Source organism: Nitrosopumilus adriaticus, assembly GCF_000956175.1.
In the GTDB taxonomy this organism is placed as follows: Archaea; Thermoproteota; Nitrososphaeria; order Nitrososphaerales; family Nitrosopumilaceae; genus Nitrosopumilus; species Nitrosopumilus adriaticus.
The window spans coordinates 672,486-729,623 of the sequence record NZ_CP011070.1; the positions used below are offsets into that span (position 1 = coordinate 672,486).

Sequence of the window (57,138 nt, forward strand, 5' to 3'; positions counted from 1 at the left end):
TCAAATAATCATGAAAATTTAGTAATTTGTACTGTTGTTTGATCAAAATAAACAAAATAAAAAAGTAAAAAACCTGGCTAATTATTTAGATTAACCAAGATCTACTATCGATGATGATATGTTTGGAACTGTACGCTCAATAGACAATGGTGCACCAGTTGGAAGAATTACTTCTGCTCTAATTATGTCTAGTGATTGCGGTCTTTCGCTTTCAGAAAATGCAATTGCTAGCATTCCGTGTTCACCTTGATCCAAAATGAAGTTATCATTTCTATTTACATTGAAATAGAATACTGCTTTTGTATCAGATGGGCTTGAAGCATTTACAGGGTTTGATGTTATGTATCCTGCAGTCACTGATGCCTGCATTGCACTTGCTAATGTATCATGCACACCTGATGATATTGCTCCTGCATAGATGTTTCCATGTTCCACACTATTACTGAGATAACGAATAGCAGCATTTGAAGGATTAAGGTTAATTGATTGACCTCCGGACACTATCTTTAATGGAACAGCTGTGGCATTAAGTTTCCCTGCAGTAATGTGGCCTGAACCAATAATTTTACCTGCAATTTCTAATGCACTACTTGCTTCATCAGCGCTTGAGACTATGGCATTTTTTGTTTTTTGCGTAGTTGAGAATCCCATGTTAAGTACAACAAATGCTAAGGCTGCAGCTACGATTACAAATGCAATCATGACTATTGCAGACTCTACACCGATGACTCCACGATGAGAATGTCGCGTTCCCTTTCGCTGTAATTTCATTATTGAAAATTAGTATGATGTTAGTATATCATAGCGTGTGTTTAGAGTGATCGTACAACTTTGTGGATATTTGCTGTTCGTTTGTTAAAAACACACAGTATCTAATTATGTCAAAATTTATTGTGATATTAATGAAAAATCAACGACTTCTATGTTATAGAGCCCAAAATAATAGATCAGATAAATATCATGAATACTGGAGGAGAAAGTAATATGTTAAGCAAAGAAGAAATTTACAATTCTCTAGTTCATTTTGGTTTGGAAGAAATTGATGCCAAAATCTATGTTGGCCTTCTTCAGATGGGTTCTGTAACTGTTGGTACGATGGCACAAAAACTTAATGTTGATAGAGGAAAGGCATACAGATCTCTGAACAAGCTCAGAAATATGGGTGTGATTTCAACTACCTTTTCAAATCCTACAATCGTAAATGCTGTAGAACCATCTGAAGCATTAACGAGTGTAATTCAAAAGAAAGAAGATGAAATTGTCATGCTACAAAAATTGGCAAGAACTGTTATTGAAAGTCTCCATAACTATGAAAATAATGTGGCAGCAACTGACATGTCCTCCTTCTCAATTGTTCAAGGAAGATCTAACATATACACTAGAATTGGAAAACTAATCCAAGAATCTAAAGAGAAAATCTTTCTGGTTACAACTTCAGATGATTTGATGAGGATGTATCACACATCTATACCAGATAAAATACATGCAAAAATATCTACAGGTGGAGAAGTGAGAATAATCACTAATGACTGTGATGCAAAAACAATGGAGATCATTGAACAGTTAGGTACGCCTGAAGTTAAAATTGGAAAACTGCCTTCAAAAAGTAGAATGATTGTAGAATCAAAGAATCAGCTAATCATGTCGGGAGCTATGAAAGAATCAATGGATCTTAATGATGATGTTGACTCTATCATGTATACTAATTCTGAAGAGATGGTTGAAAACATGTTTAGTTTGTGCACTCATCTATGGAAAAAATCAAAACCAATGGAAATCTTATCTTCCAATTAATTTTTTCTTTTTTTATTTTAGTAATTCTTTAAACTCAAACATATTAGATATGCTTTCAAAAATTACTTCATTGGAAGCTAGTAATTTGAAGGAATCCTCTGTCTTAATAACTTTGGATAAAATCTCAATTGATTGTTTTGTATTGCCCTGGAGCATTTGAATTTTTGATTTTTCAAATTGTGCATAATTATAGAGAGTATCTGTTTCTGGAATTTGTTCTAAACACAGAATGGCATCTTCATATTTTTGTTGGGAAAAATATGCCATTGATTTTTTTAAAATCATTTTTGAATCCATTGGGTTCATACTTATGGCCCTATCGAAAAAATTAACTGCTTTCTCAAAATTATTCAAAATTAGATGAATCTTGCCTAATTCGTATAATGCTTGGCTATTTGTATTGTTATCTTTAATTAATTTCATACAAATTTGCCCTGCTTCCTCATGACGACCAAGAATTGATAGAAGATGTGATTTTCTTTCTAAAATTACATCTGATGATGATTTTGTTAGTATTTGATTTGTATAGTCTAGCCCCTTTTCATAATGCCCAACTTTTAATGATATCTCAGCTGCTTTCTCTAGGGCTTCCATATTTTCAGAATCAGATTTTAATATATTTTCTACACATAGAAGCGCTTCTTGAAATTCCTGTTTTTGTTCAAAAATTCTAGCTTTATAGATAAGGGCAACATTATTGGTTTTAGTTTTTCCTAAAATATTATTAAAAATACTTAGTGCGTCAGAAGATTTATTGTTATTAAATAACAAAATTCCTTTTTTCAGCAATTGATCCCTTGGCTCTGAAGTTGATTCAGCTAGTTGATCACAACATTCTATTGCGTCATCTAACCTTCCACTTTTTTCTAGTAATTCAATTTTGTAGTTTAATGCATCTTTATGGTTTGGAGAAATCTCTAAAATTTTTTCAAAATTAAACATTGCTTCGTTAGGATTATTGATTTCCATGTTTGTTTTACCTAAAAGTAATCGTGCTTCTATGTGGTTTGGTGTTTTATTCAATATTTTTTCAAAATGGATAATCGCTTCATTATAATTTCCACCTGTAGCATAGGCTTTGCCCAAAAGAAGGTGTGCTTCTATGTGGTTTGGTGAAATTTCTTCAAGTTTATTTAGATAGATTATTGCTTTTTGATATTCATTTTGTTTTGAGAAAGTTTGACCCAATAATAATAGTGAATCTGGATGATCCTGATTTTCAATAATCTCCTCTAAGGTTCCAATACCCTCTTGAAAATTTCCCATTTTTACTAGGGCTTTCGCTAGATAGTATTTTGCATCAATATTATCCGATTCCAAATCTAATACGTTCTGAAACTGTTTTACTGCTTCTGTAAAATTTTGTTTTGCATACAATATTTTACCTTTCATAAAGAATGCTTCTGGAATATTTTTGTAGGTTGATAATGCCTCATCATATGCTTCTATCGCATCATCTAATTTTGCCAGTTTAAAGAGACATAGCCCTTTATTGCATAATGCTGAGTATGATTGGGGATTTTTTGCTAATGCACTTTCATAGAATCTTAATGAATCTGAAAATTTTCTACATGCCAGAAAATAATTTGCAAGATTTAGGTCATCTGTGAAATCTTCAAAATCATTGTCTCCGTCAATATCACATTTGATTCTCTCTCTGGATTCTAATAATTTCTCAATCTTTGATCTTACTTCTGTATCAATTTGTGGCAATTTTGGAAATAACGATCTAAATGAAACCCTGTTTTCCTCTAAAATACTCCCAATCAGTCCATTTACCATCTTAAATTTAACCAATGCAGAATTTGCAGACATTCCTTAGGATGCGATTTTTATTGTAATAGCATTCTGTACGTTCAATTTGTTTAAACTGAGCATTTTTTTTGGAAATGTTTGTGCGTTCAATTTGGGTGAACTGATGATTATAATGTTAGTTTGAGTTGTTTATATATTGAAATCTATCTTATTGGGAATACTTTTTTTGCTGTCTATCACAACTATCGGTACTTCATCTGCAATTGAAAATGAATATGATTTAGAATATAATTTACTGCCAAAAAAAATCCATGAAAATGATATAGTTACTTTAGAAGTTTATAATTCTCATAATGGTCAGGTTTCATTGGAAAAAATAACAAACCTAAATGTTGAATCTCTTGATAAATCTATTATTGAAGTAATTGATTTTGAAAAAATACATCCCTATAAAATTCTAGTAAAATTAAAAGCATATGGTGAGGGAAATACAATTCTTTATGTTTTTAATGAAGGTTCAACATCTTTGGAAATTCCTATTAATGTATATGGAAACAACATCCCTAAAAAAATTTCTTTAAACATCTTCCCTGATACATTTGAATTAGGTGAAAATAATCAAGGCGTTCTCTCAGTATTACTTACTGATGATAGCGGAATTCCAACAAGAGCTGATAAAAATTACTTGGTAAAACTTAGCACTTCTAAATCGGGTATTGCATCTTTTTCTGAAACTAATATTCTAATCCCTAAAGGTGAGTTTGAATCAAAACAAATTTTCACAGTAAATAAGGAAGGAATTGTTACAGTTTCTGCAAAGTCTGGAGATCTTGAAACTACTGAATTATTAACTGTTGAAAAACCTCTTGACGAAGAAATTAAAATTTTTGTAATTCCTGAAGATATTAGCTCTTCAAATACTTCAAGTGGGCATTTGATTGCACAGTTATTTTCAGATGGATCTTTAAAAAAGGCAACCAAAGATATTACGATCTATTTTGAAATTGAGAGCTCAACAGATGCAGAAACTACTAACACAAGCTCAGATACAAACACAATAAACCCAAAAGGATATTTCCAGATTAAGCAAGGACAGACATACGGGCACGAGTTATTCTCAATTCAAAAAGGTAAAACTGATTCTTATACTGTAACTGCAACTTCACAAGATCCATTAATGATAGTTGAGGAATCTTTTGAAACAATTGATGTAGAACTGTATGGAAATAAAGAAATAAAATTCAAACCATTATCTGTTCTTTCAGATGGTTCAAGACAATTAATTGGAGTGATTTATTTAGAAGATGAAAATGGTCATCCTGTAACAGCTGATAGAGATATTGTTGTACCATTTACCACTTCTGACAAATCTATCTCTATTGAAAATTCAATCATCAAAAAAGGATTTGAATCCTCATTGGTTTATGGAAATATGGGTAATTTTGTACCCACAGATTCTGATGTTGCTCCAAACATCCCTAATGCAGAAGTTGTATCTTTGGATATTGATGGTTTTACAGAAGATTCTGTATCTCTAAAGACCTATGTGTCAACTGATCATTTTCTAAAAGGTGAACTGCATTGGATCATGGTCTATATGGAATCATCAGATGGATTGTTTCAAATTCCGTCAGAACAACATATTGAAATTTCCCACTCTGAAATTTTTATTGTAAATAAGAATGATGTTCAAATTTATCCCTTCTTCACCCTAATTCCTATTTTTGCTGTTGATTCTGGTGATGAAGATTTGGTGATAAATATTGATAATTTTGAAACAAGTATTTCTCTTTCAAGCATCTCTTCAAAACCTACATCTTTAGTTGTTGATTATTCTGAAAAATTATTTACGGGCGTCAAAGATACATTTGTTTTACAAGTATTAGATGCCCAATCATTACCTGTGAAGATAAATGAAGATATTGATATCAAAATATTTTCTTCAAATCCTTCTATCCTTGACTTTCCAAAAAATGTAACTCTCTCCCATAAATCTAGTTTTACACAGATAGATTTGGTACCTAACTCATCAGGAATGGTTGAAGTTACTTTCATTTCTAAAGGTTTGCCAATTCTAACAGAAGAGATTGTTATAGAAGAAATAACTCCGACTATCGAAATTACCAGTGCTGATATGATTGAAGCTGGTGACTCCTTTCTTGTTTCTATTCTAGCAAAACAAAATGGTGTTCCTCTTCAAAATGCTCCCGTAAATTGGGAACTAGAGGGAGGAATTACTACTATTGGGGATGAAATGACGGGTCCAACTGGTGAGGCTATGTTGTCAATAATTTCCACATCTGATGATTCAGTAAAGATCATGGCAAGTATTGATGGACCAATTCAGTCTGCATTCGCTTCTAAAATAGTTAAAATAAATTCGACAACCTTCAATGATCTTGACGAATCTGATGATTCATTCAAAAAACCTGATGTGGGTGGATTTGATCCTATATTGATAATGGTGCCTGCAATTATTGTTGGTATGATATTATATATGAAGAAAAAATCAAAGTAAAAATTTTTTCTATTTTCTAAATATACACTCTATAAGTAAAAAATTTCTTTTTATTTTTAAAAAATTAAAATTCTACAAGTCGTTTTAATTCTTTCAATAATTCATCATTGTTTTGAATTATGTCTTCTGGTGTACAATCAAGCATGTGCCCATTCTCTATTTTATAATATTTCCATTCTTCACAAATTGTGTTATTTGAGATATCTGAATTATCATATTTCCAATCAAATCCATTAATTATATCTTCATGAGGGTATGCTGGACCTCGTTCAAGAATCATTGAATTGGTATCATAATTTATTTTGACTTTGGAATTTAATGCTCCTGGATATAGATAAACTACATTCGGATGTGAGGTTATAGCTAAAAATTCATTTTCTGTCGCATATTGATTATGCAGTAAAACTACTGAATTAAAATTATTTAAAATACTAGGATTTTTATCTATATCTATATCATCAATTACACTATAACCTAAAAATTCCAAAATTCTGAAACTTTTAGCTCCTACTGAAAATATGGGATCATAATACTCTTCTATTTTAACTTCTGAACATGTTTCACAACGACCAAGATAAAAATCATGAATTCCTCCCCATGCATAAGCAGACTGGGTTAGTATTGGGTACACCACAGCAGTTTTTTCTGGAGCGCTTAATTCTTCATATTGATCAAAAAATCGAGTTTCTGGCATTTGTGTTATCCTATAATCATCATAATCATTTACTGTGTTTATTGCATCAGAAGATCCGGTTTTTAAAATTATAATAATTGATAACATTATCAATATTGAACAAATCATTATTTTCCTATTAACTACCAACACATGTTATGCCTAAAATGAATACAAAAAGAACTATCTGTTCATATTAAACAATATTAAAAGTTCGTTCATGCTGAACAGACTTGCATATATCGATACTGCTTGAATTAATAAATCTAAATGATTAGGCCAAAGAATTTTTTCAAAATTATAGAATTGAGACCGTTTAGAAAAACAAATCTAAAATCAAATTCAAAAGTTTCAAAAATTAAACATCAAAAATCAATACTAGTATTGCAAATAGGAATTTTGATATTTTTTGGAGGTTACTTTACAGGACTCCCATTATCTTCTGGTGAAAATGAAGAATCTCTAAACCCTGTTGGACTTTTTAATTCTGTATATTCAGTTGAAAATCTTAGAGGTGACTCCATAGCCCTCTCTAAATATTGGAAGATTCCAAAAGGTTCGTCTCTTGTTGTCAATATTCTTAACCCTGTTTCTATCTCTGATGAAACTATTTCTATTATTAAAGAAACAATTTTATCAACTGAAAAAATTAATCTTGAAGATTCACTACTGCATAAAGGGCCTGAAAATTCTTTTTCAAATTATTATGTAGGTTGGGCAGGTGCGCTTGAAAACATTCCTGATACTAAAATAACTGTGCCTAAAAACTTTGAAGTTCTAAACTCTCAAAAATCAAATGGGGATATTGTTGTTATTCTTTCAAACATTAAAGATCGATCTGGAAATACTGGTTACACTAAAACAATTCTAGAAGGTGATGAAATTGTAAAAGCCTTTATCACAATTTATGATATTGATTCTCTGTCAAATACTCAAGTTGCTACAATTATGAGGCATGAATTTGGTCATGCATTAGGATTAGGGCATTCTACTGCACCTGAAGATCTTATGGCTCCAACTATTGATATGACTTACCCATACATTTCTGAATGTAATGTTAAAGCCGTTGCTGATCTCTATGATGGAAATTCTGATGGTACTACAATCTGTGAAAAATGAGCTTAGTTTCAACAAACAAGTCTTGATTAATTAAAAACTGATAAAACAAAAATGGTCAAAAAATTACTAATTGCAGAAGATAACAAGTTTACTGCAATGCAATATAAAAAATTCTTTGAAGCAAATGGCTATGATGTTGATATTTTTAATAACGGTCTCATTTGTTTCCAAAAATTTGAAAATGAATTAAGGTATAGAAGAATTGTGTTAAAAGACAACACACCTCCATATGATTATGTTATGCTTGATCAGGATATGCCTAAAATGACTGGTTCAGAAGTTTCTGAAAAAATTCATAAACAATGTCCAAGACAAAGAATAATTTTCTTATCTGCATACGGTCAAAGTATAATGCGATCAAATGAAAGCACAAAGGATTCATATCTTCAGATAATGCAAAAACCATTCTCTTTGGAATTCTTGTTAAACAAAATTACTCCGAAATCATTTTCTAGTATTAAAAGATCCAGTCAAGAGAATAATCTACTAACCGCCACTCAAAGCCCAGAAACAATCCGATAAATTTTTTAAATTATGTTGGATTTGAAATTTTATTCTATCTGGTGATTTATCTTCTTTCTTCTAATTTAATTTTCCATTTTTTAGTTCCAAATCTAGGTGTTTCCAATTCCAAATGACCTATTACTTTGTCTCCTTTGAGAACTTTTGCATAATCTGATTTCTTTCTGCGTATGATTCTTGCAACTTCTTTATACCCGCCTTCTATCATCTTAATGCCAAATCTCTTACCAGCTTTAGAAATTAATTTTCTACTTTTGACTGAATCATCTGATAATGATAGTAAATCAAAATCTCCAAAATTCTCTGTGGACAAAACATCGCTTTCTAATTTTACCTCTAATTTCAAACCTGTGGCTTTTGCCTGTTCATTTAACCATTCGGTAACTTTCTCACCATTACCTTTCTCGGCTCCATAAACTTGATCTTTCATGCATATCTTGATGGTATTCTATTAATATGATTTTTCAATAAATTCATTTTTTATATTCAAATTGTTATTTCCCAAATCTAGGTTTTTCCAATTTGGAATCTGTTTTCTACCTATTTTTCCACCGAATCTATAACTTTTCTTGTGGTAATACTGGTATGTATAAAATATCCTTACATTTGGGCACTTGCATTGTAACTAGACAAAATAAACCTGCATCATATTGGACTGTTTTAAGTCATTACGGGATTACTCATACCGATCTTCAAAAATTGAATTTATCTTACGAAGAACTTTATGAGATCTATAAAACAATTCAACGACATGAAGAAATTCGAGAATTTCTTAAAAATCTAAAGGAAAAAATTGCAATGACTGCTAAAAATAACAACGTTTCTTAGATCTCGATCAGTTGTTTCATATTTTCTAAAATCTGAACAGGTTGAGTACTTTGCACATACAACAGCCCATTAAGTAATCTTCTGTTATAATATTGTCATCGATAACTCTCAATGGGATGTCGCGTCCTTTGCGACTCCCCCCTTAGGGGGATATGGATTTAACAAAAACCTCTTTTATGTCAAATGTAATTTGTTTTATCTGAACAACGTACATCATTTATTCAATATTTTATAAAAAATAATATGGTAAAAATATCGTGCAATAACTATGGCTTTGATTGTAGTTTTGAAATTAACGGCAATACTGAAGAAGTAATTAAAAAATATCAAAAGCACTCTATTGATGAGCATGGAATCGAATACAGTGAGGAAGGCCTTGATCAATTACTTCTTAGAATGAAGAACTAAGTCTTCTCTAAGAATCTTCTTGAAGGAAATATTTTGGAATCTGATTCCGGATAAAATAGGGGTAAGATATAGCGGATAATTTATTCTGTGATCTCTATATCTTCTAATAATTCTAAATGGTATAGGTATGACTCAAAAACCATTGGTGCATTTTGTTGAAGTGATTTTTTAATGTTTTTTGAGACTTGGGCGTTCTGGCTCACACAGTAATATGATATTATAGATATGAAAATATGACGAACGAAATATGATTGACTAATACATGAATATGTTTTGTTAAAACCTCGCTGTTGGAATTACTAATGCGTGCCTAAGTCTGTTTGAATTAAACAAACTCCACGTAATATGCTCCAACTGAGAATCTTTTATGATGTTAGTAGATAATCCTGTTGAGCGAGATCCAGTTTTACGTGATTTGACAGAAATCTCAGTCAATGCATTAAAGGATTTAGAATTAGCAAGAAAAGAACTCAAAGAAAATGATCTTCAAATGCAAGAGATGAATAAATTGGCAAATGAACGAGTTAATGAAATGTCTAGAGTCAATCAACAACTTCAAGATAAAATTTCATTTGTGGAAAACATGACAAAATCAATGCAGGAGAAAAATGAACATCTAGAAAAAGAACTGAAAATTACCGAAACTGAAAAAATTAATTATAGTAAGCTTAATGCATTATTGAAAGAAGATCTCAGTAAAGTAATTAAAAAGGAAAAAGAACTTTCTATCAAACAAATTTTCCTAGAAAAGAAAGTTAAAGAGCAAGCTGAGAACTTATTGAAAGGAGAAAAAATGTCTATAATTGGGACATTTACTTCGAGACTTGCTCATGATATAAGAAATCCGTTATCAAAATTAAAAATGTCTCATGATATTTTGTGTAATTCTCCAAATATGCCCGTTCTGGATAAAATAAAACATCAGCAAAGAATTGAATCTGCAATTTCTAATATGACTCATATCATTGAAGATGTTTTAGAATTTGTAAGAATGTCTGAACTTGATATGAAAGAAACTCCAATAAAAACAATTATCAAATCCAGCATGGAATCGATAACTGTACCATCATCCGTAAAATTAGAAATTAAAGGAGATGATAGAGCTGCTTTATGTGATTCTAGAAAATTAGAAGCAGTATTTGTAAACCTGTTAACTAATGCTATTGAAGCTATTCGCGGTAAAGGTTATGTGGCTATAAAAATTATGGATAATGGAAATAATATAGAAATATGTTTTGAAGATTCTGGTGCTGGGGTGATACCTAGCTTACAGGGTAAAATATTTGAACCAATGTTTACAACAAAACAACATGGTACAGGATTGGGATTAGCTATTTGTAAAATGATTGTGGAACAACATGGGGGTAAACTATTATACAAAAATACGCCTTCTGCATTTTCAGTACTATTACCAAAAATCAATAACCATAAAATGGTGGCACGATAATTTTGCAATCGTCAATTGAACCATTTATTGAAAATTTAGCAAAAGAAGTTTCTAAATGTTCTTTATGCTCCTTAGATGGATATCTTTGTAAAACCCATTCTCAAATTGTGACATCTGACATTCTTCAAAACAGTAAATCTTTTTTGAGATGTCAAAAAACCTCTGCCTAGGATTGTCTGTATGAAAAAATCACACTAATCAATATCTCCACAGATAATAATATTCTATATGGCAAGAAAATTTCCTGTAGTGTTATTGGTGGATGATTCTGATGCATTTAGAATATTTTGCAGAGATGCCATTAAAGATTCTATAAAATTTATTCAAATCCTTGAAGCTAAAAATGGAATTGATGGTCTGAAACAATACCAATTACACAAACCAGATATGATCTTACTTGATTTGAAAATGCCTAAATTGGAAGGTGGTAAAGTTTTAGAATTAATCCGAAAAAATGATAAAATTACAAAAATTATTGTTACTTCTGCATACAACAATGATCAGGAATCAATTAATAATTTAATTAAAATGGGAGCTAATAGTTATGTCCCAAAACCTATGAATCGGATTAATTTGATGAAAGTTATTACAGATGTATTGGCAAAGGGGAAAATGCCTGGAACAAATTTTGCAAAATCACTTCCTGCAAATTAAATTTAAAATTTGACTTTTTTAAAAAACAGGTTGAGTTTATGTTATTTTGGAAAAATCCTGAATTAGTATGTTACAGGCACAAAAAATTACCAATTTCAAAGTAATTCGAGCAAGATTGTAAAGTTTTTCTTACTATTTTGATTAAAACAAACATCTGACCTTTTGTTCAAAATAAGCTATCAGAAAATTAGTTTGATCATCCTGATCATACCATTACGCATTACTCACTTGTCACTAAAAATGTTGTGGAATAAATGAAATCAAATCTCAAATTAATCTGTATTTCTATGATGTTATTTACAATATTGTATGTTTCATCAATCGACCAAGTCTTAGCTGATCATAAAATTGGTGATGATGTATTACATAAGGATCTTTATGAATTAAAAGTAAAATCTTCTCCCCCTGGTTTGCACATTGATGGTTCAGGTTTTTATGAAGAAAATACATGGGTTGTGATTGGTACTGCTCAAGAAAAATGGGGAGCATATGAATTTGTTAGATGGACAGTAAATAATGAATGGGTGGATGGAAACCCAATTAATGTTTTAATGGATGAAGATGTCACTGCCATTGCAACATATTCTATACATCCTGCACAAAAACAATCAAGTATTAACTTTTTAGAAGATTCAAGTAGTGGCACAACATATGATTTGAGAATAATATCTCCATATGGAAAAGCAATTGGCAGTGGAACATATGATGCTGGAGAGATTGTAGATTTTAGTGTATCTGAAAAATATGTTTATGATGAAAATGATCCTGGAATACGTTATGCATTTTCAGAATGGAGTGATGGATTTACCTCCAACTTGAAAACTAATTTTATAAAAATAGATGAAGATAAAACGATTACTGCAACTTGGGACACTCAATATAGGTTAGAAATATTGGATTCAACTCAAAATAATAAAATTATTAACACCAGCTGGCATAATGCAAATGCAACTGCCCCTTTAGTTATGAGTGTAGTTGATACTACATCTGATGGAAAAGTCAAAAGAACAATAAATGAATGGGTCAGCAGTGGCTCTAATTTTGCTGAAATCAATGAGCCTACAGAACCCATTACTAGTGTAAAAATGGAGAATCCTTACTCCATCTCTATAGATTGGAAAGATCAATACTATCTCAATGTAAAAAGTAAGTATGGTGTAGTTGAAGGAAGTGGATTTTATGATAAAGATGATGTGGTTGTAGCCTCAATAGATGCAACAACTCAAGAATCGGGAATTCCGGGAGAAAGATTAGTTTTTGATGGTTGGAGTGGTGATGTACATTCTGATGGTAAAAATGTTCAAGTCATCATGAATGAGCCAAAATCAATAGAGGGTATTTGGAAAAAACAGTATTTGTTAACAATAATTTCTGAATATGGGGTGGGAAGCGGAACAAATTGGTATGATGAGGGTAGTGTCGCAAAATTTGGAACAAGTATTCCAAGAGATCCTGCTGGAATGTGGCAGCAAACAAGTTTTCAAGGTTGGAGTGGAGATGCAGAAGTAGTATCTACAAGTGGTAGTATACTGATGAATGGACCAAAAACAATTACAGCTAAATGGACTGTAGATCATACAATAGCATATTTGAATATTGGAATCATATCCAGTGTTGTAATCGGAGGACTCTTTGTATATAAAAAACTTAAACAAATGGATAGTCAAAGAAAACGCTCTACAGAAGAAATAGTTGAATCAATAAAAGAAAAAAGAGGGAAAAAATCTGGATTAGGTAAAATTTTAGGGGGGAAATTAAATTTTGGAAAAGATACATTTGCAATTGAAAATAAAGACTATGAAATTGTATTGGAAAATGCTGAATCAGAGAAGAAAATCTTATTGGAGAAAACTCAGGAATTAAGAGATAATATAGAAGAAGAAAAGAAAAACATACAGAAAAAATCCAATCAATTAGATCATAGATTGTCGCAAATAGAATTTGAACAAAAAGAATCAGAAATAGAATTTGAAAAAAAGAAATTAGAAGAAAAAACTAGGATGTTAGAAAAAAATCTGGCTGATGTTGAAGATGAAAAGAAAAATATATTGCGGGAAAAGGAAAAACTAGAAAAAAACCTAGCTGAGGCAAAATTTGAAAAGACTAAAAATTTAATTAATCTTGAAAATCACATTGATGAGGTAAACCTACAAAAGAAAAATCTATCTGAAAAAACTGAGAAACTAGAACAATCTCTTAAAGATGTTGAACGTGAAAAGAAAAACATAACTCAAGAAAAAATAGATCTGGTGATCAAACTACGAAGTATTGAAGAACAAAAAAATGGTGTTATAGAGAAACTGGAACAAAAAGCACAAGAGATTGAACTTAAAAGAAAAGAATTAGAAATCGATCTTAAAAGAAAATCAGCAGAGTTAGATATTCAAAAAAGGAAATTATCCCAAAAAACAAGTGAACTTGAAAAAAGTATTGCTGAAGTAGAATTACAAAAACAAAGTTTATCTCAGAAAAAAGAAAGTTTGGAAGATAGTATAACGGACATTGTATTACAAAAGAAAAAAATCACTTCAGACTTTGAAAGCAAAGAGCAATTTTTTGATTTTGAAAGAAAGTCTAGAATTAAAAGAATTACTGACTTGGAAAATAAATTGGCAAAAGCAGAATCAGAAAAAAAGCGAGCTGAAATCGAGCTAAAAACAAATTTATCTGCCATTGAACTGACAAAACAAAAAATTTCACAAAAAACTGAACAATTGGACAAAAATCTAACTGATGTAGAACAACAAAAGCGGGGAATTTTGTTTGAAAAAGAACAACTTGAGAAAAATCTCACCGCAGTTGAACTAGAGCGGAATATACTATATCAAAAAACTAGTGAATTAGAAGCAAAAATATCTGAAATAAATAATCAGAAAAAAACACATGCAACTGAAATAAAGAAAAATTTTGCTGCAATTGAACTTCAAAAACAGGCTGCTTTACAAAAAATACAAGAACTCGAAAAAAAAATTCTAGATGTAGAAACTGAAAAGAAAAATGTCTCTAGAAACTTTGAAAGAAAAGAATCTGAAATTGAATCAATTAAAAGTAACTTGAAACAAAAGACTTTACAACTTGAGGAAGATCTTGCAACAATAAACCTACAAAAGAAAAATTTATCTGAACAAACCAAAAAAATTGAACAAACTCTTGTAGATGTAGAAACTGAAAAGGAAAATGTCCTACAAGAAAAAAGAAATCTAGAGGATAGTTTAGCTAAACTTGAATATGAAAAAAAGAAATGCGCTGTTGAATTAGAAAAAAGTATTAGTAATATTGATCTAGAAAAAAGAAAAGCAATAATTAAACTTGAAAACGAGGTTGCAGAAGTAAATCTTCAGAAAAAGAGCTTATCAGAAAAAATGATTCAACTGGATAAAAGTCTTGAAGAAGTAAATTTGGAAAAGAAACAATTACATGAAAAAATTACTCAGTTAAATAAAAATTTGAAAGAAGTGGATCTTGCAAAGAATGAAACGGCCTCTAAATTGGAAAGCATGACTGCTTCATTTGAATTAGAAAATAAAAGTAAATTACTTGATATTCAAAGAAAGGAAAATGAAATTCAATTTACAAAACAAGATCTAGATAATAAAAATAAACAACTTGAAAGTAGTCTTACAGAAGTAAACCTACAAAAGAAAAATCTTAATTTACAAAAAATTGAACTTGAAAATAAATTAGGGAAAATAGATCTAGAAAAGAAAAAACTCTCATCAGAACTTGAACGAAAAGAATCTGCTATTGAAACAGAAGAAAAGAGACTAGGTCAAAAAATCTGGGATTTGGAAAAGCGAATAGCTAATTTCTCGCTCGAAAGAAAGATTTCCTCAATAGAACTTGAAAAAAAGAAAATTTATGCAGAACTTGAAAGAAAAGAGTTGCTAATTAATCTTGAAAAAGAGCATCTTTCTCAAAGAAAAGCAGATTTGGAAAAAAGTATTGCGGCAATTGAGATAGAGAAGGATATTTTACCTTCAGAAACTCAGTTACAGAAAAATTCAAAATTAAACAGAAAAAATGTTTCTGCCAAATCTAAAGATTTGGAAAATATTATTGCAGAAATAGAACTTGCTCGAAAGATTTCATCTGCAGAACTTGAAAGAAAAGAATCTGTTATTCTTCTACAAAAGAAAAATTTGGATGAGGAAACTGAAATTTTGAAAAAGAGAATTTCAGGTTTGGAAGTTGAGAGGAAAATCTCTTCAGTTCAAATAGAAAGAATAGAATCAGAAATTCAACTCGAAAAGAAAAAATTGGAACACCAAACAAGAGAAATTGGAAAAGCAACTTCTAAAAATATTAATTTATCAAAGAATGTTTTGACTTCTTATTCTACTGAGTATGATTCTAATTCATATGAAAAGTTTAGAGAATGGTCTAGTGTTCTTGAGGATCAAATATCTGTAAATGAACCATCTGATAATGAAAGATCTGTTTCCTACTCTGGTGATAATCAATGAGCTTAATATTGTTAGGTATATTCTTAATTTCGGCATTCACAATTGTGATGTTTAGCACTACTGGCGTTGCTAATTCTTTAGATACTTCCTCTGATGTCAATAAACTGGGTGCCTTACAAGTTTTTGATTCCTCTGGAAGTACTCTTCTTGGATTAAACTTGGGAACTTCTGATAATATCGCTTCTGTAACCCTTACATTTAATTCAAATATTGCAGGCAGTGCCACTGTAACTCTTTCTTTAAAAGATAATGATGGGGTAGAAATTGGAACTGGTTCTACATTAACTGGGGGTCCAACTAAAACTGTGATAATTAGTCTAACTGATAGTATAACTGATGCTGAAAGAAGTACTTTACAATCTGCAAACATTTCTGTTACTTGATGGTGGTATAATTGAGTCTAAAAATAATTTTCTTTGTGGGCATTATGATTATTGCTGTATCTGCAATAGGTTTAGGTGCAAATCTAAACACATCAAGTCTAATTAACAAAATTGGAGGTGATGACAATATTTCCATTGCATTAACTGATGCTGATATAACAAATATGGTGCATTCTACAAGCGGCTCAAATATTGATTCATCAACAATTACTGTTAGAAATACTGACAGTGTTTCTCATTCATATCAAATATGTGTGATTACAAAAGCTGGAGCTTCAATAAGTGATACTGTAGGTACTACTTCGGATTGCACAATTACTCCTTTAATATCTTCAAGCAGCACAGGTTCGGCTGTAATTACTTTTACGACTCCTCTTAGTAAAACCAGTGTTGATTTTGCAAATATCTCTATACAAGAAATTAGTTAGACTGTGATGTTACTCTAAACTTCAAACAATAAATAAATTATTTTATTTATGAAAAAATTATTTTATTTTGACTTGTAGTTTTGATCATCCTAATTCTTGTATTGTAATAGATATGTCTACAAGTTCACTGACTTTAACACCGTTTGAAAAACCTATGGAATGATTAACTGATTTTTCATAAGCCTCAATTTCATCTGTATTTGTACAAGCCAGTGGGCTATCTAATGATGGCGTAAATTTTTTTAAAGGTCCTTGAATTATGGTACAAATTTCAAAAGATTGAGCTACTTTACTATCATTAACAACAGAAAAACCAATACCCCTAATTTCGATAACTCCGTCTGATGAAACCTTTTTTGTCCATGAAAAATCTTCAATGTGTCCACGGGGGGTAATTAACCCATTTTTCCCTGATTCTGAATTTGAAAATGATTGGGTTAAAATTGATTCATCTGCTATTGCCATTGAAATAGTTGCTACAATTAGAATCATGGTAAGTATTCCATACATGGTGAATTTTTGAAAATCTATTCTTTCCAAGTTTTTATAGGACTTTATTTCATTAAGATTTTTTTTAAAATTGGCATGATTCAATTTTTTTCTAGTTTACTTTAGAAATAATTAGTAATATTGAGCATGGAACATTTTCAAATTGGGCAATTCCATAATGGAATTTTCTGGAAAATACCCTTCACTAAAAAGTGAGCCTATTTTATCTAAAAAAGGGGTGGGATCAATTCATTTTCATTCAAGATTTTTATTAAAATTGGAATGGTGTTCATTGCACTCATTGCTTGCAGTACGAGCAACATTATGCCACCTAGAGCAAAAATTAATTTTAAAGGTTTGATATCATCACTTTTATTATTTTGAATTTTTCTTGAAAACACATAGAGCATAATAAATGACATAACTAACAACCCAAATGATGCTGAATTAGCAATAGATGGCTCAAGATAATTTGATAGTGGTATGTTCATAGTTTTTGCAAGTCTGATATCAAATCCTAAAACTGCCTGAGTTAAAACAAAATTTATTAGCACTGAAATAATTCCAATCTTATAAATTACAAAGCTCTCTGTATGATTTTTTTTACTTTGTTTATCTTTGTTCTTAGAATACATGATTAATGCCCATATCCCAAAAATTGAAATTCCGATTGGAGTTTGTAAAAATAGCGATGTGTATCCAACATATGGAATAACAAAAATTGTTCTCCCAATAACTTCGTCTACTGGAACTATTCCTGGATCATTTTTTCTATTATTGTCCCCTTTTGTGATGAACCCTTCATCCGTTTGCTTTACAATTCTATGTACTACATTTTTTTCTTCCTCATTTACAAATCCTATGATGTCACCTATGATGTATTTTTGATCTTGCTTAAGAACAACAAATGTTCCGCTTTCTATAACTGGATACATACTGTTTCCTACAAGCATAATGTAAGTTGTATCGCCGTGTAATTGTGCTGGCCAAAAATATATAACAATAGGTAGTAGACATAACAAAAAAGCCACTTTAACTTTATTGTGTTTCATCTTTTCTCACACTAAATATTTAGAAAGAAAAAGAATGGATTAATTTCCAATCTGGTCTAGTTCTTCTATGGAGAAACTAATGTCTACTATGCTAGTAACATTAACTGGTGTTGTAAAGTTAATGTAATGTGATGTGGAATTGGCATATGCTGCTATTTCGCCTGTAAGTGTACATGCTGGTATTTGTCCTGCTGCGGGTGTATATGTTCCAACAGGACCTTCAATTACTGCACATATTTGAAAATCATGTGATTCTGTGGTGTCTTCATTTCCTACTGCAAAAACAATTGAATCTGTTTCAATTACGCCTTCAGTTGATACTTCTTCAGTCCAAGTTAATGCAGTAATGTTGCCTCTTGCAGTGGATACCTCGTTATTGTCACTTGCTCCAATTAAGTTGAATGTTGGAGTGTTAGTTAGTGTGGCTCCAAATCCTACTGTAGATGTTACTAGAATTGCTATTCCTAATAGTGCAATAATTGGTAAACTTTTCATACCTATTCAATCAAAATGTGATTATTATCAACTAGTTTTTTCATAGTAAACAAGCTACATCAACATAAAATATCTGAACATTATCTTGGCATCTATTTTTGTCACATCTCTCATAATACGCAATTATACCACTAAATTTTCTTAAATTAAAAGAAAAACTGGGGTTTTAAATTTTTTACAACACATATGTTCTTTTAATTTCTGACTAAGTTTTCAACAACATTGTTAAATTATTTGAAAAGAATTTGACTCGTTATCAATATCTCTCAATGATTCTGACATGAGTCCAATTCTTTTCTCAACTTAAGACCAACCACGGGGATGTGTGTTGATGACAGTTACAATACTATTAAATAATTTAGTATGTATTTTCATGTGTGTTCTATTTGATAAAACATTAGTTGTTATCTTATAATTTTTATTGTTATTTACATGAATTCTACTTTTTCTGAAGAACTGGAGTTAAATCAATGCTCTGCAGCATGTTGGTGTAAAAAGAAGAAAAACTATCTGTTATAATTTGATTTTTTGAAAAATTCATTTTGTTTGTTTAGAATTAACAATCATATGAATATAGAGATAATATTCCCAAATATCTTATGCGTAAATATATTGTTAGGAAGAATTTTGATCAAAATAACCTTGATGAATTAAATGTTCCAAACAGATCAGTCTTCTTTGAAAAAAAGAAAGGTGCTAAAATACTATCTAAAGAAGATCAAAAATTAAATAACCAAAAACAAACTAACTCTACAAATCCGCCTGAAGATCAATATGTTGTAAATACAAACCCTGATGAAGAAATTCTTAGCACTGAGGCAAAAAAAATCTTTGACGAATCCTTGTCTGCAATGGAAGAATATGATAAAAAAAGACTTGATAACATTTACAATCAACTATCAACAGAAAAAAAAATCTCTAAAGAACTCAATGAAAAACTACACAAAAATTTATCTAAAATTGCATCTGCAGAATTAGAATTAGTTAAGAAAAAAAATCAATTAGAAAAAGATCTTGATGATAAAACAAAACAATTAATCGATTCTGAACGATTTGCTGCAATTGGACAATTGTCTGGCAAACTGGCTCATGAGTTACGTACTCCGTTAACTGTCATTAAGGGTTCTGTGGGTGTTATGAAGCATAAAAAGGGTGAGCTAATAGATGACTCTATCATTCAAAAATTGGAATTGATGGAAGAATCCATCTATCGAATGAATAATCAGGTTGAAAAAGTATTGAATTTTGTTCAAAAATATCCTTTAAATAAAAAAGAAGAGTCACTAAGAAACATAATTCAGAGATCCGTATCTTTACTTAGAAAAAACACAAACATTACAATTCTAACTCCAAAAAATGACATCAAATTCAATTGTGATCCAATTAAAATGGAGGTAGTCATAGGCAATATGCTCTTAAATGCAATTCAAGCAATAGAAAATGAAATTGGTCAAATAATTATTGAAATTAGTGAATCATCTGATTCAATTAACATCACTATTCAAGATTCAGGTAAAGGAATTCCAGAAGATCTTGGGGAGCAAATTTTCTCCCCTCTAGTTTCTTCAAAAATGAATGGAACTGGATTGGGATTATCAAGTGTAAAAAATATTGTAGAACAACATGGTGGAGTGATCAATTTCAAAAATAATCCTACTACATTTACTATTAGTTTTCCAAAATAATGTGTGATTAATTCAAATTTTTAAGTTATGTGTATAAACACAAACATTTCTTGAAAATTAAAATTCTTTATTAAAATTGTTGAATGTATTTAAAAATAAAGTGACTCTTTTGTCTATATATTTTGAATCCCCCACTTATGATCAAAGATTCAAAGGTGTACATATGCTTGAATCCCACGCATTCTTTTCAAAAATGGTCGATGAACTTGTCGAATTCTCAGAATATGATCCGGAATTAGCTGATGGAATAAAGTGGCTAGATGATCAGGCACAGAAAAAAGGAATCACATTTTATGATATGGTTTTTGAAGTGTTATACAAGCATGATGTGAACTCTAAAGCAAAAGAGTGGCTTAGTACAAGAAATTAAAAATTATTTTCTCAAATCGAGTGTTTTGTATTCGCAGCCCTCAGGACCACAATATTTTCCAACGTATGTGGCCTTTGGTCTGTATAATGCTGGTTTTGGTGCTGCCTCTGCAAATTTTTCTTCAATGATGTGGGCTGCCCATCCGACAACTCTTGAAATTGCAAAAATTGGCGTGTTAAGATCCATTGGAATTTTTAACATGTAATATAATGATGCACTGTACAAGTCTACATTGGGATAGATGTCTCTATTTTTTTGAGATTTCATTTCAGAAATAGTTACAGTTTCTACTTTTTCTGTAATGTCAAACCATGGGTCTTTAGTTTTTGTTGCAAGTTTTCTTGATAGTTCTTTTAGCACCTGTGCTCTGGGATCATATGTCTTGTAAACTGCATGCCCCATACCCATAATTCTTTCATTGTTTTTCATCTTTTCTTTTATCCATTCTTCAACTTTTCCAATCTCTTCAATTTCTAATAACATCTTCATAACTTCAGTATTGGCTCCACCGTGAAGCTCTCCACTTAATGCTCCGATTGCAGCACTGGATGCTGAATACATATGTGCCCTAGTTGATGCAACTTGTCTGGCAGTAAATGTTGATGCATTGAAAGTATGATCAGCATGAAGAATAAGACACACGTCAAATATTTTTTCAACCTCTGAGTCTGGCTTTTCTCCAAACATCATGTACAAAAAATTTGCAGCGTGACTTAGTGAGGAATCTGGCTCAACAGGATCTAAACCATTTCTTATTCTGTGCCAACTAGCAACAATTGTGGGAACTTTTGCAATGAGGTTAATTGCCTTTTCATAACTAGCTTCTTTGTTTGCAAATTCCTCATCATAATACCCTGCAAGTGCAGCTACGAATGCTTGCAACATGTCCATAGGATCTGCGTCTTTTCTCCAGTTCCCCATGTTTTTCTGCATCTGTTTAGGAATGTATCTTGCATCAACTAATTTTGCATTAAATTCGTCCAGTTGAGTCTTGGTTGGTAGATCATCATAAAGTAGCAAATATGCTGTTTCCTCAAATGAGGAATTTTCTGTAAGATCTAAAATGTCAAATCCACGATAAATTAGCTTGCCTTTTTCTCCATCAATATTAGATATTCTGGTATCTGCAACTTCGATTCCTCGCAAGCCAATGTTCTTAGTTTCCATACTGAGCCTAACAGAAATCTTCTATTATATTTTCTCCGACATTGTGTCTATGATGTTTAGCATTTAGTCTAAAATACCAACTTTTGGTGATAAATGATTATTTTTAATCAAAAATTAATGAGTCCAATGGAGCGTAAACGACTTGAAAAATTAGATAATTTAGTACTAAATGCATCTTCTAGTGAACTTAAAAAGATTCAAGAAATTGACCACCAAACACAGATGGAAGGTTTATCTTTTTATGATGTATATTTGGATTCGAGTTCCTTAATTCATCAAAGTATCAAAAAACCATTTAGAGAATCTTAAATTTCATTCTTAATTTAAATGAGGGCTAATAATTTTTTAATTTGAATTGGCAGCATCAAAAACTAAAAAACCTTCAACTAAAAAAGCAGTAAAAAAGATAGTTAAAAAAACAGTGGTAAAAAAAGTTACTAAAAAACCATCTGCAAAAAAATCTACTAAAACTAAAGTAAAAAAATCTGTAAAGCCAAAACGAAGTAAAGTAATTTGTATTTCTCATAAAGAAGACTGTGATGGAATTAGTTCTGCTGCAATAATTCGACAAGCATTTGGCGGAGATGCAATTCTTGTTGACTATCCTGGACAAATGGAAGCATTAAATCAAGTAGTTTTAGATGAAAAATTAAAATCATTATTTATCTGTGATTTGGGTCTAAGTAAAAAAACACAAGATGAGTTTATTGACATCATGACAACTCTGAGGAAAAATAAAGTCTCTGTAACTTACATTGATCATCATGATGTTGATCCTAATGTTGTCAAAGCACTAAACAAAATCAAAGTAAAAGTAATTCATGACATCAATGAATGTACTGCTGTTCTAGCTTACACTGCTTTCAAATCTAAATTAAATGATCATGCATCCTTTGTTGCAGCTTGTGCTGCAATCACTGATTATATGGAATCAAGACCGATAGGTTCCAAATTATTACAAATCTATGATCGACAATTTGCATTGATTAGTGCAACTGTTCTAACATACAATATAGTGGGACATCAAAAAGAACCTGATTATCTGTTGTACTTGGTTGAAGAATTGGCAGACTCTAAATTTCCTCATGCTATACCTAACACATTTGAATTTGCACAAATTCAAGTTGAAAAACTATCTCAGATGATCGCCAAAGTAAAACAAGGAATGAAGACCATGAAAAACCTAGGTTACATGGAAATACTTGATGCAGGCGCTAGCGGTGCTGTTAACTTTGTTATGGGTTTGTCTGGAAAGGACGTAGGTGTGGCATACAAAGAACGTATAGATCATGGCATTTACGCAGTATCTGTTCGTGGTTCTAAAGATTGCAAAGTGCATTTGGGAAAAATTGTTAATAATCTTGCAACTAGTCTTGGAGGGTCAGGTGGAGGCCATGATAAAGCATGTGGTGCTGTAATACCAAAACCAAAAATAAAAAAATTCATCACAGAATTGAATAAAAAAATCAAATAACTTCTTTTTAGTTTATTAACAAATATTGAACTTTTACTGATTCTTTGTACTCGTAAAATCTATTTAAGAAAATTTCCCAATCAACTAATCTGTAATTTCCACTATTGCATCAATCTCGGTCATCGAATTTAATGGCAGGCTTGCAACCCCTACAGCAATTCTAGAATGTTTTCCTTTTTCACCAAATATCTCAAAAAGTAAATCTGATGCATGATTGATTATTTTGGGTTGCTGGGTAAAATCTGGAACAGAATTGACGAAACCTGATAATCTGACTATTTTTGAAACTTTATCCAAATCTCCTACTTCTCTTTTTATTTGGGAAATAATGTTAATTGCACACATTCTGGCTGATTTCTGGGCTATTTCCAAATTTTCGTCTGAGACTTTTCCTGTAAAAATTACTTTGCCGTCCTCCATTGGAATTTGTCCTGAAATGAATAACAAATTCCCAGTTTTAATTACTGGAACATATGAACCTGCAGGCGTTGGAGGTGTTGGTAGTTTAATCCCTAACGACTCTATTTTTTCCTCAATCAATGTACAATTACAATTTTTTATCTGAATTTATTTTTACCTACATTTAGAATTTTTAACATTATTGCAGTTTGGCTAATTCATTTTTTACCATTATTGGGTCGATTGGTTTTGTAATGTATCCTAACTGAGGAATTTTTCCACTCTTAACTGCTATCATGTTTGATTTGATGGATGTGACGATTAACATCTTTACGTTTTTATCCATTTCTCTAATTTTTGCAGCCGTCTCAATTCCGTTTAATCCTGGCATCTCATAATCAATTGTCACTAGAGCTGGTTTATACTTCCTAAATGCTCTAACTGCATCCATGCCGTTTTTTGCCTCTATTACAGAATCTATCTTCATATATCGAAATACTTCCTTGATACTTTGCCTCATAAATGGTGAGTCATCTACGACAAGCACGTTTAATCCCATAAAATGGTATGAGGATCATAATACATTAAATATTGTTTGTTTAAAAATTACACTTTTTCCAATATACTAACTCTCTAATTTTTTATGACCATCAACAAAACCTAATAATTCAAAAATCAGTTTTTAATAATTTTAATGTGTACCTTTTCGCCTTTATTTGAATTACTTTGATATATTGTTCTAGTTTTGTATCCTTGCTTTTGAAGACATCCATCTAAAATTGAAACCCAGGGCAATGAATGACCACTGTTCAACTTTGATTCTACAGTAATGTTTTTTGTATTTGCTTCAAAATTCACATGTCCTGAACATGTAATTTGCACTATTGCATCCATTATCTCAATTACATCATCTAGTGATTTTGATTTGAATGAAATGCCATTCTTTTCTAATAGTTTGAATATGTCTGATTCTGGTCTTTTTGATACCATTGTGGCATTTAGAATGTATGTTAAACCAATTTCATTCACCGTTTTAATTATTTTATAAATTTCTTGGGCTTCTGTTTTTGTCATATCTGCTAATGCTTTGGTTTTGATGGCAATTTTCCAAATACTTGCAAATACTTTTTCCTGATTTGAAGCAAGAATATCTGTGGATGAAAAAATTGCCCCTTTACCATTGTCGTTATTTACTAAAAGCAACTCTGTTTCATCAAACATAAAACAATTTTGTGTGATTTCTGATGCTCTGATTTCAATTCCGTCAGGAATCTTCCTATATGCTTCTGAACAAATTTGAGATGGTGAAACCAGAATTTTAATATCAAGATTCCTTCGTGCAACTGAAACTAATTGGTCTTTGCATTCAGCTAGTAATCCAAAACCCCACTGATCTGTCATGATCTTAATTGATGATTTAGAACCTTCAATCATTGTTTGGAGCTGTGACAAAACATTATTTGCACTGACATGAAAATATCTTTTTTCTTCAGAACCTCTAGTTTTTCTACTTTCCTCACTTGCTTTTTTCAAGTTTGATACCAATGAATTCATCGCATTTACTTTGTTGATTTGCTCATGAATAATCCCGTCAAAAGCATCTTCTGGAGCAATTGCAGTGCACATAATTGGTTTACTTTTTGAAATTATTGCTAGTTTTTTATTTTCTAATTTCAGTAATGTTGGATAAATTTTTGTTCTGGGAATCTCTGAATAATATGCCAATTCACTAGCTGAAACTGTGCCCTTTGAAATAAGGGATACATATGCTTGTGCTTCATATTTACTTAATCCAAATTCTTCCAAACTCACTGTAAGCACATTTTCATTTACCATATTTTTCCTCCAATTATTATTAGGTAAAATTGAGAGCTAAATTCCTTTACACAAATACTCAAAAAAAATCAAAATTGTATCTCTAGACAGGTGTAACTGTAGTTACTAAAATTATCGTGACATCGTCCTCATATACAAAATCTAAGGGAAAATAGCGGTATGTTGGTAAAATACAATGAAGCAGACATTGAAAACATCTCTCATTCAGTAACCCTTGTTCCGAGATTGGAGTATTCTTCTAATCTCCTATCTGAAATTATAGATGTTTTTTCAGAAAAACTATATGATTTAAGAAAATCTAACTGTGATTTTGTTTTATTTTTTGATGAATCTGACAAAAATCATTATAATGCAATAGAACTTGAGCGAAATTTTGCTTTTTCTTTAGAAGTTCTAACAACAATAAAGAAAAGAATTACTTCTATTTTTGGTATTCGCAGTATTCCCGAGGTACTGCCATCATTAATTCCGATGATTCGAACAATCAGTGCTCAGTTTTTTAGTATTGTTCCTATATGTAGTCAAAGATTATCTGAATTATCTGTTCATTTGGGAAGTATTGTTTTAGATTCTGCATCTCTTACAAAGGCAAGATTTGATTTTAGCCAATCAAATCACGAATCGTCAATTTTTCTTGATGAAGTAAAATTGATGGTAGACTCTAAAATAAGTAAGCAGTATCCTAATGTTGATTTTTCTAAATTATACGATACTTGATAACTCTACCCTCAAAGCGAGATTTTACTAAAGATATTCAAAGAATTAAAAATATTTCGATAAAAATTGATAAAAAACTATCTGAAGTAAAGCCTTCTGAAGACATCAAAATTGATAAACTAAGTTTGGAAGAACTACAGGATTTAGATAAAATTGTCAAAATTGCTGATTTTATGATGTGCAAATATGCTGACAAAAAAGAGATGAGTTCAATTCTGAAACATTTTGCATCTATAGTTTCTGAAACTGCCTCGTCAATTAATGATCTTGATGATGAGATATCTGAATTAATTCTAGCAGCTGAGGATTCGATCAACAAAGTAAAAGACGTACATACCACAATTTCAGACAAATCTGATTTTAAGAAGAATTACCATGATGGTCCTGAGTATAATGAGGTAGAAACAAGTGCAATTAATTTAACCAATTTTGTGACAGAGATTAACACAGTAGAATACCAACAAAATTCTCAAAGACAAACTGCGTAGGTAAATGAGATGAGTTTAGCCCCCCAAGAATTAGAAAATACTGCAAGCAAATATGCTTCAGAAGCAATCAAATTTGATTCCCAAGGCGCACGAGGAATGGCAATCACACATTATCAGCATGCCATTGACTCTTTGGTAAAACTACTACAACTGTATCCTACAAGCAAACTGAATCAAATTTACAAAGACCGATGTAACTCTTATCATAATAGAATCAATGCATTACAACAGGCTCATGGTGTAGAGCCTGCAGTAGATCCTAAAGCATCTGAAGACGAACAAAAGAAATCTGTTCAGAGACAAGAAGATGAAAATGACTTTGAAGATCTTTTAATGAAAGAAAAACCTGATGTCACTTGGGACCAAGTAATAGGATTGGATGATGCAAAAAGTGCTTTACGTGAATCAATTGTTTATCCTACAAAGAGACCTGATTTATTCCCATTAGGTTGGCCAAAAGGAATGTTGCTTTACGGTCCACCAGGTACTGGTAAAACAATGCTTGCAGCAGCAACTGCAAATGAGATGGATGGTTACTTTATCAATGTGGATGCATCTTCTATGATGAGTAAATGGTTAGGTGAAGCAGAAAAAAATGTTTCAAAATTATTTTCTATGGCAAGGCAATATGCTGAAAAAGAAGGGAAACCTGTAATTTTATTTGTAGATGAAGTTGACTCTTTACTTGGATCTCGAAATAGTGAAGTTGGAGGAGAGGTTAGAACCAAAAACCAATTCTTAACTGAGATGGATGGTGTTAATGGTAAAGGCAAACAACTAATGTTGTATGTGATTGGGGCAACAAACAAACCCTGGAGTCTTGATTGGCCATTCCTTCGAAGATTCCAAAAAAGAATCTATGTTTCTCTTCCAACACAAGAAGCAAGAGAGAATCTATTTGCACAATACACTGAGCCCCTAAGTAAAAACTACAAAGTAAATAATTCTGAATTGGCAAAACTATTTGATGGTTACAGTGCCAGCGATATTAAAGACGTATGCCAAGCTGCTCAAATTAAAACAGTACATGAAATTTTTAATGCTCCTGATTATCATGAACCAGTTGAGGGTGAAGAACCAGTAAAACCAAGAGAGCTTACCACGTCTGATTTCAAAGATATTATGTCGAGAAGAAAACCAAGTGTTTCACTTGAAATGATTCGTGCATACCACAAGTGGAGCGAAGAGTTCCAAGCACTTTAGAACATCTGATCTTAAACATTTTGCAAAAATCTATGATCTATTCTTAATTTGCGATCAATCCACTTTCCGTCATTCTCTCATAAAACTTAAATTCGCTTTCTAGCGGACTTATCGAGGGTCACAATTACTACAAAGAAATCAAACCACGCAAAAAAGTTTGGAAAGCTAATTTTTGATGATGGATCTGTTCTTGATGGGGAAGGCTTTGGGTTTTCAACTACTGTTTTCGGTGAAATTGTCTTTAATACTGGAATGGTAGGATATACTGAGGCACTAACTGATCCTTCCTATAGTGGCCAAATTCTTACCCTCACATACCCTCTAGTTGGAAATTATGGAGTCCCTGATTCTTCAATTAAAGACACTGATGGAATCCCAAAATTCTTTGAATCTGACAAAATTCAGGTTCGGGGTTTGGTTGTCCATGAATTATCCTTAACCGCAAGTCATTGGAATCTTTCTATGACTCTTGATGAATGGCTATACAACGAGAAGATTCCTGGAATATCTGGGATTGATACTCGTGAACTGACAAAAAAGATTAGAACAGGTGGAGTGATGATGGCAGCACTGGTTGTATCTGATTCAGAAATTGATGTTGAGAAAATCAAAAAACAACTCGTTTCTGCACCTAGTTATGATTCTGAACAATTTATGGATGATGTATCTACAAAACAAGAAAAAGTCTATGGTGATGAAAATCAATCTGTTGTTGTTATAGATACGGGTGCGAAAAATGCAATTATCAGAAATATTCGAGAAATTGGTTACAAAGTAATACGCCTTCCATGGGACACGTCATATGAAAAAATAATGTCTTATCATCCAAAAGGTGTTGTACTAAGTAGTGGTCCAGGTGATCCGCAAAAATGTCCTAACACAATAGAGACTGCTAAAAAATTAATTGAAAATAATATTCCAACTTTAGGAATTTGTTTAGGTGCTCAAATTATTGGTATTGCAGGAAATACTGATACTTACAAATTAAAGTATGGGCATCGTGGACAAAACAAACCTTGTGTCAATTTAGAAAATAATCAAGTTTATGTGACAAGTCAGAATCATGGATATGGAATAACTCCGGAATCTCTTGAAAAATCTGAATTTAATTTATGGTTTACAAATGCAGACGACAAAACAGTCGAAGGGATAAAACATAAAAAACAAAAATGTATTGCAGTACAATTTCATCCAGAAGCTGCGCCCGGTCCTTATGATTGTAAATTCGTCTTTGAAGAGCTACAACACCTTATGGAGGAAGGAACATCTGCCAAAGAATGAGTCGTTAAAGAAAATTCTTGTACTTGGAAGTGGGGCAATAAAAATCGGAGAAGCCGGCGAGAGTCGCTAAAACGACCGTCAATTTGACTACTCCGGAAGCCAATGCCTCAAAGCCATACATGAAGATGGGCTGAACAGTGTTTTAATCAATCCAAACATTGCAACAATTCAGACTGATACAAGATTTGCCGATCAAGTGTATCTCCTTCCTGTAAACAAAGAGTATGTAGAATCTATTATCGAAAAAGAAAGACCAGATGGAATAATGCTGGCATATGGTGGACAAACTGCCCTAAATTGCGGAGTTAGCCTAGAGGAATCTGGAATTCTACAAAAATATGGTGTGAAAGTGCTTGGAACCCAAATTAAAGGAATTCAAAAAACAGAAGATCGACAGCTCTTCAAGGATTCCATGAAAGAATGCAATGTCCCTGTTTTGAGAAGTAAAACTGTCACTAACTTTGATGATGCAAAAAAGGCAGCAGAAGAATTAGAGTATCCTGTAATAGTTAGAGTTGCATATACTTTGGGTGGTCGTGGCGGTGGGGTCGCATATAATGAAATTGAACTTCATGAAATTGTTGAAAGAGGTTTCAAGGCAAGTATAGTTGGTCAAGTTCTAATTGAAGAATACATTGGACATTGGAAACAAATCGAATATGAGGTGATGCAAGATTATGATGGAAATAATGTCATTGTTTGTAATATGGAAAACGTTCTATCGATGAAAGCACACACTGGTGATAACATTGTAGTTGCACCCTCTCAAACAATTGATAACCATGAATACCATATGCTACGTTCTGCAGCATTACGTGCTACAAAACATGTTGGAATTGTTGGGGAGTGTAATATTCAATATGCACTTGAACCAATCTCTGATAGATACGTTGCCATTGAAATTAATCCTAGACTTTCACGTTCTTCCGCTCTTGCAAGTAAAGCAACTGGATACCCACTTGCTTACATGTCTGCCAAAATTGGATTAGGTTACAATTTATCTGAATTAGTTAATAGAATCACAAAAAACACTACTGCGTGTTTTGAACCTTCACTTGATTACATAGTATGTAAACATCCACGTTGGGACTTTGAAAAATTTGAACTAGTAAACAGAAAACTTGGACCAACCATGAAATCTGTTGGTGAAGTAATGGCAGTTGGTAGAACGTTTGAGGAATCATTCCAAAAAGCAATCAGGATGTTAGATATTGGAAATGATGGTGTAGTTCTAAACCGCTCAAATGGAAAAACATACACTGAAGAAGAAATTGAAGACAAATTATCTCATCATGATGATCACATCATGTATAATGTTGCAATTGCATTGAAGATGGGAATTTCTGTAGACAGAATATACAAACTTTCAACCATTGATCCTTGGTTTATTGAAAAAATTAAAAATATTGTCGAGGTTGAATCAAAACTTAAAACTTTTGAACTTGATACGTCTCTTCTTTGGGAAGCCAAAAAAATGGGCTTTTCAGATAAACAAATTGCTCGTGCTAAGGGATTCATTCCTGATGAAATACGTAATTTACGCAAGAAATTAGGCGTCTTGCCCTCCGTAAAACAGATTGATACCTTGGCAGCAGAATGGCCTGCAGTCACCAATTATCTCTATCTCACATATGGTGGTAATTCCCATGATATTACAATACCTGCTGATGAAAAGGGCATAGTGGTTCTGGGAGCCGGTCCTTATAGAATAGGAAGTAGCGTTGAATTTGATTGGGGAACTGTAAACATGGTTTGGGGTTTACAGGAAAATGGTGAGAAAAGTGTTTCCGTTGTAAACTGTAATCCTGAAACAGTCTCAACTGATTATGATATTTGTACTAGATTATACTTTGAAGAATTAACACAAGAAAGAATTTTAGATATTACAGAATTTGAGCATCCAAAGGGAATCATTACCTGTGTTGGTGGACAAACTGCAAATAATCTCACTCCTGGTCTTGCACAACACGGTGTGAATATTTTAGGAACAAGCGCACATGATGTTGATAGGGCAGAAAATCGCTCAAAATTTAGTTCCGAACTTGACAAGCTTCACATCAAACAACCCTTGTGGCAAGCATTCTCAAATCTTAATGAAGCAAAAAGCTTTGCACAACAAGTTGAATTTCCTGTAATTGTAAGACCTTCGTACGTTCTTTCTGGTGCAGCTATGAAAGTAGTTTGGTCTCAAGATGAATTAAAAACATATGTGAAAGAAGCTACTGATGTTTCTCCTGATCATCCAGTTGTAATATCAAAATTCATGCTAAATTCTCTTGAAGTAGATGTAGATGGCGTTAGCAATGGAAAAGAAGTGATTATTGGTGCAATAGTTGAACATATTGATAGTGCGGGTGTTCATTCTGGAGATGCCATGATGTGTATTCCTCCGTGGAGATTGAGCAATAAAATTATAGAAACTATCAATGAGTACACCAAAAAGATTGCTTTGACATTTAATGTGAAGGGCCCATTTAATCTTCAATTTTTGGTTCATGATGATCATGTGTATGTGATTGAACTAAACATTAGAGCATCACGCTCCATGCCTTTTGTATCTAAATTAGTAAAAACAAACCTGATTTCCCTTGCGGCAAAAGCAATTCTAGGCATACCTTTGCCTAAAATCCCTGAAAACAAATGGCAAAAGATTCACAATTATGGAATTAAGGTCCCACAATTCTCATTTATGCAACTTGATGGTGCTGACATTGCTTTGGGTGTTGAGATGCAATCTACTGGAGAGGCTGCCTGTTTTGGAAATAGTTTCTATGATGCACTCTCAAAAGGATTGACGTCAGTTGGATATAATTTGCCAGATCAAGGGACTGCCCTGGTTACAGTTGGTGGTGCTCAAAATAAAGAAAAATTAGTTGCATCAATTGCAACACTAAAGCATTTGGGATTCAAAATACTGGCAACAGAACATACTGCTGAATTCTTTGAAGAAAAAGTCGGCCAAGTTGAAATTGTCCATAAAATTTCTGAACCTGATAGAAAACCAAACATTTCTGATCTTCTTTATGAGCGAAAGATTGACTTTATCATAAATATTCCAAGTACGTCAACATTGGAGAAATACGTTGGAATGCTTGATGATGAATATCAGATTAGAAGAAAATCTTTAGAGCTTGGAATTCCTGTTCTAACAACTATTGAATTGGCAGATTCTTTTGTAAAAACTTTAGAGTGGCTTAAAAATAACAAAACCACTAAAGAACCAATTGAGCCTTATGATAAATACGATTAACCATTTAGATAAATCACAAAACTTGTTTAATTATTGATTCATCTCCAATAATCACTCCGTCTAACGAAACAATTTTTGCAGATAAAATTTTCAATCTTTCTATGATTGGAGAAATTGATTTTTTGTAATATTTTTTGTGTGTGGCATAAAAATATCTATTAAATGATGGAACGATGATAATCTCTAATTCTCCAGACTTTGATGGAAATATTTTTTGTTTATCTGTCTTGAGTGAAATCCAAACTCTTTGCCCATTCATTATTGAATCTTTTTGAAAAAATACTGGGTGAATGTGCCCCATTATGATTTTATCAATATGGGCAAAATTCTCAGATGGCATTGTATGACCATGTGTTAGCAAGATATTTTCTTCAACCATTCCTGTCGAGCTAATCATGGAGATATCTTCTGGGACTAATTTCTGAATATTTGCATCATGATTGCCTGGAATTAGTATTACATCACATTTGTTTCTGATTTCTTTAAAAAATAAAGGAACTTCGTCCCATTCATTTCTTGATATGGTTTTGATACTTGATTTTATGTCTCCCAATAGAATAACCGAATCTGGATTCTCTGAGTCTATGATTTCTGATAACTCTTGAATTGTTTCATTTACTGATGAATTTTTCCCAATGAAGATCTCGTTTGATTTTAAAGTATTCTCAAATCCTAAATGAATGTCTGTTACTATGAGATTCTTTTTTTTACCTTCTAAAATTAATGCTGGCTTTGATTGAATGATTCTAGTTTGTGGCATCAAAGTTATACTGTACATACATGATTAAATCCTTATGAATAAAGACTCTGATAGAGTTGAAATCTTAGTTTCTGAAAAACGTGTTAAACTACATATTTTTGAACCTAGTAAAAGAAAAATTTGGACCGTAGTGGGAAAGGGAGAAGAGCATTGGATAGATCCTATTGGAAGTTATTGTTCATGCCCTGGATTTTATTTTGGTCAGTTAAATGGAAAAAATTCTTGCTATCACCTAGATTCTGCAAGATTAGCTCAAAAAGAAAATAAAATTGAAGAAATTATTTTTTCCGATGATGAATTCACTGATTTTCTTTCTGGAATGATTTCTGATTTGTAATGATTATTTATTCGAATGTGTTAATAACTAGAAATTATATTAGTAATTATGAATGAAGATCAACAAAATTCTGAAATTGAGAAAATTGCAAATTTAATGGTTCACGATGGAGTTTCCCCTGATGAACAAGATGATGTAAAATTAGAAAAATACAAAAATCTAATCAAGGAAGATTGCAATCTTGATGACGAATCCTCAATGAAATTAGTATATGAGACATTACTTTACAGAAAATTAAAAAATTCTGATTCTGGAGATATTTTAGAAAAAGGTAATGATTTTGGTGCTGGATTTAGTTAACTATTCTAGTTGAACAGTATCGATATCATCTTTTGAAACGCCTTTCCATAGTCCAGTCATTCCTTCTGGTTCTACTTGTTCAACTTTGGTGATTTGCTGAATTTTAATGTGATCTGGATTTGGAGGCATCCATAACATTGCCATATAATCTCCTATGCTTCCAACCTTATTTGGTAATGCCATGGTAATTTTGTCACTTGAAAATCCCTTGGTTGAAAGTGCATTTACTGCTTTTTCTTTAAGATCCATTCTACCGTGCAGGAATAAGTACACATCCTTTTGAGTATCAATTTCTGCCATGAATTCAGTGATTTCTTTGACTAAATCAATCTTTCTTGATCTAACCACTCCCAAAAAGGGTTAAATTAGAATGAACAAAAATTTTAACTGTGAAAATCTTCACTGTCGGCAGCAAATCGTTTGTTACTAGTTTCCAATTAGCAGGAGTTCCGGGAATTATCTCTGAAACTCCTCAAAATGCTCTGGATGAAATAAAGAAACTTACTGATGATTCAGATGTTGGTTTGGTATTGGTAAGTGATGACATTACTGAACCAATTAATGATGAATTAACAGCATTAAGGGCAAAAAAATCTACTTTGGTTTTTGCATTACCTGCAACTGGAAGTGAAAAAACAGAAGTTGATTATAGAGTTATGCTCAAAAAGATTCTCGGCGTTTGATTGTTTAATCTACTTATATTCAATTTTCTAATGATTTACCATGAAAACTGCATTTGTCAAAGGACCATCCGTTATTTCTGTTGATGACACTGAAAAACCGTCAATTGGTGATGGTGATGTTTTAGTTCAGATGAGTGCTTGTGGAATATGCGGTTCAGATTTAGAAAAAGTTTTTGGCCAATATGGCCAACCATCTATGCGTTTAGGTCATGAACCATCCGGAATTATTTTAGATGTTGGTTCTAATGTCTCTGAATTTAAAAAAGGAGATCGTGTTTTTACTCATCATCATGTTCCCTGCTATGATTGCCATTTATGCAATCATGGAAATGAAACCATGTGCCAAAAATACTATGAAACAAATCTCTCTCCATGTGGATTGTCAGAACAATATGTAGTACCTGCATGGAATGTATCTCATGGTGGAATTTTAAAAATATCTGATTCGTTAAGTTTTGAAGAAGCTGCAATGATTGAACCTTTGGCTTGCTGTGTTAGGGCATGGAAGAAATTTCTCTTTCATGAGGGTGATTCTGCAGCAATTTTTGGAGTAGGGCCAACTGGAATGATGCACGTTATGCTTGCACATGTGAAAAAATTCTCAAAAATATTCTGCTTTGATGTGAATAATTTTAGATTAGACTTTGCCAAAAAATTCAATATTACTGATTCAATTAACTCTCTGGATGAAAACAGAAAACAAAAAATTTTGGATGGAACAGAAGGGAGAGGCGTAGATGTAGCAATTGTTGCTACTAGTAGCCTTAAAGCATTGGAGGACGCAATAGATATGGTCCGAAAAGGTGGATATGTAATGATGTTCGGGGTTCCATCAAAAGGTGCACAACTAAATTTGGAAATGAGTAAAATCTATTCCAAAGAAATAACACTTGTAACAAGCTATGCTGCTTCAGATAAGGATACCAAAGAAGCACTTGATTTAATTGAATCTTCAAAAATTGATGTTAAGCAACTAATTACTCATACTTATCCTATCACTGAATCTCAAAAGGCTTTTGATCATGCACGTACTGGTGAGAATTCCATGAAAATAATCATTACTAAATAAGAAAGGCTTAAGAAAGGTATTTTGATTATTTCAAATTCGAAGAGAATTGGATTGGGGATTAAAAAACAGAATTTCTAGTATTATTAAACCACAAAATAACCGTGCATTAATGTTGGCAGTAGACCATGGATATTTTCTTGGGCCTACTGAAAAATTAGAGAACCCAACAAAGGTAATCGCACCACTTTTGAAACATTGTGACTCTTTAATGGTTACAAGAGGAGTTCAAAGAGCATGTGTTTCGCCAACAACTGATACTCCTATGGTGTTGAGAGTATCTGGTGGCTCCAGTATAATTGGGGAAGATCTTTCTCAGGAAGACATTACTGTATCCATTGAAGATGCAATCCGATTAAATGCAAGTGCTCTTGCAATGTCTATTTTTGTTGGCTCAAAATATGAATATCAAACAATTGCCAATCTTGGAAAATTAGTTAGTGAGGCCGAAAAATATGGACTTCCAGTTTTAGCCGTTACTGCTGTTGGAAAAGAACTTGGTAAAGATGCTAGGTACCTTTCTTTGGCATGTAGAGTTGCCGCTGAACAAGGAGCACATATTGTAAAAACTTACTATTGTGATAATTTCGAAAAAGTAGTTCAATCATGTCCAGTTCCAATAATTGTTGCAGGTGGGAAAAAAATTCCAGAACGTGATGCATTACAACTAACATACAATGCCATCAAAGGTGGTGCAGTTGGTGTTGATATGGGTAGAAATATCTGGCAATCAGAGCATCCAGTATCTATGATTAAAGCTGTTAGAGCAATTGTGCATGGAAATCAAAATGTTGATCAAGCTTTCAAACTTTATAAAAAATTAGTTAGTGAAGAATCTAAAAAAAAAGTCTAACTCACCAAAGAAACCATTCAACCCAAATCAAAAAAAATCTAACTCACCAAAGAAACCATTCAACCCAAATCAAAAAAATCTAACTCACCAAAGAAACCATTCAACCCAAATCAAAAAAATCTAACTCACCAAAGAAACCATTCAACCCAAATCAAAAAAAATCTAACTCACCAAAGAAACCATTCAACCCAAATCAAAAAAAACCTAATAATTCAAAGCCTTCAGAAAAGTAATTCATTAATCTATTTTTGAGAGATGAATATGTGCAATTTTCCATGTTGGTTGTTTTACTAGTACAAATGTTGCACGACCAGTAATTGTCATGTGTTCTCCTGTAAATGCTTTGTTATCTACCAACATTCCTTTTTGTGTTAATTCCATTGCCACAACAGCTGTATCTCCGAAGATACTGATTTTTGGATTTTTTATCTCATAAGAATAATCTGATATACTAACAAACCTTAATTCCTCAAGCTCAATTGTAGTTTGATAATCTTTTAGGTCATATGGTGGCAAATCACTGAAACTAGAAAATTTTGAATCATTTAGGTGGATGTCTTTTAAAACTTCTAGATCCTTTGAAATTCCTGCTTGAAATAAAGTTTCAATAACCTTGATGATTTCTTCATTATCTGTCAAAATATTCAACTCTCAATGCAGGAAATATCAGTTTAAGTCTTCTGTACAATTGAGCCTAATGATATGGTTATTCATTTGAGAATCTTTATTAATTATCAGTTGATTGTTTTTTTGATTTCAATGAGTGCAAAATTAAATGACAACTTTGGCAAAGAATTGCTTATTGTTGCTTCACTGTAAATTGTGCTCAAATTTTACTAGGTTAAAATTATGGCGAGTGATTTAATGAATAAAATGGAAAGTATGACAGGGGCCAAGGCCTTGATGACGGCTATGGAAAAAGAAGGCGTCAAACAAGTATTTGGTTTGCCTGGAGGAGCAAATCTTCCAATGTATGATGAATTTTCAAGATGCGATATTAGACATATTTTGGTTAGGCATGAACAATCTGCAGCACATATGGCTGATGGTTTTGGCAGAGTTAGCAGAAAACCTGGAGTTTGTTTTGCCACATCCGGTCCTGGTGCTACAAACATCTTAACTGGAATTGCAACAGCCCAAGCAGATTCAGCTCCAATGGTTGCAGTAACTGGACAAGTTCCTGTTGCAATGATTGGACGTGATGCGTTTCAAGAAAGTGATATAATTGGAATGGCAAACCCTGTTGTAAAATATGCATTTCAACCAAGAAGTGCAGCAGAAGTTCCTGAAACTGTAAAAAAAGGATTCTTCATTGCAGAGTCTGGAAGACCTGGACCTGTATTAATTGACATTCCAAAAGATGTTCAAACAAACGAAGCAGAGATGGTTTTCCATGATGAATTTAAAATTAAAGGATATCATCCTTGGACTGATCCTGATATTGTTAATGTTGAAAGAGCAATTGACATGTTACTACATTCAGAAAAGCCAATAATCTTAGCTGGTGGTGGTACTATAATTTCGTCAGCATTTGCAGAATTACAAGCAATAGCTGAAGCATTAATGCTTCCAGTGGTTACAACTTTTAAAGGCAAGGGTGCATTTCCAGAAAATCACCCATTGTCATTGGGGCCAATTGGTATGCATGGACACGCTGAAGCCAATAAAATGATGGCAGAAGCTGATTGTGTTTTGGCAATTGGTACTAGATTCTCAGACAGATCTGTTGGAACATTTGAAGCATTTGAAAAGCGATTAAAAATTATTCATATGGATGTAGACCCAGCAGAGATTGGAAAAAATCAAACAACACAAGTTGCAGTCGTAGGTGATGTCAGAGCATCATTGAGAATCATGGTAAAGTTACTCTTACAAAAACAAATTAAAAAAACAGAAGATAATACTTGGATAAAGCATGTTAAAGAGACTAAATCTTATTGGAAAGAAAACTTGAAACTACATCCAGGTGAAATGGGTGCAGCTAAACTTTTACGAAAACTTAGAGAACTTTTACCTAAAGAATCCATCGTAACAACTGAAGTTGGGCAACACCAAATGTGGGCATCATTATTCTATGATGTAATCCAACCTGGAACTTTCTTTAGTTCTACTGGTCTTGGTACTATGGGTTGGGGATTTCCTGCAGCAATTGGAGCAAAAGTTGCAAGACCTGATGTACCTGTAGTTGACATTGCAGGTGATGGTAGTTTTAGCATGACTGAAAATTCTCTTGCAACTGCAGTGTTGGAAGACATTCCTGTAATTGTATTTCTCTTAAACAATTCATCATTGGGAATGGTTGCCCAATGGCAAAGAACTTTCTATGATAGAAGAATGAATGGAGTTGAACAAAATCATTGTCCAGATTATGTTAAACTAGCAGAATCTTACGGTGCTCAAGGAATACGTGCACAATCAATGGATGAGCTTGACAAAGCAATCAAAACTGCACTTAGCAGTGATGTTGCAACAGTAATTGACATTCCTATTGATCCTGAAGAAGATGTATTGCCATTTGTAGCTCCTGGAACTTCGCTTTCGGATATGATTCTACCATCTTAGTGATTAATCATGTGGGCAATTCTTTCAATTTTAGTCGAAAACAAACCTGGAATCTTGTTTAAGGTAACCCATCTTTTCCGCTCTAGAAACTTCAATATTGATAGTATCTCTGTAGGTGTTACTGAGAATCCTGAATACTCCAAGATGACTATAACGACTTATGGAGATGAAAAACAAGTAGAGCAAATTGTCAAACAGCTAGACAAAATGATTGACACTGTCAAAGTTGAACACTTGGATGAGCACAAAACAGTATATCGAGAACTTAGTCTTTTTAAGATTAAACTAAGTAATGCTAGTGATAGTATGGAAATTAATAAACTAGCAAATGCATATGGAGGTAAAGTTCATGACGTAAAAAAGGAATCCATTATGGTTGAATTGACTGCAACTCCTGATCAAATTCAAGCATTTGAGGAATTAGCAAAACCATTTGGAATTATTGATGTAGCTCGAACTGGTGTAGCTGCCTTGCAAAGGAGCGGAGCTTGAACGTTAGAATATTTGATACCACTTTAAGAGATGGAGAGCAAACAATTGGTGTATCATTATCGCCAGATCAAAAATTAGCAATAGCAAAAAAACTTGATGAATTAGGCGTTGATGCAATTGAAGCTGGCTTTCCAGTTATTTCAGAAGGAGAATTAAAAGCAGTTAAGATGATAACTAGTGAAGGATTATCTTGTGAGATTGCAGGATTAACAAGGACCATAAAAAAAGATATTGACGCTGCAATTGATGCTGGATTAAATTACATTCATACCTTCATTGCAACATCTGACATTCACTTGGAGCATAAACTCAAAATGACAAGAGATCAAGCCCTTGAAAAAGCAATTGAAGCTGTAGAGTATGGTAAATCACGTGGTCTTCAAGTAGAGTTTTCAGCTGAAGATGCTTCAAGAACAGAAAGAGAGTTTTTAAAAAAAGTGTTTGGTGAAGTGGCAAAGGCAGGAGCTGATAGAGTTAACATTCCTGACACTGTAGGATATTCTACTCCTGAATACATGGCAGAAATTACTAGAGATACAGTAGAGGTCACAAAACTTCCAGTAAGTGTTCATTGTCATAATGATTTTGGACTAGCTGTTGCAAACTCATTAGCTGGAATTCATGCAGGAGCATCATGTGCTCATGTAACAATTAATGGAATTGGTGAACGTGCAGGAAATGCATCCCTAGAAGAACTTTCTATGGCATTGAAATGTTTGCCATATGATCAAAAATATGAAACCAATATCAAATCTGAATTAATTTACGAAACATCGAGATTTATCTCAAAGACTGTTGGAATCATAGTTCAGCCAAACAAAGCAATTGTTGGCGCTAATGCATTTGGTCATGAATCAGGCATTCACACACATGGTGTTTTGAGTAATCCTCTAACCTACGAGCCTATAAGCCCTGAATTAGTTGGACGAAAAAGATGGCTTCAAGTTGGAAAACATGCAGGAGTTCATGGAATGAATGCAATGCTTGCAGAATATGGCGTTAAACCAACTGATGAGCAATCAAAACAAATCCTAGAGAAAGTCAAAGTGTTAGGTGACCAAGGAAAACAAATCACTGATGTGGAGTTACTTTCGATTGCAAGTGATGTTTTGGGAGAAAAGGATCTCAAAAGAATTGTTCAATTAAGTGGATTCTCAGTATCAACAGGTATTGGAACGATGCCTTATGCATTTGTAAAATTAAACATTGATGGTCAGGATCATATAGGAACTGATTATGGGGTGGGCCCAGTAGATGCTGCCCTAAACGCTATCCAAAAGATTACTGGAAAGATTTCGGAGATTAGAATCAAAGATTATGGATTAGCTTCTATTTCTGGTGGTTCCTCTGCGTTATGTGAAGTAACAGTAAAGGTTGAAGATGCTCTTGGGAATAAAGTATCTGCAAAATCAGTCGGTGAGGATATTGTTACTACTTCTGTAAAGGCAGTAATTGATGCAATCAATCGAATCATGCTCAAAAAGATGCTTCAAGAAAAGCAAGTCAACTAAATCCTAAAATTCTCTTCTTTTGATATAGAATTATGTATAAAATTTCATTAATTACTGGGGATGGTATTGGTCCTGAATTGTCTGAATCTGCAGTCTCAATATTAAACAGAATTAATGAAAAATTTGATTTAAAATTTGAAATAATAAAATTATCTGCCGGAGACAAGGCTCTTGCTGAAACTGGTAAAGCATTACCTGATGAGACCCTTGATGCAATTAAACAATCAGACGCATGCTTGAAGGCTCCTGTTGGTGAGAGTGCAGCTGATGTGATTGTAGTATTGAGGCGAATGCTTGATCTCTATGCAAATATACGACCTGCAAAATCCTATCCACACATGCCTGCACTTCGTGATGGTATTGATATGGTGATAGTTAGGGAAAACACCGAGGATCTTTACACTGGTAAAGAATTTAGTTTAGGAAATTCTGCTGTTGCATTGAGAATAATTTCAGAGGATGCATCACAGCGAATTGCAAAATATGCCTTTGAAACTGCAACACAACGAAATTCCATGAAAAAAGTAACGTGCGTTCATAAATCAAATGTAATGCGAATAACTGATGGATTATTTGCAAAAGCATGCACAGAAGTATCAAAAAATTATCCTAATATTGCATTTGAAGAAATGTATGTGGATGCATGCGCTATGAATTTAATTCGTCAACCAGAAAAATTTGATGTTATAGTTACAACTAATTTATTTGGAGATATTTTGTCTGATGAATCTTCTCAGGTTGTGGGAGGATTGGGGATGGCACCGGCTGCTAACATTGGTGATGACTTTGCTTTGTTTGAGCCTGTTCATGGAGCTGCATTTGATATTGCAGGAAAAAATATTGCAAATCCTTCTTCTTTTCTACTATCAATTAAAATGATGTTGGATTGGTTAGGTAACAAACATAACGATTCAAAATGTATTGAAGTTGGACAAAAATTAGAATCAACTATCTTTGATTTGGTAAAATCTGGTGTAAAAACTAAAGACATTGGTGGTGAAATGTCTACTTCTGAATTTACTAAACATATTACGGATAACATCTAAAAAAATGTTTCAAAATGAATAAAAAATTTCTTTTTTTGATAATCCCTTTACTATTAATAATGATATTTGTTGGATTTCAATTTTTGATAGAATCCCAAACATCAATAGATTCTTTGACTAAAAATCAAATTGAAAAAACAAAATTAGATATTAAATCACTTTTTGATATTTATGGGTATGGTAATAATTTTGAAATTAAAGATGGAAAAAAAGTCTGGAATGATCCTAAATTTGAATTGAATCCTCAAAATAATGATATTTACTTAGAACTCAATTATGATCCTGGGGAAAATACCGTGGTTGTTTACCCTATTTTCACTGCATCTGCTTATGATGAGCCTGGTTTTTACACTTTTTTTCGAGGTGAATGTGATGAAACATGTTTAACAGTTACAATTAATGATGAATATTCTCTAGATTTTACTTCGAGTGGAAATGCTTTTCAGGTATTCCAATTATTAGGATATCCTATAATTTCTGATATTGATGTGGATGAAAATCCAGACATACTTGAAAAATATGATAAAATAATTTTACTACATAATGAGTATGTTTCAAAAAAAGAATTCACTGCAATTACAAAACACCCCAACGTCATTTACCTTTATCCTAATGCACTATATGCTGAAGTGAATGTAGACTATCAAAAAAATTCTATTTCTCTATTGAGGGGACATAATTTTCCTGAATCTGAAATACAAAACGGATTTGATTGGAAATATGATAACAGTGTTTTTGAATACGATGTAGATTGTATGAATATGCAATTTGACATGATTGAGAATGGTTGGATGCTGAATTGCTATCCTGAAAAAGCAATTCATCAAAGCAAGGTATTATTAAAAATGATTAAAGACTTTTAGAATGTTTTTATCATGATTCATATCTTATTTCTAGTCTTTTCTTTTTTTAACATCTGATTTTGGCGGATTCAAAGACCAAAAAAATAACGCAAATCCTATTGGAATCATAATGAGCAACGCTGCAACAAGTGAAATTGTATAAAATGTTGGATCTAATCCTGGAATGAAAGGTCCTGGAAACACTGCATAAAGCCACAAAATCCCAATAAACACTAAAAGAATTTTATTTTTTTTAATTAGTTTTTTCCATCCAAGACGGCGTTTCTGAATATAGCAATCCTTGCAACGTGTTCTATCATCTATCATACATGATGTGCAACAAGTTTTCTCACAAAAATAACATATTCTGTCACCGAACACTGATCCACAATAATCACACTTGTGCACTAAGTATGATTCATTCCTTTGAATTTATCTTTTTTTCAAAAATTACCAATTTTTATTAGTCTGATTTTTTTCTATACTGTAAATGGCAAAGTGCTGTATTTGTAAATTAGTTGAAGGTACTCTAAAAATTTCTGATGGTAATCCAAAATACAAAGGTAAGCCCATTTGCAAAGAATGTCAGGGTTACAGAAAACTTCTAAAAGAAACCAAATAGTTTATTCTGGTTTAGGTTTGTTTTTTTCAGCCCATTTCTCATACATTGAGATCAACTCATCAACATCTTTTCCTTCTTCAGAATATGTGATAATCACGCCAAATGTGCCTTTTTTATCATGACCTCTTGCAAAATACCCCCAAAAAGAATCTGGAAGTTTTACAAAATTGTTTGAATCGTGTGAAACTCCTATCAAATTATTCCCAATTACTTCGACTACTTTTTTTGCATCTTGAGATTCTATCATGAATTCTCATTACTCCAATACAATAAAAATCTGAATAAACTATGGGCTTAATCTATCAGGATCTCTAGGATACAAAACAACTTCACGCACATTATCAATTCCAATCAATGTGGTCATCAATCTATCTAATCCCATTCCCCAACCAGAGTGTGGTGGCATTCCCCAATCAAATGTTTTTAGATGATCTTGGAATTGTGCAGGATCCAAATCTTGTTCTTTGAGTCTTGCCTTTAGCATCTCGGGATTGTGCAATCTGGTTCCTCCAGAAGATAATTCTAGATATCCAAATTGCAAGTCAAATGAGCGTGATAATGTAGCATCTTCATCTTTTTCTCTAATGTAAAATGGTTTTAGTTTCATTGGCCAGTCAGTCAAGAAGAAAAACCCTGGATGATTATCTCCAATTATTCTAAGATGTGAATCAAGTAAGTCGTCTCCAAATTCTATTTTTTCTCCTGCTTTTTGTAATTCTTCTACACATTGAGAATATGTGATTCTTTCAAATGGTGATTTTGGAATCTCAATTGTATGGCCAATTGTTTCTTGTTCTTTTTTACAATTCTCTGATGTGTAGTTGTAAACTTTTATTACGAGAGATTCTAATACATCCATTACATCGTTATAGTCCATAAATGCAGCTTCAATATCTACACTGGTAAATTCGGAGAGATGTCTTCCTGTATGGGAGTTTTCTGCACGATAAAAATTTGAAATTTCAAAGACTCGCTCTAATCCAAGCGTCATCTGTTCTTTGTATAATTGTGGACTTTGAGCTAAATATGCTGTCTTTCCAAAATAATCCAAGGAAAATAAATTGGCGCCACCTTCACTTGCACTACCAATAATTTTAGGAGTTGTAATCTCTATGAACTTTTTTTCAGTTAATGTTTTACGAAGAGACTGTAATACATGATGTCTAAGTTTGAAAATTGAAGCTGTTTTTTGATTCCTCATATCTAGTGCACGATGATTTAATCTTGTATCGATATTACTTTCAACTCTCCCAATTGGATCTACAGGCAATGGATGGATAGCTTTACCTAACACTTCAATTTCATCGGCTTTAATTTCAAATGCAAAGTCTCTAGCTTTAGTTTCTTGCACAATACCTTTTACAGAAACTACACTCTGACGATTTATCTCTCCTAGATTATCATTTAATTCACCTTTGACAATCACTTGAGATATGCCTGTAACATCGCGTAAAGTAATAAATGACATCTTGCCTAGTTTTCTAAAATCTTCAACCCATCCCCCAAGAACAACTTGTGTTCCGATTAACTGCTCAGTTAATTCGTCAATATCGTGTGTTTTAACAAAAACCATGCCTATCTTTTATCCTCAAATTCTATCTCAATGTCAAGGTTTCGGGCATTTTTCACAATTTGTACAACTTTTTCAGTATCTATTGGAAATTTTGGTGTCCATTTGCCTGACACTACTGCTTTTGTCTTTTGAACGCCTCCTGGAGCCCAAACTGCATTAATTGATAGAATTTTGGTTGGAAAAAACAAATCTTCTATGAATCTCTTGTCATTCTCATCTGCTTCCACTAGCCATATTTTTCCATTGAATTGTTCTTGAAGTAATCTGTATAGTGTTCTACTCTGTCTAATAATCATAATATCGTTTTTTGCTAGTGACAAAACAAAATTCCCTTGAAATTCTTTACAAGAATAAAGCGTAAAATTCTCAATCATCTTGTTTGTTTTTGCAGTTTTTGCAAGAATAATTGATGCATCAACATCTGCCTTTGTGAGTTCACCTGACTCTACTTTATTTTCACATTTTGGGCAGAGAACTGCATTCTTTGCATCAAAACCACAGATTGGAAGTATCATTTGAATCGACTTTTTTCATTTCAATAATGTTGTTTATATCCCTTAGTGCAAAACAAAAATTCTAGTTTGGATCAAATAGGGATATGGTTTTTTTAGATATTAATGGACTATCTGTAAAATATTCATCATCTTCAGGTCCTGTTTATGCAGTTGATGATGTTGATATCCATTTAGAGGATGGTGAATCATTAGGAATTGCAGGTGAAAGTGCATGTGGAAAAAGTACATTGGGATTATCAATTATTAGAATGCTTTCTGGAGGAAGTGCTCAAGGTAAAATCCTCTTTGAGGGTGATTCTTTATTGGATTTGAGTGAATCTGATTTTAATACAAAATATAGGTGGAAAAAAATCTCTATGATCTTTCAGGGTGCTATGAATGCACTTGATCCTGTATTTACAATAAAGGAGCAATTTCTTGAAATTTTAAATCAACATGATTTTGATGGAAATTTTAACCGATTAATTTTGGATGCAATGAATTCAGTCAGCTTAGACGAAAATGTTTTGAAAAAATATCCTCATGAATTGAGTGGGGGTATGAAACAACGAGTTGTCATTGCCATGGCATTATTACTAAAACCAAAATTTGTTATTGCAGATGAGCCTACAACAGCACTTGATGTGTTAATTCAGGCTCAAATCATCAATTTACTGAAAACTCTCAAAAAAGGTGGAATGTCATTTTTGCTAATCACTCATGATTTGGCAGTACTATCTGAAATTGCAGATAAGATTGGAATAATGTATGGTGGACAAATTGTTGAATTTGGTAGTTCTGAAGAAATATACAAAAATCCAAAACATCCTTACACCAAAGGATTATTGGAATCAATTCCGAGATTGCATGGAACTAATCCCAAATACATCAAGGGAACTCCTCCAAGCTTGCTTGATGCTCCAACTCAATGTCGATTTATAGAACGATGTCCCCTGGCAATTGAAAAATGTAAAGAACTTCCGCCTAAACTGAAAACAAAAACTGGATATGTCCGGTGTTGGCTTTATGAAGAAGAATGAAAATTTTATTTTGAATTTAGGTATTCGTTGTCAATTTTTTTTGAAATAGATTTCTTGAATCTCTGTAATTTCCCTCTGCGTTGTATTTTTTGAAATCATTTTAAGATAATTTATCAAGTCTTGATTCTTCTGCATTTTTTCAAACTCTTCAATTTTTTTTAATGACTCTTGCTCAAATTTTAAAATATTTTGTAATTCTTTGCTAATTTCAACTGCTTTCATCTTTTCATAGTTTTTAGATTTTGATTTTCTAAAACTGATTTCATCAATTATTTTTTCAATCTCATCCATGTTGATATATTTTTTATGCTTTGATATTGTTTTTAAATTTTATTTCTGATTTTCTTTTTTGTGCTCTAAGACGTGTTTTAATCCATCAGTCATACTTAATGAATCCAAATCAATATCACAATATGGACACTTCAAAATATTTCAGGCATCTGAATATTTTTTAACAATGGGTAGACATGAGTCGATTATTCGTAATACTTCGGATCTGATTACTTTTTTATCAATTGATATCCAAACTCTGATTTTTTTTATTGCAAATGATATTGTCTGTACCTTTTTTCTTTCTTCCCATGAAAATTCAATTTCTCCCAAGTTTTTATCAAAAAATCCTTCAAGATCTGTTTTCATTGCAATATGTGAGAATTGATATTTTGTGTTCTTTTCATCTAATAATGGGATCAAATCTGGTCTTCGTTTGTAAGCCAATAATTCTCCACTCTCGCCAATTACGCCTACAAATCTGATATATGGGCTAATTCCGGCAATTACATCACTAATTGATTCACAGTCTTTTTTTAACATTTTATTGAACTTTGAAAAGATGTTATTTTAATGATTGTTGTGAGCATATCTTCTAGATTTAATTAAATAAAGCCCGAAAACAGTTTGATTTGTGGATTTTGTTGACCTATTTCCATTTGCCCCGGAAGTAGGTTATCTGAGTTTATCTCTTGTCAATTTCTTTGGTTCTTTGGTTCCATTTGTTCCTCTGCCAGGATTTTTACTACTTGCTACTATGGCAGTAGGTGATCAATTTGATCTACATATTCTAGCAATACTTTCTGCTGTTACTGCAACTGTTGCAAAGCAAATAATCTTCTATGTTAGTTATGGTGGACGAAAAATCATCAATGAGAAGACTAGAAAACGAATGCGACCCTTTGAAAGATTAGTTAAACGATATGGTGCGGGAGCTGCATTTTTCGCTGCAGCAACTCCGATTCCAGATGATCTAGTATATGTCCCATTGGGATTGGCAAAGTATAACCCAAAGCGATTCTTTATTGCAACTCTAACTGGCAAAATAGTTCTTAGTTATTCAATTGTTTTCATCTCACATTATCTTGGTTTGTCTCTGGTAGAGCCTTTTATTGAAAACATAGATGATGCTACTCCAATTTACATTGGAATTATAATTTTTGGGGCAATGATGACTGCTGTAGTAGTTTTGCTTTTAAGATTAGATTGGGCAAGGATTCTGGGAAAGTTTGCGCCATGGACATTGGATGAAAATAATGAAGATTAATTTTTTTCAATATTTATTTTAAAATTCCATAACTTGTCAGTTGCCTTTTTAATTCCAACTCTTGGGGAATCATAAATTTTTTTAATTTTTATTCCGTCTTCAATGTATAGATTTGAATCTTGTGTTAAATCTACACCGTAATGTTCTTTAGTTATACCTAGTGCTTGTGTTAATTTTGCAGGCCCGTTTGTTAGATTCTTTGTGTTTGTAATTCCTCTATTTTTTTGTATTTTTTTTATTCCTTTTTCAGGTTCGATTGCACGAATTAAAACCGCACCTGCTTTGATATTTGAGTGTCTTGCAACTACATTAAAGCAATAATGCATTCCATATGTGAAATACACGTATGCGTGGCCTACTTCACCAAACATCACTTTGTTTCTATCTGTCTGCTTACCAAACGCATGGCTGGCAGGATCATCTGAATGCCTGTATGCCTCAGTTTCAGTAATAATTCCTGCCATGACTGACCCCTTAATTTTTCTAACAATTCTTTTTCCTAAAATATTTCTTGCAACTGTTACTGTGTCTTTATTGTAAAAATCTCTAGGAAGCATATTCGATATCTATAGTGATTTCTTTTCCATCTTTTAACTCTCTTATGTTATCAAATAATTTTAAAATGTCTTCTTTTAAAACATCAATTAGTTGTTGATTATAGATTGTTGCTGCTGGGTGGATGGTGAGAAAATACAATTGATTATCTTTTCTAACAACTTTTCCTCTAAATTTTGTTATCTCAGATCCTCCTAAAATAGAATTAAATGCTGTATTTCCTAATATGCAAATTATTTTTGGTTTTATAATTGAAATTTCTTGTTTTAGGTATTCTTTACATGTCTCTCTTTCATCTGTACTTGGAACTCTGTTTTTTGGGGGTCTGCATTTTACAACATTTGTGATGTATACTGATTCCCTAGAAATTCCTGCTTCATCAAGTGCGGCTGATAATTTTTTTCCTGCAACCCCTACAAATGGCTCTCCGTTTTTGTCTTCATTTCTTCCAGGTGCCTCTCCTACAAAAATCACATCAGATTTAAAATTCCCTTTTCCTGGAACTGAGTTGGTTCTAGTTTTACAAAGATCACACTTTGTACAATTTATTACATTTTGTTTTATGTCTTCTAATTTTTGTTTCATTCTAGTTTACACTCTTTATCGTTGCAGTTCCACGAACTGTTGGCCCACCATTTCCCATAATCATTGATTGCATTGGATCTCCTTTACCGCAATTAGTTATTGGCCTAACAGTAAAGTCATTTCCACACGCATCAATTGATTCAAAAAACTCTGGTGCAGTACCCATCACAATAACATCTCTTAGCAAATCAGTAATTTCACCATTTTCAATTTTTTGAGCATATTGGCATGAAATACTCCAATTGTATCGCTTCATATCTATTGATGGAATTTTCATGTTTGAAATCAGATATCCGTTTTTTACTTCTTTGATTATTTCATCTGGCTTTCTGTCTCCATTCCCAATACATGTGCATGCCATACGAATCAAAGGCATGAATCTATAGTTTGTAGCTCTCATATTTCCAGTAGGTTCTGTGTTGAAAATTCTTGCAGTCTCTCTATTTTGCATATGATTTACTAAAATTCCCTCCTCAACCAGTTTTGTTTTCTTAGTTTCTACTCCTTCATCATCAAAATTATACCACCCTAAACTTTCTTTGATGGTGGGATCATCGAAAACATTTAGATTCTCTGGGCCTATTTTCATTCCAATTCTTCCTTTCCACCAAGCACCACCTGCCCATGCCATTTCTTTTCCTAGTACTCTATCTGCTTCTGAGGGATGACCTAGTATTTCATGTGTGAGCAAAGATACAAAATCTGGATTCATTACAACTGTTCCTGTTTCTTCTTTGACTGATTTTGCAAAAATTAATTCTGATGCTTTTTGAGCAATCTCTTTTGCTTTTAGTTGAATTTTACCTCTACTTGTAATTTGTTCTAATCCTCCTCTTCCTCCCTCTGTAATGTTTATTGCTTGTGTAATTCCTTCATCATGAGCAACTGCAATCATATCTGTTACAACATCTGTAAAATTTTGTTCAATTTTACTGCCTTCACTATTTACAAAATATTTTGAGTTTGTTGTATACCAAGGACTGACTACTGATTTAATGATTCGTGGTGTTTCTAAAATAATTTTACTGCATTCTAATCCTATTGATATTAGTTCATCAATTGATGGCTTTTTTAAAACTGGAAAATCAACTTTGATATTTTTTGTTGGATTGGGGTAAAGATCTACTGTATTGTTCTTTTTTGCATGATGTGATGAGTTTTTTATAGCATCGTTGATTTTTTCTTTTATTTCGTCAAAAGACTCTGGTTTTGTAATTGAGCAAAAACTCCAAGCCCCTTCTTTGAATAATCTGATTCCTAGTCCTGAATCACTAAGTGTCCTCACATTTTCAATCTCTTTATTTTCAATTTGGACTGATTTCTTTTCTTGCTCTTCTGCCCTAATATCGCAATATTGGGCACCAGAATCCATGGCATACCTGATCCCTTTATCAGCTAGATCTTGCAGTATGCCATTCATAATTTATTGGATATGGGATGCCTCGTAAATCTTGTACTACTCAGTGGCTTGAAATTGCAGGCATGGTAAAATAATACTCGTCTTCAAACTCATAGTCTACTTTGCCTTTTTTTCGTAAAAATTCAAAGTATTCTGTACAATTTTTATAAAATTCTTCATTTTTATGTTCATGACTCATAATTGGTTTTTCTAAATATGCTTTTTTTAAAGAGAGTGAGAATTTTTAGCTCTGACCGTTTATTTTCTTTAAGTAGAGTTAATTGCTGATTTTTTTTGATTATTTGATTTGGGGAGTGTGAATGAAAATTCAGCTCCTTTGTTTATTTCACTTTGGACTGAAATCTTACCTAAATGGTTATCTATGATTCCTTTACATATTGCCAATCCTAATCCACTTCCTCCTCTTTCCCTAGTAAGTGTTGCATCTACTTGGTAGAATTTTTTGAAAAGTTGTCTTTGATGGTTTTCTGGAATCCCAACTCCGTTGTCTTTGATGGTTATTTTAATTTCTCTTGGAAGGTCTTCCATACTTACATGAATTTTACCTATTTTTGGCTCAACTGCAGTCAAACTATTTTTGATTAAATTTGTAATAACCTGTGCAATTCTGTCTGGATCGTGTTCTATTTCTAAATCAAATAAATTAGAACTTAGATCAATGTTATTTTTTTGTGATTCAGGTAATAATGATGTGATTGCTTTGTTGATTGTATCTTTGATGTTCTTTTTTTCTTTTTTCATTCTTAACTGGCCCAAATCTAATTTTTGTGCATCAAGTAAATCTGAAATAATTCCTAACAGTGTCTCTGAACTTGATTTAATAATTCCAATTCGTTCTTTTTGTTTGTCAGTTAATTTTCCTAAATGTTCTCCAAGTAAAATATCTGAATACCCTTGAATTGGAACTAACGGTGTCTTTAATTCGTGAGTGATCATTGCTAAAAATTCATCCTTTGCAATATCTGTCTTTTTAGCTTGCTCTGCTTTTTCTTTAATTGTATTTGACATTATGTTGAAATTATCTACTAACTGACCTACCTCATCTGTGCCTTTATAGTCGATTTTTTCACCATATACTCCTTCTTTGACTTTAGACAATGCTTTACTGATTAATTCTAATGGTAAAAGTGACCTTCTAATCACCATTAGTACTAAAATGAACACTGCAATATCGACGATTAATAAAATTTGAATAATTATTTGTCCTTCTGACCCTTCTTTTGTAATCTCGTCATTCCAGGAGTTAATTAACAGATCAATATCTTCAAACAAAATTAATTTCTGCTCGTTCATTTGATTTTTAGCTAGATTAAATTCTGGGGATAACAAGGCCCTTTCTTCAAGTATGTTGATTCGAAGTTGGATTGCCTCCCAGAGAGGATCTATTTTTCTTAAAGTTTCAGAATTTTCTCTTGGAATAGGTTCTATCTCTTCATGTGTTTGCCCTACGCTTTTTACATCCAAATCATCTGTTGAAATTTGTAATAATTTTCTTATCCCAATTTCAAATTGGAGATTTTTCTCCTTGAGTAATTCTTGTGAATTTTCACCTTCTCCAATTGAAATCAATAAGCTTTGCTGTCCTATCACTTTTGCACATTCTGCCAAGTCTTTAGCTATCTCCTTATGTGTATTGAAGTTTCTATCCAAACTTTCTAAATCTCTCTCTAGATTTGCAGTAAGTAATACAAGATCCTGATTTTTTTGTAAAACATAATTAATTGCATTTGTTGCTTCAGGATCAAACACTGATGTATTTTTTACATTAAAAGAATTTGATTTGAAATTTTCCCATGATGACGAAACTTTGTTATATTCTAAATACAAGTCCTCTGGAATTTTTGCTATGTCTTTTTCATTTACTTTTCCACCATCTTTGATTTGTATTAATATTGATTGCACTTTGTCAATTTCTTTTTCTAATTCACCACTATCCTCTAAATTCCCATTTGCAACTGATGTTACAAGTGATGAAATTGATTCAGCTTTTACTTTGATGTCTCCAATACTAATAATAGAGTATGATTGTGTTATTCCTGATTTGTCATCTTGATATAATAGAAATAGATTGAATACAGCTGCTCCAATCAAAATAATTATCAAAAGATATGCTTTGCTTACAATCTTCACAAATGTGGTTTTCTTACAAAGAGTATAAAAACATCCAGATGCATTAATTTTCATTATGTCTGATGAGTTCATCAAAATTGCTACTGAGGAAATTAACGAGGAAATTCAAGCAATATCTACAATCTTAAAATCTTGTAAAGACAATGATGATGTGTACCAAAACTCTAAAGATCTACAAAGTCATACGCATAAAATCAAAGGTTTGGCACCAATGATGGGTCAAGAAGGATTGGGAGCAATATGTTCTACCTTGGATGCAATATTGAAGCAAATCAATGATGGTAAAAAAGTTGAAGGCATTTTTGATATTCTTTTTGAAGCACTGCCACATATGGAAAATTCCATGAGTCAATCCAACTATGACATGAATGGTATTTCTGACAAAATCACAAATTTCTCATCTAATTTGAAATGATGAATATTTTTTATAGCCAATCATTCACAAAACTATGATGGCAAAAATCTTAATTGCTGATGATTCTGATGCAATTCGTCTAGTTTTACAAGATATTTTGTCAATAGGAGAACATGATGTGGTTGGAGAAGCTACTGATGGTGCAGAAGCTGTTGAATTTTACAAAAAACTTAACCCTGATTTGATTTTACTTGACTTGGCTATGCCGCAAAAAGATGGTCTTACAGTTACAAAGGAAATAATTGCATATGATCAAAATGCAAAAATTGTTTTGATTACTGCCAGTGATGATCAAAAAGTAATTCAGAATTGTCTTGATGAGGGCGCTACCTCTTATGTTTCAAAACCATTTGATTTTAATTCTGTTTTAGATAATATTAAGGGAATTTTAGAAAGTAATTTAGGGAATAAATCTGGAAGTATAAATTAGAAAACTTGTCAAAAATAGTAGCTGATACTAGCGTAATAATTAATGGTGAGCTAATTACTCAAATAGAAAATGGTTCTATTAAAAACTCCCAAATTATTATCCCTCAAGCGGTATTTGATGAATTACAATCACAGGCTTCAAATAAAAAAGAACAAGGGTTTGTTGGTTTAGAAAAAATTAAAACACTAAATGAATTATCTGGAAGTTTTGGTTTGGAGATAATCATGAAAGGTCCGCATCCTTCTACCGATGATATCAAGTTTGCTGCTAGCGGTAGAATTGATGCACTCATAACTGACATGGCAAAACAAAATGGTGCTGTTCTTTATACCTCTGATAAGGTACAACATTTAGTTGCACAAGCTGAAGGCATTGAAACTGTATTTCTAAAAACAAAAATTAAAAACGAGAAATTAGAATTTTTGAAATTCTTTGATTCTGAAACTATGAGTATTCATCTTAAAGAAAACCAATTTCCATTGGCAAAAAAAGGAACTCCTGGAGCATTTTTACTAACTCAAATTAGCGATGAAATTCTTACACAGTCTTATTTGAAAATGATTTCATCTCAAATATTTGATATTGCAAATGTTTCTGATTCAAGTACCGTGGAAATCTCAAAGACTGGTGCATCTGTAATTCAACATGATGACTATCGAATTGCAATTACCTATCCTCCATTCTCTGAATCTTATGAGATTACTATAGTACATCCAATCATTAAACTATCTTTAGAAGACTATGAAATCTCTGATGAGTTAATGGAAAGATTGTCTGATAGGGCTGAAGGCATTGTAATTTCTGGTGCGCCTGGATCTGGTAAAAGTACACTTGCATCAGGTCTTGCAAATTTTTATCACAAAAAAGGAAAAATCGTTAAAACATTCGAGTCTCCTCGAGATTTACAAGTTGATTCTGGTATAACACAATATGGAAAATTAGATGGGAGTTTTGATAATACTGCAGATATTTTACTTTTAGTTCGTCCAGATTATACCATTTTTGATGAAGTAAGAAGACGTGAAGATTTTAGAACCTTTGCAGATCTGAGATTAACTGGGGTTGGCATGGTTGGAGTTGTACATGCAAACTCTCCGTTAGATGCAATACAAAGATTCATCGGTAAAATTGAATTGGGAATAATTCCCAATATTTTGGATACTGTAATTTTTGTAAATGATGGAAGAATTGAAAAAGTTTACGACTTGGAATTAAAAGTTAAAGTTCCATCAGGTATGACTGAATCTGATCTTGCAAGACCTGTAATTGAGGTAAGAAACTTTCAAGATAATGTTTTGGAACACGAAATTTACACATTTGGGGAGGAAAACGTTATCGTTCCTGTCTCAAAGCGAGTTCAAAAAGTTGGAATTGAAAAATTAGCCGAGGATAAAATAAAAGATACTTTCAAAAGATATGACCCTAGTGCGCAAGTAGAAATTTTATCTGATAATCGCGTTAAGGTTCTAGTAAATGAGCAATATATCCCATCAATTATTGGACGAGGCGGCTCAAACATTAATGAAATTGAAAAATCCCTACAGGTTCACATTGATGTTGTTGCAAAAAATTCTGAAACCTTATCTTTGACCTCAAATGATCTTCCCTTTACATTTTCAGAATCCAAAACTGCCTTACTACTCACTGTTAGCAGAGAGTACACATCAATGCATGCAGATATCTATGCCAATGATAAATTTTTGGCATCAGTACGAATTGGCAAAAAAGGACAGATAAAAATTCCAAAACGCTCAGATACTGCAAGAAATCTAATGGATGTGACATCCTCTCAAAGTGACATTAAATTATATCTTAAAGATTTTTAAAATTTTCAATTATTTTGGGATTTGCCTTTAGAAAAGTAATGAATTTTCTTAGCTGTCTAATTGTTTTTGGATTGAGATGGTGTTCGATTCCCTCCGTATCTTGATTTGCAGTATCATACCCTACTCCTAAAATTTCAAAAAATTCTAATAAAATCCCGTGATTTTGTCTAATCCCTTCAGCTACCTGTGCACCTTTCCTTGTGAGATTAATCCCGTGATATTTCTCATATTCCAAAAACCCTCCCTCATCTAATCTTTGAAGCATCTTGGTAACACTTGGTGCGCTAACATTCATGTATCTTGAAATATCCAATGTTGTGGCGTATCCCTTTAGTTCTACAAGCTCTGATATTATTTCTAAATAATCTTCCATTCTGGTACTTGAACGGGTTCTCTTAGTTTGATGGGCAGCTTTTATTGAATCTAATCTCTTTGTATTTTTGGATTTCATGTGTTCTTTGTATCTAACCATACTCTAGTATAATTGGGTGTCTTTCTCAAACTTTGGTTACTCTTTGTTGACTCGAGTGTGATGCTAGTTGATCTTAGAATGTTAATTATTTTTTTATAAAATTGATATTGGTATGGTAGACCCCCTAAAGGAACGACTAGCAAACTTGAGGAAAATCTCTGATTCAGCCAAACGAAGAGCAAATTTGTATACTGATATTGCTAAAATTGACAGTAAAAATACCAATTCGTCATTGGGTGCACTTCAAAAAGCCCCTGCACCTGGTAAAAAACTCCAAAAAATTGGATTTTTGATGTTATGGGTTCCAGAACCCACTGGTGTTACTATTGCAGTTGGTGGCCCGATGATTGTTGCAGGGAGATATCTTGACAAGAAATACAATGGCTCTACTATTCATGATATTGGCCATGAGACAAAAAGTACGCTTTCTTCAATAAGTGACTTTAAGAATTCCATAATGTGACACCTTTAGTTTTTAAATAGACTCCGATTAATTTACTCATGACTACTAGATCCCAAGTCCTGATTCCTATTTTTATTGCAGCCGTAATTATCGGTGCTGTGGGTTTGATATCTATTCCAAGTGAGAGTAAACTAGAGTCAGTTGAATTTCCAAGAGGTACAATAAAGGTTGATGATGTTCCCTTACAAGTCCAAATTGCAGACACTGAACCAAGACGCGTTCGTGG

At 32.5% G+C, this 57,138-nt stretch carries 64 protein-coding genes and 1 pseudogene (2 of these 65 running past the window's edge); 38 read left to right on the top strand and 27 right to left on the bottom strand.

The annotated features are described in order from the left end of the window. Together NADRNF5_RS03960 and NADRNF5_RS03965 are read right to left on the bottom strand one after the other, a co-directional pair. A protein-coding gene (locus tag NADRNF5_RS03960) for a cupredoxin domain-containing protein (protein WP_048118966.1) crosses the window boundary here: on the bottom strand, position 1 shows a 1-nt sliver of it. 866 nt of this gene lie to the left of the window's left edge; just 1 of its 867 coding nucleotides falls inside the window; the start codon is cut by the window's left edge — 1 of its three bases falls inside, at position 1; the stop codon falls past the left edge of the window. Positions 2-90: 89 nt separating this feature from the next. Beyond that, a complete protein-coding gene (locus NADRNF5_RS03965) occupies positions 91-771 on the bottom strand; it encodes an archaellin/type IV pilin N-terminal domain-containing protein (protein WP_048115886.1) in 681 nt (226 codons plus the stop codon). Positions 772-984: 213 nt separating this feature from the next. Here NADRNF5_RS03965 and NADRNF5_RS03970 point away from each other — a divergent pair, with 213 nt between their 5' ends. Next, the gene (locus tag NADRNF5_RS03970; RefSeq protein ID WP_048118968.1) at positions 985-1,794 is read left to right on the top strand and encodes a TrmB family transcriptional regulator; all 810 of its coding nucleotides are present in this window, start codon (positions 985-987) and stop codon (positions 1,792-1,794) included. Positions 1,795-1,806: 12 nt separating this feature from the next. Here the strand turns inward: NADRNF5_RS03970 and NADRNF5_RS03975 are convergent, their stop codons facing one another. After that, positions 1,807-3,609, bottom strand: a complete 1,803-nt coding sequence (locus NADRNF5_RS03975; RefSeq protein WP_048115887.1) for a tetratricopeptide repeat protein — start codon at positions 3,607-3,609, stop codon at positions 1,807-1,809. A 166-nt stretch (positions 3,610-3,775) separates the two neighbouring features. Between NADRNF5_RS03975 and NADRNF5_RS03980 the strand changes: the two genes are divergently transcribed. Beyond that, positions 3,776-6,067, top strand: a complete 2,292-nt coding sequence (locus NADRNF5_RS03980; protein WP_237089333.1) for an Ig-like domain-containing protein — start codon at positions 3,776-3,778, stop codon at positions 6,065-6,067. A 64-nt stretch (positions 6,068-6,131) separates the two neighbouring features. Here NADRNF5_RS03980 and NADRNF5_RS03985 read toward each other — a convergent pair whose 3' ends face one another. Then, positions 6,132-6,869, bottom strand: coding sequence for a hypothetical protein (locus NADRNF5_RS03985; protein ID WP_048115889.1), 738 nt, complete (start codon positions 6,867-6,869; stop codon positions 6,132-6,134). A 141-nt stretch (positions 6,870-7,010) separates the two neighbouring features. Here NADRNF5_RS03985 and NADRNF5_RS03990 point away from each other — a divergent pair, with 141 nt between their 5' ends. Further along, positions 7,011-7,859, top strand: coding sequence for a matrixin family metalloprotease (locus NADRNF5_RS03990; RefSeq protein ID WP_048115890.1), 849 nt, complete (start codon positions 7,011-7,013; stop codon positions 7,857-7,859). Positions 7,860-7,910: 51 nt separating this feature from the next. Further along, positions 7,911-8,381 (top strand): response regulator, encoded by a 471-nt coding sequence (locus NADRNF5_RS03995; RefSeq protein WP_048115891.1) that lies wholly within the window; start codon positions 7,911-7,913, stop codon positions 8,379-8,381. 46 nt (positions 8,382-8,427) lie between these two features. Here NADRNF5_RS03995 and NADRNF5_RS04000 read toward each other — a convergent pair whose 3' ends face one another. Further along, positions 8,428-8,811, bottom strand: coding sequence for a hypothetical protein (locus NADRNF5_RS04000; protein WP_048115892.1), 384 nt, complete (start codon positions 8,809-8,811; stop codon positions 8,428-8,430). Between the two features lie 155 nt (positions 8,812-8,966). Here NADRNF5_RS04000 and NADRNF5_RS04005 point away from each other — a divergent pair, with 155 nt between their 5' ends. The 7 genes from NADRNF5_RS04005 (at position 8,967) to NADRNF5_RS04030 (ending at position 16,992) form a co-directional block, all read left to right on the top strand. Beyond that, complete coding sequence (locus NADRNF5_RS04005) at positions 8,967-9,209, top strand: hypothetical protein (protein WP_048118971.1); 243 nt, start codon at positions 8,967-8,969, stop codon at positions 9,207-9,209. A gap of 243 nt (positions 9,210-9,452) precedes the next feature. After that, positions 9,453-9,617, top strand: coding sequence for a DUF1059 domain-containing protein (locus NADRNF5_RS10890; RefSeq protein WP_082051981.1), 165 nt, complete (start codon positions 9,453-9,455; stop codon positions 9,615-9,617). 367 nt (positions 9,618-9,984) lie between these two features. Continuing rightward, complete coding sequence (locus NADRNF5_RS04010) at positions 9,985-11,064, top strand: sensor histidine kinase (protein WP_237089334.1); 1,080 nt, start codon at positions 9,985-9,987, stop codon at positions 11,062-11,064. A gap of 228 nt (positions 11,065-11,292) precedes the next feature. Next, the gene (locus NADRNF5_RS04015) at positions 11,293-11,718 is read left to right on the top strand and encodes a response regulator transcription factor (protein ID WP_048115893.1); all 426 of its coding nucleotides are present in this window, start codon (positions 11,293-11,295) and stop codon (positions 11,716-11,718) included. 254 nt (positions 11,719-11,972) lie between these two features. Beyond that, entirely contained in the window at positions 11,973-16,181 is a 4,209-nt protein-coding gene (locus tag NADRNF5_RS04020) for a coiled-coil domain-containing protein (RefSeq protein ID WP_148313064.1), read from the top strand. Continuing rightward, on the top strand, positions 16,178-16,564 hold the full coding sequence (locus tag NADRNF5_RS04025; protein ID WP_048115895.1) for a hypothetical protein: 387 nt from the start codon (positions 16,178-16,180) through the stop codon (positions 16,562-16,564). The genes NADRNF5_RS04020 and NADRNF5_RS04025 overlap by 4 nt, the downstream gene beginning before the upstream one ends. An 11-nt stretch (positions 16,565-16,575) precedes the next feature. After that, positions 16,576-16,992 (top strand): hypothetical protein, encoded by a 417-nt coding sequence (locus NADRNF5_RS04030; protein ID WP_048115896.1) that lies wholly within the window; start codon positions 16,576-16,578, stop codon positions 16,990-16,992. Positions 16,993-17,076: 84 nt separating this feature from the next. On the opposite strand, the gene NADRNF5_RS04035 is transcribed toward NADRNF5_RS04030, so the two are convergent. The 3 genes from NADRNF5_RS04035 to NADRNF5_RS04045 form a co-directional block, all read right to left on the bottom strand. Then, positions 17,077-17,532 carry a hypothetical protein gene (locus NADRNF5_RS04035; RefSeq protein ID WP_048115897.1) on the bottom strand — a complete coding sequence of 152 codons (456 nt, stop codon included), beginning with the start codon at positions 17,530-17,532 and terminating at the stop codon, positions 17,077-17,079. A gap of 176 nt (positions 17,533-17,708) precedes the next feature. Continuing rightward, positions 17,709-18,533, bottom strand: a complete 825-nt coding sequence (locus NADRNF5_RS10680; RefSeq protein WP_052661873.1) for a signal peptidase I — start codon at positions 18,531-18,533, stop codon at positions 17,709-17,711. A 39-nt stretch (positions 18,534-18,572) separates the two neighbouring features. Beyond that, positions 18,573-19,028: a hypothetical protein gene (locus NADRNF5_RS04045; protein ID WP_048115898.1), complete on the bottom strand. Its 456-nt coding sequence runs from the start codon at positions 19,026-19,028 to the stop codon at positions 18,573-18,575. 599 nt (positions 19,029-19,627) lie between these two features. On the opposite strand from NADRNF5_RS04045, the gene NADRNF5_RS04050 reads away from it, so the two are divergent. Together NADRNF5_RS04050 and NADRNF5_RS04055 are read left to right on the top strand one after the other, a co-directional pair. Then, positions 19,628-20,713, top strand: a complete 1,086-nt coding sequence (locus NADRNF5_RS04050) for a sensor histidine kinase (RefSeq protein WP_048115899.1) — start codon at positions 19,628-19,630, stop codon at positions 20,711-20,713. 163 nt (positions 20,714-20,876) lie between these two features. Next, positions 20,877-21,083: a hypothetical protein gene (locus NADRNF5_RS04055; RefSeq protein WP_008299161.1), complete on the top strand. Its 207-nt coding sequence runs from the start codon at positions 20,877-20,879 to the stop codon at positions 21,081-21,083. 3 nt (positions 21,084-21,086) lie between these two features. On the opposite strand, the gene NADRNF5_RS04060 is transcribed toward NADRNF5_RS04055, so the two are convergent. Continuing rightward, on the bottom strand, positions 21,087-22,250 hold the full coding sequence (locus tag NADRNF5_RS04060) for a citrate synthase (RefSeq protein ID WP_048115900.1): 1,164 nt from the start codon (positions 22,248-22,250) through the stop codon (positions 21,087-21,089). A 117-nt stretch (positions 22,251-22,367) separates the two neighbouring features. On the opposite strand from NADRNF5_RS04060, the gene NADRNF5_RS04065 reads away from it, so the two are divergent. Further along, a complete protein-coding gene (locus NADRNF5_RS04065) occupies positions 22,368-22,559 on the top strand; it encodes a hypothetical protein (protein WP_048115901.1) in 192 nt (63 codons plus the stop codon). 46 nt (positions 22,560-22,605) lie between these two features. Continuing rightward, entirely contained in the window at positions 22,606-23,724 is a 1,119-nt protein-coding gene (locus NADRNF5_RS04070; RefSeq protein WP_048115902.1) for a DHHA1 domain-containing protein, read from the top strand. Between the two features lie 84 nt (positions 23,725-23,808). Here the strand turns inward: NADRNF5_RS04070 and NADRNF5_RS04075 are convergent, their stop codons facing one another. The 3 genes from NADRNF5_RS04075 to NADRNF5_RS04085 all read right to left on the bottom strand — a co-directional run bounded on the left by NADRNF5_RS04075 (position 23,809) and on the right by NADRNF5_RS04085 (position 25,959). After that, positions 23,809-24,264 (bottom strand): RidA family protein, encoded by a 456-nt coding sequence (locus NADRNF5_RS04075; RefSeq protein ID WP_048115903.1) that lies wholly within the window; start codon positions 24,262-24,264, stop codon positions 23,809-23,811. A 58-nt stretch (positions 24,265-24,322) separates the two neighbouring features. Beyond that, positions 24,323-24,682: a response regulator transcription factor gene (locus tag NADRNF5_RS04080; RefSeq protein ID WP_048115904.1), complete on the bottom strand. Its 360-nt coding sequence runs from the start codon at positions 24,680-24,682 to the stop codon at positions 24,323-24,325. 116 nt (positions 24,683-24,798) lie between these two features. Then, the gene (locus NADRNF5_RS04085) at positions 24,799-25,959 is read right to left on the bottom strand and encodes a TrmB family transcriptional regulator (RefSeq protein ID WP_048115905.1); all 1,161 of its coding nucleotides are present in this window, start codon (positions 25,957-25,959) and stop codon (positions 24,799-24,801) included. A gap of 159 nt (positions 25,960-26,118) precedes the next feature. On the opposite strand from NADRNF5_RS04085, the gene NADRNF5_RS04090 reads away from it, so the two are divergent. The 5 genes and pseudogenes from NADRNF5_RS04090 to carB form a co-directional block, all read left to right on the top strand. Next, positions 26,119-26,676 carry a hypothetical protein gene (locus NADRNF5_RS04090; protein WP_048115906.1) on the top strand — a complete coding sequence of 186 codons (558 nt, stop codon included), beginning with the start codon at positions 26,119-26,121 and terminating at the stop codon, positions 26,674-26,676. Beyond that, positions 26,673-27,164 (top strand): hypothetical protein, encoded by a 492-nt coding sequence (locus tag NADRNF5_RS04095; RefSeq protein ID WP_048115907.1) that lies wholly within the window; start codon positions 26,673-26,675, stop codon positions 27,162-27,164. Before NADRNF5_RS04090 ends, NADRNF5_RS04095 begins: the two co-directional genes overlap by 4 nt. Before the next feature lie 9 nt (positions 27,165-27,173). Continuing rightward, on the top strand, positions 27,174-28,367 hold the full coding sequence (locus NADRNF5_RS04100) for an AAA family ATPase (protein ID WP_048115908.1): 1,194 nt from the start codon (positions 27,174-27,176) through the stop codon (positions 28,365-28,367). Positions 28,368-28,457: 90 nt separating this feature from the next. Beyond that, the gene (carA, locus tag NADRNF5_RS04105; RefSeq protein ID WP_048115909.1) at positions 28,458-29,648 is read left to right on the top strand and encodes a glutamine-hydrolyzing carbamoyl-phosphate synthase small subunit; all 1,191 of its coding nucleotides are present in this window, start codon (positions 28,458-28,460) and stop codon (positions 29,646-29,648) included. 91 nt (positions 29,649-29,739) lie between these two features. Next, a pseudogene (gene carB / locus NADRNF5_RS04110) lies at positions 29,740-32,898 on the top strand (carbamoyl-phosphate synthase (glutamine-hydrolyzing) large subunit); the annotation flags it as partial. A gap of 13 nt (positions 32,899-32,911) precedes the next feature. Here carB and NADRNF5_RS04115 read toward each other — a convergent pair. Then, on the bottom strand, positions 32,912-33,658 hold the full coding sequence (locus NADRNF5_RS04115) for a metallophosphoesterase (protein WP_048115910.1): 747 nt from the start codon (positions 33,656-33,658) through the stop codon (positions 32,912-32,914). A gap of 34 nt (positions 33,659-33,692) precedes the next feature. On the opposite strand from NADRNF5_RS04115, the gene NADRNF5_RS04120 reads away from it, so the two are divergent. After that, on the top strand, positions 33,693-33,995 hold the full coding sequence (locus tag NADRNF5_RS04120) for a hypothetical protein (protein WP_048115911.1): 303 nt from the start codon (positions 33,693-33,695) through the stop codon (positions 33,993-33,995). Positions 33,996-34,043: 48 nt separating this feature from the next. Further along, positions 34,044-34,295, top strand: a complete 252-nt coding sequence (locus tag NADRNF5_RS04125) for a hypothetical protein (RefSeq protein WP_048115912.1) — start codon at positions 34,044-34,046, stop codon at positions 34,293-34,295. Here NADRNF5_RS04125 and NADRNF5_RS04130 read toward each other — a convergent pair whose 3' ends face one another. Then, complete coding sequence (locus NADRNF5_RS04130; RefSeq protein WP_048118982.1) at positions 34,296-34,595, bottom strand: hypothetical protein; 300 nt, start codon at positions 34,593-34,595, stop codon at positions 34,296-34,298. It lies immediately after the preceding gene. Between the two features lie 89 nt (positions 34,596-34,684). On the opposite strand from NADRNF5_RS04130, the gene NADRNF5_RS04135 reads away from it, so the two are divergent. From NADRNF5_RS04135 to lsrF, 3 genes are read left to right on the top strand one after another with little or no spacing between them, the layout of a single operon-like run. After that, a complete protein-coding gene (locus NADRNF5_RS04135) occupies positions 34,685-34,978 on the top strand; it encodes a V-type ATP synthase subunit F (protein ID WP_048115913.1) in 294 nt (97 codons plus the stop codon). Between the two features lie 40 nt (positions 34,979-35,018). After that, a complete protein-coding gene (locus NADRNF5_RS04140) occupies positions 35,019-36,047 on the top strand; it encodes a zinc-dependent dehydrogenase (protein ID WP_048115914.1) in 1,029 nt (342 codons plus the stop codon). A 46-nt stretch (positions 36,048-36,093) separates the two neighbouring features. Continuing rightward, positions 36,094-36,897 carry a 3-hydroxy-5-phosphonooxypentane-2,4-dione thiolase gene (gene lsrF, locus NADRNF5_RS04145; RefSeq protein ID WP_048115915.1) on the top strand — a complete coding sequence of 268 codons (804 nt, stop codon included), beginning with the start codon at positions 36,094-36,096 and terminating at the stop codon, positions 36,895-36,897. A 237-nt stretch (positions 36,898-37,134) separates the two neighbouring features. On the opposite strand, the gene NADRNF5_RS04150 is transcribed toward lsrF, so the two are convergent. Further along, positions 37,135-37,536: a YybH family protein gene (locus NADRNF5_RS04150; RefSeq protein WP_048115916.1), complete on the bottom strand. Its 402-nt coding sequence runs from the start codon at positions 37,534-37,536 to the stop codon at positions 37,135-37,137. 225 nt (positions 37,537-37,761) lie between these two features. Here NADRNF5_RS04150 and ilvB point away from each other — a divergent pair, with 225 nt between their 5' ends. From ilvB to NADRNF5_RS04175, 5 genes are all read left to right on the top strand, one after another. Then, the gene (gene ilvB, locus NADRNF5_RS04155) at positions 37,762-39,459 is read left to right on the top strand and encodes a biosynthetic-type acetolactate synthase large subunit (RefSeq protein ID WP_237089335.1); all 1,698 of its coding nucleotides are present in this window, start codon (positions 37,762-37,764) and stop codon (positions 39,457-39,459) included. 9 nt (positions 39,460-39,468) lie between these two features. Further along, positions 39,469-39,951, top strand: a complete 483-nt coding sequence (gene ilvN / locus NADRNF5_RS04160; protein WP_048115918.1) for an acetolactate synthase small subunit — start codon at positions 39,469-39,471, stop codon at positions 39,949-39,951. After that, positions 39,948-41,462 carry a 2-isopropylmalate synthase gene (locus NADRNF5_RS04165; RefSeq protein WP_048115919.1) on the top strand — a complete coding sequence of 505 codons (1,515 nt, stop codon included), beginning with the start codon at positions 39,948-39,950 and terminating at the stop codon, positions 41,460-41,462. Before ilvN ends, NADRNF5_RS04165 begins: the two co-directional genes overlap by 4 nt. Positions 41,463-41,494: 32 nt before the next feature. Then, complete coding sequence (locus NADRNF5_RS04170; RefSeq protein WP_048115920.1) at positions 41,495-42,508, top strand: isocitrate/isopropylmalate dehydrogenase family protein; 1,014 nt, start codon at positions 41,495-41,497, stop codon at positions 42,506-42,508. Between the two features lie 83 nt (positions 42,509-42,591). Beyond that, positions 42,592-43,371, top strand: a complete 780-nt coding sequence (locus NADRNF5_RS04175; RefSeq protein WP_237089336.1) for a hypothetical protein — start codon at positions 42,592-42,594, stop codon at positions 43,369-43,371. Between the two features lie 30 nt (positions 43,372-43,401). Here the strand turns inward: NADRNF5_RS04175 and NADRNF5_RS04180 are convergent, their stop codons facing one another. After that, positions 43,402-43,677: a hypothetical protein gene (locus tag NADRNF5_RS04180; protein ID WP_048115922.1), complete on the bottom strand. Its 276-nt coding sequence runs from the start codon at positions 43,675-43,677 to the stop codon at positions 43,402-43,404. Between the two features lie 163 nt (positions 43,678-43,840). Between NADRNF5_RS04180 and NADRNF5_RS11765 the strand changes: the two genes are divergently transcribed. Next, positions 43,841-43,972 (top strand): hypothetical protein, encoded by a 132-nt coding sequence (locus NADRNF5_RS11765; protein ID WP_257719707.1) that lies wholly within the window; start codon positions 43,841-43,843, stop codon positions 43,970-43,972. Position 43,973: 1 nt separating this feature from the next. Here the strand turns inward: NADRNF5_RS11765 and NADRNF5_RS04185 are convergent, their stop codons facing one another. From NADRNF5_RS04185 to NADRNF5_RS04195, 3 genes are read right to left on the bottom strand one after another with little or no spacing between them, the layout of a single operon-like run. Then, entirely contained in the window at positions 43,974-44,219 is a 246-nt protein-coding gene (locus tag NADRNF5_RS04185) for a hypothetical protein (protein WP_048115923.1), read from the bottom strand. Positions 44,220-44,258: 39 nt separating this feature from the next. Beyond that, the gene (gene aspS, locus NADRNF5_RS04190) at positions 44,259-45,545 is read right to left on the bottom strand and encodes an aspartate--tRNA(Asn) ligase (RefSeq protein ID WP_048115924.1); all 1,287 of its coding nucleotides are present in this window, start codon (positions 45,543-45,545) and stop codon (positions 44,259-44,261) included. 2 nt (positions 45,546-45,547) lie between these two features. Next, on the bottom strand, positions 45,548-46,060 hold the full coding sequence (locus tag NADRNF5_RS04195; RefSeq protein WP_048115925.1) for a transcription elongation factor NusA: 513 nt from the start codon (positions 46,058-46,060) through the stop codon (positions 45,548-45,550). Between the two features lie 83 nt (positions 46,061-46,143). Here NADRNF5_RS04195 and NADRNF5_RS04200 point away from each other — a divergent pair, with 83 nt between their 5' ends. Continuing rightward, positions 46,144-47,079: an ABC transporter ATP-binding protein gene (locus tag NADRNF5_RS04200; protein ID WP_048115926.1), complete on the top strand. Its 936-nt coding sequence runs from the start codon at positions 46,144-46,146 to the stop codon at positions 47,077-47,079. 30 nt (positions 47,080-47,109) lie between these two features. On the opposite strand, the gene NADRNF5_RS04205 is transcribed toward NADRNF5_RS04200, so the two are convergent. Both NADRNF5_RS04205 and NADRNF5_RS04210 read right to left on the bottom strand, forming a co-directional pair. Then, positions 47,110-47,370, bottom strand: coding sequence for a hypothetical protein (locus tag NADRNF5_RS04205; protein ID WP_048115927.1), 261 nt, complete (start codon positions 47,368-47,370; stop codon positions 47,110-47,112). 141 nt (positions 47,371-47,511) lie between these two features. After that, a complete protein-coding gene (locus NADRNF5_RS04210; RefSeq protein WP_048115928.1) occupies positions 47,512-47,892 on the bottom strand; it encodes a hypothetical protein in 381 nt (126 codons plus the stop codon). A gap of 91 nt (positions 47,893-47,983) precedes the next feature. Here NADRNF5_RS04210 and NADRNF5_RS04215 point away from each other — a divergent pair, with 91 nt between their 5' ends. Then, on the top strand, positions 47,984-48,616 hold the full coding sequence (locus NADRNF5_RS04215) for a VTT domain-containing protein (RefSeq protein ID WP_048115929.1): 633 nt from the start codon (positions 47,984-47,986) through the stop codon (positions 48,614-48,616). Here NADRNF5_RS04215 and NADRNF5_RS04220 read toward each other — a convergent pair. The 5 genes from NADRNF5_RS04220 to NADRNF5_RS04235 all read right to left on the bottom strand — a co-directional run bounded on the left by NADRNF5_RS04220 (position 48,613) and on the right by NADRNF5_RS04235 (position 53,306). Beyond that, entirely contained in the window at positions 48,613-49,173 is a 561-nt protein-coding gene (locus NADRNF5_RS04220) for a DNA-3-methyladenine glycosylase (RefSeq protein ID WP_048115930.1), read from the bottom strand. The genes NADRNF5_RS04215 and NADRNF5_RS04220 overlap by 4 nt on opposite strands. After that, entirely contained in the window at positions 49,163-49,756 is a 594-nt protein-coding gene (locus NADRNF5_RS04225; protein WP_048115931.1) for a uracil-DNA glycosylase, read from the bottom strand. Before NADRNF5_RS04225 ends, NADRNF5_RS04220 begins: the two co-directional genes overlap by 11 nt. A gap of 1 nt (position 49,757) precedes the next feature. Further along, positions 49,758-51,176: a TldD/PmbA family protein gene (locus NADRNF5_RS04230; RefSeq protein WP_048115932.1), complete on the bottom strand. Its 1,419-nt coding sequence runs from the start codon at positions 51,174-51,176 to the stop codon at positions 49,758-49,760. Between the two features lie 40 nt (positions 51,177-51,216). Then, the gene (locus NADRNF5_RS11290) at positions 51,217-51,354 is read right to left on the bottom strand and encodes a hypothetical protein (protein ID WP_192828354.1); all 138 of its coding nucleotides are present in this window, start codon (positions 51,352-51,354) and stop codon (positions 51,217-51,219) included. A gap of 68 nt (positions 51,355-51,422) precedes the next feature. After that, a complete protein-coding gene (locus NADRNF5_RS04235) occupies positions 51,423-53,306 on the bottom strand; it encodes a sensor histidine kinase (RefSeq protein ID WP_237089337.1) in 1,884 nt (627 codons plus the stop codon). A gap of 55 nt (positions 53,307-53,361) precedes the next feature. Between NADRNF5_RS04235 and NADRNF5_RS04240 the strand changes: the two genes are divergently transcribed. From NADRNF5_RS04240 to NADRNF5_RS04250, 3 genes are read left to right on the top strand one after another with little or no spacing between them, the layout of a single operon-like run. Next, the gene (locus NADRNF5_RS04240) at positions 53,362-53,721 is read left to right on the top strand and encodes an Hpt domain-containing protein (RefSeq protein ID WP_048115933.1); all 360 of its coding nucleotides are present in this window, start codon (positions 53,362-53,364) and stop codon (positions 53,719-53,721) included. 37 nt (positions 53,722-53,758) lie between these two features. Continuing rightward, positions 53,759-54,151, top strand: coding sequence for a response regulator (locus tag NADRNF5_RS04245; protein ID WP_048115934.1), 393 nt, complete (start codon positions 53,759-53,761; stop codon positions 54,149-54,151). 5 nt (positions 54,152-54,156) lie between these two features. After that, positions 54,157-55,977 carry a PINc/VapC family ATPase gene (locus NADRNF5_RS04250; protein ID WP_048115935.1) on the top strand — a complete coding sequence of 607 codons (1,821 nt, stop codon included), beginning with the start codon at positions 54,157-54,159 and terminating at the stop codon, positions 55,975-55,977. On the opposite strand, the gene NADRNF5_RS04255 is transcribed toward NADRNF5_RS04250, so the two are convergent. Beyond that, positions 55,964-56,428 (bottom strand): metal-dependent transcriptional regulator, encoded by a 465-nt coding sequence (locus NADRNF5_RS04255; RefSeq protein ID WP_048118990.1) that lies wholly within the window; start codon positions 56,426-56,428, stop codon positions 55,964-55,966. The genes NADRNF5_RS04250 and NADRNF5_RS04255 overlap by 14 nt on opposite strands. A gap of 133 nt (positions 56,429-56,561) precedes the next feature. Between NADRNF5_RS04255 and NADRNF5_RS04260 the strand changes: the two genes are divergently transcribed. Both NADRNF5_RS04260 and NADRNF5_RS04265 read left to right on the top strand, forming a co-directional pair. Next, positions 56,562-56,912, top strand: coding sequence for a hypothetical protein (locus NADRNF5_RS04260; protein ID WP_048115936.1), 351 nt, complete (start codon positions 56,562-56,564; stop codon positions 56,910-56,912). Between the two features lie 38 nt (positions 56,913-56,950). Next, positions 56,951-57,138 carry the beginning of a DUF192 domain-containing protein gene (locus NADRNF5_RS04265; protein ID WP_048115937.1) on the top strand. 304 nt of this gene lie beyond the right edge of the window, so 188 of the gene's 492 nt are visible here — the first part of the coding sequence; its start codon is at positions 56,951-56,953; the stop codon falls past the right edge of the window.

What these genes read in the sequence shown, in the direction of transcription:
- NADRNF5_RS04195 (WP_048115925.1), bottom strand. Translation starts at nt 46,060, where the DNA reads ATGATACTTCCAATCTGTGGTTTTGATGCAAAGAATGCAGTTCTCTGC.
- NADRNF5_RS04050 (WP_048115899.1), top strand. Translation starts at nt 19,628, where the DNA reads ATGCGTAAATATATTGTTAGGAAGAATTTTGATCAAAATAACCTTGAT.
- NADRNF5_RS04090 (WP_048115906.1), top strand. Translation starts at nt 26,119, where the DNA reads ATGTTGGTAAAATACAATGAAGCAGACATTGAAAACATCTCTCATTCA.
- NADRNF5_RS10890 (WP_082051981.1), top strand. Translation starts at nt 9,453, where the DNA reads ATGGTAAAAATATCGTGCAATAACTATGGCTTTGATTGTAGTTTTGAA.
- NADRNF5_RS04025 (WP_048115895.1), top strand. Translation starts at nt 16,178, where the DNA reads ATGAGCTTAATATTGTTAGGTATATTCTTAATTTCGGCATTCACAATT.
- NADRNF5_RS04120 (WP_048115911.1), top strand. Translation starts at nt 33,693, where the DNA reads ATGAATAAAGACTCTGATAGAGTTGAAATCTTAGTTTCTGAAAAACGT.
- NADRNF5_RS04255 (WP_048118990.1), bottom strand. Translation starts at nt 56,428, where the DNA reads ATGAAATCCAAAAATACAAAGAGATTAGATTCAATAAAAGCTGCCCAT.
- NADRNF5_RS04055 (WP_008299161.1), top strand. Translation starts at nt 20,877, where the DNA reads ATGCTTGAATCCCACGCATTCTTTTCAAAAATGGTCGATGAACTTGTC.
- NADRNF5_RS11765 (WP_257719707.1), top strand. Translation starts at nt 43,841, where the DNA reads ATGGCAAAGTGCTGTATTTGTAAATTAGTTGAAGGTACTCTAAAAATT.
- NADRNF5_RS04020 (WP_148313064.1), top strand. Translation starts at nt 11,973, where the DNA reads ATGAAATCAAATCTCAAATTAATCTGTATTTCTATGATGTTATTTACA.
- NADRNF5_RS03990 (WP_048115890.1), top strand. Translation starts at nt 7,011, where the DNA reads ATGATTAGGCCAAAGAATTTTTTCAAAATTATAGAATTGAGACCGTTT.
- NADRNF5_RS04225 (WP_048115931.1), bottom strand. Translation starts at nt 49,756, where the DNA reads ATGAAACAAAAATTAGAAGACATAAAACAAAATGTAATAAATTGTACA.
- NADRNF5_RS04085 (WP_048115905.1), bottom strand. Translation starts at nt 25,959, where the DNA reads ATGGTAAATGAAAATGTGCTTACAGTGAGTTTGGAAGAATTTGGATTA.
- NADRNF5_RS04010 (WP_237089334.1), top strand. Translation starts at nt 9,985, where the DNA reads ATGATGTTAGTAGATAATCCTGTTGAGCGAGATCCAGTTTTACGTGAT.
- NADRNF5_RS04115 (WP_048115910.1), bottom strand. Translation starts at nt 33,658, where the DNA reads ATGCCACAAACTAGAATCATTCAATCAAAGCCAGCATTAATTTTAGAA.
- NADRNF5_RS04185 (WP_048115923.1), bottom strand. Translation starts at nt 44,219, where the DNA reads ATGATAGAATCTCAAGATGCAAAAAAAGTAGTCGAAGTAATTGGGAAT.
- NADRNF5_RS04000 (WP_048115892.1), bottom strand. Translation starts at nt 8,811, where the DNA reads ATGAAAGATCAAGTTTATGGAGCCGAGAAAGGTAATGGTGAGAAAGTT.
- NADRNF5_RS04205 (WP_048115927.1), bottom strand. Translation starts at nt 47,370, where the DNA reads ATGGATGAGATTGAAAAAATAATTGATGAAATCAGTTTTAGAAAATCA.
- NADRNF5_RS04065 (WP_048115901.1), top strand. Translation starts at nt 22,368, where the DNA reads ATGAGTCCAATGGAGCGTAAACGACTTGAAAAATTAGATAATTTAGTA.
- NADRNF5_RS04015 (WP_048115893.1), top strand. Translation starts at nt 11,293, where the DNA reads ATGGCAAGAAAATTTCCTGTAGTGTTATTGGTGGATGATTCTGATGCA.
- NADRNF5_RS03965 (WP_048115886.1), bottom strand. Translation starts at nt 771, where the DNA reads ATGAAATTACAGCGAAAGGGAACGCGACATTCTCATCGTGGAGTCATC.
- NADRNF5_RS04220 (WP_048115930.1), bottom strand. Translation starts at nt 49,173, where the DNA reads ATGCTTCCTAGAGATTTTTACAATAAAGACACAGTAACAGTTGCAAGA.
- NADRNF5_RS04260 (WP_048115936.1), top strand. Translation starts at nt 56,562, where the DNA reads ATGGTAGACCCCCTAAAGGAACGACTAGCAAACTTGAGGAAAATCTCT.
- NADRNF5_RS04005 (WP_048118971.1), top strand. Translation starts at nt 8,967, where the DNA reads ATGTATAAAATATCCTTACATTTGGGCACTTGCATTGTAACTAGACAA.
- NADRNF5_RS04170 (WP_048115920.1), top strand. Translation starts at nt 41,495, where the DNA reads ATGTATAAAATTTCATTAATTACTGGGGATGGTATTGGTCCTGAATTG.
- NADRNF5_RS04125 (WP_048115912.1), top strand. Translation starts at nt 34,044, where the DNA reads ATGAATGAAGATCAACAAAATTCTGAAATTGAGAAAATTGCAAATTTA.
- NADRNF5_RS03995 (WP_048115891.1), top strand. Translation starts at nt 7,911, where the DNA reads ATGGTCAAAAAATTACTAATTGCAGAAGATAACAAGTTTACTGCAATG.
- NADRNF5_RS03975 (WP_048115887.1), bottom strand. Translation starts at nt 3,609, where the DNA reads ATGTCTGCAAATTCTGCATTGGTTAAATTTAAGATGGTAAATGGACTG.
- NADRNF5_RS04180 (WP_048115922.1), bottom strand. Translation starts at nt 43,677, where the DNA reads ATGATAGATGATAGAACACGTTGCAAGGATTGCTATATTCAGAAACGC.
- NADRNF5_RS04230 (WP_048115932.1), bottom strand. Translation starts at nt 51,176, where the DNA reads ATGAATGGCATACTGCAAGATCTAGCTGATAAAGGGATCAGGTATGCC.
- NADRNF5_RS04100 (WP_048115908.1), top strand. Translation starts at nt 27,174, where the DNA reads ATGAGTTTAGCCCCCCAAGAATTAGAAAATACTGCAAGCAAATATGCT.
- NADRNF5_RS04245 (WP_048115934.1), top strand. Translation starts at nt 53,759, where the DNA reads ATGGCAAAAATCTTAATTGCTGATGATTCTGATGCAATTCGTCTAGTT.
- NADRNF5_RS10680 (WP_052661873.1), bottom strand. Translation starts at nt 18,533, where the DNA reads ATGAAACACAATAAAGTTAAAGTGGCTTTTTTGTTATGTCTACTACCT.
- NADRNF5_RS04130 (WP_048118982.1), bottom strand. Translation starts at nt 34,595, where the DNA reads ATGGCAGAAATTGATACTCAAAAGGATGTGTACTTATTCCTGCACGGT.
- ilvN (WP_048115918.1), top strand. Translation starts at nt 39,469, where the DNA reads ATGTGGGCAATTCTTTCAATTTTAGTCGAAAACAAACCTGGAATCTTG.
- NADRNF5_RS04060 (WP_048115900.1), bottom strand. Translation starts at nt 22,250, where the DNA reads ATGGAAACTAAGAACATTGGCTTGCGAGGAATCGAAGTTGCAGATACC.
- NADRNF5_RS04240 (WP_048115933.1), top strand. Translation starts at nt 53,362, where the DNA reads ATGTCTGATGAGTTCATCAAAATTGCTACTGAGGAAATTAACGAGGAA.
- aspS (WP_048115924.1), bottom strand. Translation starts at nt 45,545, where the DNA reads ATGGTTTTTGTTAAAACACACGATATTGACGAATTAACTGAGCAGTTA.
- ilvB (WP_237089335.1), top strand. Translation starts at nt 37,762, where the DNA reads ATGAATAAAATGGAAAGTATGACAGGGGCCAAGGCCTTGATGACGGCT.
- NADRNF5_RS04080 (WP_048115904.1), bottom strand. Translation starts at nt 24,682, where the DNA reads ATGGGATTAAACGTGCTTGTCGTAGATGACTCACCATTTATGAGGCAA.
- NADRNF5_RS04200 (WP_048115926.1), top strand. Translation starts at nt 46,144, where the DNA reads ATGGTTTTTTTAGATATTAATGGACTATCTGTAAAATATTCATCATCT.
- NADRNF5_RS04045 (WP_048115898.1), bottom strand. Translation starts at nt 19,028, where the DNA reads ATGAAAAGTTTACCAATTATTGCACTATTAGGAATAGCAATTCTAGTA.
- NADRNF5_RS11290 (WP_192828354.1), bottom strand. Translation starts at nt 51,354, where the DNA reads ATGAGTCATGAACATAAAAATGAAGAATTTTATAAAAATTGTACAGAA.
- NADRNF5_RS03985 (WP_048115889.1), bottom strand. Translation starts at nt 6,869, where the DNA reads ATGATTTGTTCAATATTGATAATGTTATCAATTATTATAATTTTAAAA.
- NADRNF5_RS04140 (WP_048115914.1), top strand. Translation starts at nt 35,019, where the DNA reads ATGAAAACTGCATTTGTCAAAGGACCATCCGTTATTTCTGTTGATGAC.
- NADRNF5_RS03970 (WP_048118968.1), top strand. Translation starts at nt 985, where the DNA reads ATGTTAAGCAAAGAAGAAATTTACAATTCTCTAGTTCATTTTGGTTTG.
- NADRNF5_RS04210 (WP_048115928.1), bottom strand. Translation starts at nt 47,892, where the DNA reads ATGTTAAAAAAAGACTGTGAATCAATTAGTGATGTAATTGCCGGAATT.